We start from the raw sequence: 57,671 nt of genomic DNA on the forward strand, positions 1-57,671 counted from the left end.
TTTTCAGGGAGGAGCCATTGGATTTGTTTCCTATGACTATGCTCGCAAAATCGAGCGACTTCCAAATACTGCAAAGGATGATTTACAAGTACCAGATATTTATTTTTATTTATTTGATTGCTGGGCAGTACATGATGTGAAATCCAATACTGTCACGCTGATGAAGCTAGACGGTTGCCATGTTGACCTAGAGGAGTGGGCGAATAGCTGGCAGGCTGCTGCACAAGCAGGGCTCACTACACGTAAATTTGAAAAAACAAATGCTGTTGAAGTGGTGAACGATGAAAATGAGCTACATGTTTCATTTGTAGGAACTGATTTTGAAGAGGCTGTCACAAAAATTCAAGAGTACATTGCACAGGGGGATGTATTCCAAGTAAATTTATCTGTTCGTCAATCAAAGCAATTACAAGCAACAGCAATGGATGTCTACGAGGCATTACGAGCCTTTAACCCATCACCATATATGGCTTATATTGAAGCGCCTGATTTTGCGGTTGTTTCTGGATCGCCAGAGTTATTGGTCAAGCGTCATGGCAATGAGCTATCAACAAGACCAATCGCAGGTACTCGACCAAGAGGGAAATTTGAAGCGGAAGATTTAGCCTTGGCACAAGAATTAATTGATAATGACAAAGAGCGTGCTGAGCATGTGATGCTGGTAGATTTAGAGCGCAATGATTTAGGACGAGTATCAACCTATGGAACTGTCGAGGTGGATGAGTTTATGGTCATTGAGCGTTATTCACATGTTATGCATATTGTTTCAAATGTACGAGGGGAAATAGCAGAAGGGAAAACAAATGCAGATGTGATTCGTGCAATGTTTCCAGGTGGCACAATTACAGGTGCACCAAAGATACGCACAATGGAAATTATTGAAGAACTGGAGCCTGTAAGACGTGGCTTATATACAGGTTCAATTGGCTGGCTGGGCTTTACAGGAGATATGGAGTTTAATATTGTGATTCGTACAGCGTTTATTAAGGATGGGGTAGCACATATTCAAGCTGGCGCGGGAATTGTCATTGATTCTATTCCAGCAAGAGAGTATCAGGAATCCTTAAATAAGGCGAAGGCAATGTGGCAGGCAAAGGCAATGGCGGAGGAGCGAGCAAAATGATTTTAATGATTGATAACTATGATTCATTTATTTATAACATTGTACAATATCTGGGCGAATTTGGTCATGAAATCGTTGTGAAACGCAATGATACAGTAACACTAGAAGAAATTGAGAAGCTGGCACCAGATATGATTGTGATTTCTCCGGGACCATGCAGTCCAAATGAGGCGGGCGAAAGTCTGAACATTATTAAATATTTCGCAGGAAATATTCCGATTTTAGGCGTTTGTCTTGGTCATCAAGCACTTGCGCAGGTGTTTGGTGGCAATGTCATCCGTGCGGAGCATCTAATGCATGGCAAGACATCTCCTGTACTACATGCTGAAGTAGGTTTGCATAAGGGAATGCCAAATCCATTTCAAGCAACTCGCTACCATTCGCTTATTGTAGAAAAGGAAACATTGCCGGCATGTCTTGAAGTGACAGCATGGACAGAACAGGGTGAAATTATGGGGCTACGTCATAAGGAATACCCAATAGAGGGTGTACAATATCATCCAGAGTCTATTATGACAGAGCAAGGTAAAAAGCTACTACGTCAATTTATAGACTTATATGTAGGGGAAGTGAAATAAATGCAATGCTGGATGAATGGTAATTATATGGCTGCACAGGATTTACGAATTTCTCCCTTTGACCATGGGTTTTTATATGGGTTAGGTTTTTTTGAAACGTTTCGCACATATGGTGGTCAGGTATTTGACTGGGAAGCGCATATGACAAGACTTCAAGAGGCGTTATCGCAATATCGCATTCATTTACCATATACAGAGCAGGCTTTATTGGACGTTGTACAGCAATTAAATCAACAGGCGGATGGTCAGGATGGCTACTTCCGTCTAAATGTATCGGCTGGAGAACATGCTATTGGATTACAGCCAATAGCCTATCAACAGCCAAATGTCATTATTTTTCGTAAAGAATTACAAAACCCACCTCGTGGCACTGAAAAGACGGCTCAGTGGCTAACAACACCACGTAATACACCCGAGCAAGCATTACGGTTTAAATCACATCATTATGGAAATAACGTACTTGGGCGTTTTGAAGTCCCATCACTTGCTCAGCATGAGGGCTTTTTTGTAACGCAAGAAGGTTATATAGCAGAAGGTGTAACATCAAATATATTTTGGGTGAAAAATGATATACTATATACGCCTTCCTTGAAGACAGGCATTTTACCGGGTATTATTCGAGCGTGGGTTATACAAAAAGCTAAAATGTTAGGTCTTGAAGTGAGAGAAGGCTTCTTTCCGAAGCAAGATATAAGGCAAAGTACAGAATGCTTTATTACGAATTCTATACAAGAGCTTGTGCCTATTAGTAGCTTAGAACAACAGCAATTTCTAGGCAATAAAGGGCTTGTTTATTCATGTTTACATGAGGCATTTGTAAAAGAAGTGGAGTGTTTACATGCTTGAAAAATATACAACACCATTAACAATTAATGGTATTACATTAGATTACACAAAAGAAACATTTGTGATGGGAATTTTAAATGTTACACCAGACTCGTTCTCAGATGGAGGAAAGTACAACAGTGTAGAAGCGGCGGTTACCCAAGCAAAAAAAATGGTGGCTGAGGGGGCTAAAGTTATTGATGTCGGTGGTGAATCTACACGCCCAGGCTACGAACGAATTTCAGATGAGGATGAAATTGCACGCGTTGAGCCTGTTATTCAAGCATTAGTGAAGGAAGTACCTGCGATTATTTCCATTGATACGTATAAGGCGAATGTGGCACGTGCTGCTATTAAAGCGGGAGCACATATAATTAATGATATTTGGGGAGCAAAGGCTGAGCCTGAAATTGCTCAGGTCGCTGCTGATTTACAAGTTCCGATTATTTTAATGCATAATCGTGACAATATGGAGTATGGAACTGATTTTTGGGCAACAGCGAAGGCTGATTTAGAAAAAAGTATTGCGATTGCACATCAGGCAGGCGTCCCTGATGCACATATTATTTTAGACCCTGGTATTGGCTTTGCTAAAAATACCATACACAATATAACGATGATGCAGCACTTAGCTGATTTAGCAGCAATGGGCTATCCAGTGTTATTAGCAACATCACGTAAATCCATGATTGGCAATGTTTTAAACTTACCTGTTGAAGAGCGTCTTGAAGGCACTACTGCAACAGTGGTTTATGGAATTGATAAGGGCTGTCATATGATACGAGTTCATGATGTCAAGGAAATGGCACGAGCAGCACATATGGCTGACATATTAGTAGGGAAACGTTTGTTTAAGGAGGAAGCGTGATGGATTATATTCATTTAAAGGATATGCAATTTTATGGCTATCATGGTGTATTAGCAGCAGAAACCACTCTTGGTCAGCGTTTTCGAGCTAATGTTTCATTGGCAGTAGACATGACAAAGGCTGGTGAAACAGATGATCTCAATTATACGGTAAATTATGCAGAGGTTTATGCGTTATGCCGAGATATTGTAGAGGGTGAACCTTTCAAGCTAATTGAGGCTCTTGCAGTAAAAGTAGCCAATACGATACTTACAACCTATACTGACAAAGTAAAGGGTGTACGAGTAGAGCTTATTAAGCCAGACCCGCCAATACATGGTTACTATAAAGAGGTGTCCGTTGAGGTAACGAGAGGTGAATTCTCATGAAGGATGTTTATTTATCGATTGGCACAAATATGGGGGATAGGTACGATAACCTCCAACAAGCGATAGCACTTTTAAAACAAGAAAAAGCTATAGAGCTTGTGCGTATTTCTTCGGTTTATGAAACGGCTGCTGTTGGTTATACAGACCAAGCGGATTTTTTAAATATTGCTGTCCATTTAAAAACAAATAAATCCTCTGCTGAAATGCTCCAGCTATGTCAGTCTATTGAGCAAGAGCTAGGACGTGTACGGGAGTTTCGCTGGGGGCCACGAATCATTGACCTTGACATTTTGCTTTACAATCACGAGAATATTGAAACTGAGAGCTTAATTGTTCCACATCCAAGAATGTATGAGCGAGCATTTGTTTTAGTGCCACTAGTCGAAATCACGCCGACACCACTTGGCAAACAGCTCCAACAGGCGCATCATGAGTTACAGCAACTGGATTGTGAGCGTGAAGGTGTGGCTTTGTGGAAGGATTGCAATAAGCCTCTAACAGTAAATTAAGTTATAAGCGTGCAAATAGATAGAGTGATCCTATAGAGGAGGAAATCAACGTTGAGTCAAACAACTGAGAAGCCGTTTCAAATTGGCGATATTGTGATGGACAACCGTGTAGTATTAGCGCCAATGGCTGGCATTTGTAACTCTGCTTTCCGTTTAACGGTAAAAGAGTTTGGAGCAGGGCTTGTATATGCTGAAATGATAAGTGACAAGGGTATTGTTCAAAAAAATGAAAAAACACTAGGTATGCTGTATATTGATGAGCGTGAAAATCCTTTATCACTACAAATTTTTGGTGGGGATAAAGAAACATTAGTAGAAGCGGCAAAGTATGTAGACGAAAATACAACCGCTAATATTATTGATATTAATATGGGATGCCCTGTTAATAAAATTATTAAATGTGAAGCAGGTGCGCGCCTGCTGCTTGATCCAAATAAAGTTTATGAAATGGTAGCGGCTGTTGTGGACGCTGTTAAAAAGCCTGTTAGTGTCAAAATGCGCATTGGCTGGGATGACGAGCATATTTTTGCTATTGAGAATGCCCAAGCTGTTGAACGTGCGGGTGCATCAGCAGTAGCTGTCCATGGTCGTACACGTGTACAAATGTATGAAGGCAAAGCAAATTGGGATATTATTCGTCAGGTTAAGGAAAATGTAAATATCCCAGTGCTCGGCAATGGTGATGTAGAAACACCACAGGATGCTAAACGCATGCTTGATACAACTGGTGTAGATGCGGTTATGATTGGTCGTGCTGCATTAGGTAATCCATGGATGATTTATCGTACGGTGCAATATTTAGCAACAGGAGAGCTAAAAGAAGAACCGAGCGTACGTGAAAAAATTGACGTGTGTTTATTGCATTTTGAACGCCTTATCCAACTAAAGGGAGAGGGCATCGCAGTACGTGAAATGCGCAAACATGCATCGTGGTATTTAAAAGGGATTCGCGGTAATGGTAAAGCACGTAAAGCGATTAACCAAACAGAAACGGCGGTAGAGCTTCGTGCCCTATTAAATGGACTTGTGCAGGACTATGAAGAGCTTGACTTGCCAGAAGCAACGCAATTAATTATATAATGTATCTAGTTGGCGTCCTAAGATGGGCGCTTTTTCGTTGTAGGGTAGTAGTTTTTAGAATTATTAATTATTTTAACTTAGGTTGAAACTAATGATTACAGCTTTAAAATTGTGTACAATAGAAATATTATGGACGTAACTGTTAAGGAGTGAAACAAGTGTCAAACATAGAAGAATTAAATGATCAGCTTTTGGTAAGACGTCAAAAAATGATGAATATATTAGAAAACGGACAAGACCCATTCGGTAGCCGTTTTGAACGCACACATTTATCAACAGAGGTGCTTGAGCAATTTGCTGATCAAACAAAAGAACAGCTAGAAGAAAATCTTCAAGAGGTTACTATTGCAGGTCGCATTATGACAAAGCGTGGTAAAGGAAAAGCAGGCTTTGCACATATTCAAGATTTAGGCGGTCAAATTCAAATTTACGTACGTCAAGACCATGTTGGCGAGCAAGCATATGAATTATTTAAACAAGCTGATTTAGGAGATATTGTAGGGGTACGTGGCAATGTATTCCGTACGCAAGTTGGGGAGCTTTCGGTAAAGGCTGAAGAATTCACTTTCCTTACAAAAGCGCTTCGTCCTATGCCAGAGAAATTCCATGGATTACAGGATGTTGAACAACGCTATCGTCAGCGCTACTTAGATTTAATGACAAATGAAGATAGCAAAAAAACATTTATTGCACGTTCTAAAATTATTCGCGCTATTCGTAACTATTTAGATAACGCTGGCTATTTAGAAGTAGAAACACCAATGCTTCATACAATTGCTGGTGGTGCTGCGGCTCGCCCGTTTATCACACATCATAATGCACTTGATATGGAGCTTTATATGCGTATTGCCATTGAACTGCATTTAAAACGTTTAATTGTGGGCGGCTTAGAAAAAGTATATGAAATCGGTCGTGTTTTCCGTAACGAAGGGATATCAACACGTCACAATCCTGAATTTACAATGATTGAGCTATATGAAGCTTATGCTGATTACCAAGATATTATGTCATTAACAGAAAACCTTATTGCATATGTTGCCCAAGAAGTTCTTGGTACAACTGTTGTTCAATATGGAGAAGATGAAATCAACCTTACTGTAGGCTGGAAACGTGTGCATATGGTAGACGCTGTTAAGGAAGCAACGGGTGTAGACTTCTGGCAGCCAATGACAAAAGAACAAGCTCAAGCACTTGCGAAGGAGCATGGTGTAGAGATTAAAGATGTTCATGAAGTAGGCCACATTATTAATGAATTCTTTGAACAAAAGGTTGAAGAAACACTTGTACAGCCTACGTTTGTCTATGGCCACCCAGTAGAAATCTCGCCTCTTGCAAAGAAAAACCCAGAGGACGAGCGTTTTACAGATCGTTTTGAGCTATTTATCGTACGTCGTGAGCACGCTAATGCCTTTACAGAATTAAATGACCCAATCGACCAACGTCAACGCTTTGAAGCACAACTAGCAGAAAAAGAAGCTGGTAATGATGAAGCGCATGAAATGGATAATGATTTCATTGAGGCGTTGGAGTACGGGATGCCGCCAACAGGTGGTTTAGGTATTGGAATTGACCGTTTAATCATGCTATTAACAAACTCACCATCAATTCGTGATGTACTATTATTCCCAACAATGCGTCACATTACAAAACAATAAGTACAAGCTAAAGTATTTGTATCAACAGAATAAAGTACTGCTTGAGACAACAAAGCCTTATCAAAAATAGAACAAAGAACTGCTCCCATATCAGAGGAGAGCGAGAAGAACAGGAGAATCCCCCGCGGATTCTCCTGTTTTTGCGTGAAGAGGGCGAGAGAAGGCGAGAAGAATGTGAAACGACTATTAATAAGGAAAGGACCCGAGAAAAGCGTGAGAAGGGCGCTGGCGGCGTCAGAGAAGGTGCGTGGAGAGATGATGGAATGCACCTGTGGTGCTTGCTTGGTGAGGGCGGGGAGATTGCGGGAGAAAGGCAAGGGAAAAGCAGCACTTTATTCTAACGAGAATTAAGTTCTGCTTTTAGGTTGGAAAATATTTGGAAAAATCGCTGGTTTTGCGACACGACTTTGTTCTAACTCACAACGGTGCAATGCGGGTTCATAGCGGGCGAAAAAGCAGAACTTTATTGTTGCTGAACATAGTTAGAAATTTATTTTTTTGGAGTTTTGATAGGTGATGGCGGGAGTTAGAATAAAGTACTTACATAATTAGAAATAAGTTCGGCTAAGGGGTTAAGTAGGTAAATGCATTTTAAACTAATGGAGCTTGTAGATGTTAGAATGTAAAATTAGGATGAATACATAATTACATAAAGGGAGAATAAAATGGTTCAGTTATATTCATTTCCAAATAATATAGAAGTACAAGTTTTACCGGAACCACATGAATTGGCGATGACAATTTTTTTAGAAAATCTTCAAATGGAATATCCATTAGTTTATTTGGTTTTTTTACAGGGGAAGATGATTTTAAGTAATTTTACATACGAAGAACTTAGAAGTTTACCTTTAAACAAAGATGATGTACCAGTTGTTATTGATTGGGATGGTAAGATATATAATTTTAATTTGATAAAAAAACTTAAGACTTCTCCTCCATTTACGCCTATTTTTGAAATCCGAATAGATGATAGAATAATGCATGGAAATGTAAAAAGAGGGGTAAAATATTTTAGGTTATTCTTTTTCCCAGATGAAGACCAAGGATTAGCGACGAAAATTTGTCTTTATGATTTCTTAGAGAAAGATGCTACGGATTTAGATGATTTTAATCGAGCAAATAAAGGGAATACGGAGACTACAATGAAAATTAACAATGGCATAATTGTTCAAAAACGTTTCCGTGGAAAAAGGGAATTATTTGATGTATACTTACGATAATTAGGAGAAGGGAAGTGTATTAAATGAATATTTTAAATGCTTCAGACCAAGCATTCCTTCAAAACAATCCTGAAATGGCTAAATTCTTTTTGTCGAAAGAAAATGTGGTAGCCACTAAGTTAGTTGCTGAAAGACTTAAAGTGTCTAAATCAATTGAGGAAGTAGCAACTGAGTTAAACATCGCTGCTGAAACGATTATACAGATTGAAAATGGTAATTTTAATGACCGAAATGCATTCAAAAAGCTAGTTGATTTTTATCAAGTGACATCGGATGAGATAGATTTTTTTCTTGAGAAAGAATTACATGCAGTTTAAATATACTTGAGGGAACGTGTTCGATAGCGTTCCCTCTTTTTTGTTTTTAAATATTAATTGTAATGATTAGGTCGGATAAGACGAGGATATTGTTGATTTCATTTTGACTCTAATTTGTGATGTAAAATGGCAAAGATAGATGGTTTTGTCGTGTAAAAGGCGCAGCTACGCGATTTGTGGTGTAATCGGGCAAGGATAAAACAGTTTAACGGAATCAAACATCCTATGAATTTGTGATGTAAATTGGCAAAGATAGACGTTTTTGTGATGTGAAATGGCAAAGATAGGGGGTCCTTGCATCTGAAATTTCATTACGAATCAAAAATACATATATAAATGTTTGGAAGTAAACATTTAACTTTAATAAAATGGATTTATACAGTGATTTTGATATCGCGTATTTATTAATGCGGAATTTATGGTACTGTGGAATTATAAAATGGGATAGTTTTTCCAATGGAGGAAGTTAAAATGACTCAATTAACATTACAGGAACTAGAATCACACCTATGGAAGTCAGCGGATATTTTACGTGGCTCGGTGGATTCTGGGGATTTTAAAAATTACATATTCGGTTTACTGTTTTTAAAGCGTTTAAATGACGTGTTTGAGGAGCATCGTGCAGCGATAATGGCAGAGCATGGTGAGGAGATTGGGGCGTTATTAGTAGACGACCAAGACCAATATCAATTTTACGTACCAGAAGCTGCGCGTTGGACTGTCATTCGCTCGAAGGCAGAGAATATCGGTTCAGCGATTAACGTGGCATTTGAGGCGCTTGAGAACGAAAATAAGACGCTTGAAGGGGTTTTAACACCGATTGACTTCAACCGTAAAGAAGTGCTGACAGACGACGTGCTACAACGCTTATTACAGCACTTTGAATTATTAGACTTACGTAATGAAAGTTTATCAGAACCAGATATGCTAGGACGTGCTTACGAGTATTTAATTAAAATGTTTGCCGATGATGCTGGTAAGAAAGGTGGCGAATTCTATACACCGTCAAAAGTGGTTGAGCTTATCGTCAAATTAATTAAGCCAGAGGAAGGTATGCGCGTGTACGACCCAACGTGTGGTTCGGGCGGGATGCTCATTCAAGCGGTCGATTACGTAAAGGCTACAGGTGGCAATCCACAATCATTATCGTTATTCGGTCAAGAGAAGAACCTTAATACATGGTCGATTGCGAAAATGAATTTATTACTGCATGACTTACCTGACCATAAAATTGTCAAAGGCGATACAATTCGTTCACCGAAGCTTGTAGAAGATGGTGAAATTATGCTATTTGACCGCGTAATTGCCAATCCACCGTTTTCATTAAAAGAATGGGGACGTGAGGAAGCTGAGCATGATGCATACGGACGCTTCCAATACGGCTTACCACCGAAAAATGCAGGTGACTTTGCGTTTATTCAGCATATGATTGCGTCACTTAAAGGTAACGGTAAAGCTGGTGTTGTTATGCCGCATGGTGTGCTATTCCGCGGTGGTGCAGAGGGCAAAATTCGTCAAGGCTTACTAGAATCGGATTTATTCGAGGCAGTTATTGGTTTACCATCGAACCTATTTTACGGCACAGGCATTCCAGCGAGCGTGCTTATTTTCAATCGTGATAAAGACGAAAAGCGTAAAGGCAATGTGCTATTTATCGCAGCAGAGGGTGAATTCCAAGAAGGTAAAAATCAAAATACGTTACGTGATGAGGATGTTGCGAAAATCGTTGCAACGTATGATGCATATGAAGATATTGAAAAATACGCACGTGTTGTGCCGTTAGAGGAAATCAAAAATAATGACTACAACTTAAACATCACACGCTACATTGATAAGTCAGAGGAAGAAGAACAAGTGGATATTGCAGCAGTTCTGCAAGACCTCCAAGCAATCGAAGCTAAACGTAACGACACGAAAGCGAAGTTAAATGGTTACTTACGTGAACTTGGGGTAGGTGAGATTTGATGGGCGAAGTGCGTGAAGGGTATAAGATGACGGAGCTTGGGGTAGTGCCGAGTGAGTGGGAAGTACTCACTGTCGATGATATTGCGAATAAAATAGTTGGTGGAGGAACTCCTTCACGTGAAAATGAGAGTTTTTATAATGGAGATATTCCATGGGTAACAGTTAAAGACATGAAGGGTTCTTTTTATCAAGAAGATGCTCAAGAATTTATTACTGAAGCTGCCTTAAAAAACTCAGCATCTAATTTAATTGAACCTAATAATATAATTGTTGCAACACGTATTGCTTTAGGTAGAGGATTTATTAATACAAAAGAGGTAGCTATAAATCAAGATTTAAAAGCAATTTATTTAAATGATACTAAAGTAAAAAATGAGTATTTTTTATATTGGTATTTACAAAATGCTGAGTTTATTAAAGGGTTGGGGTCGGGTTCAACAGTAAAAGGAATTAGAGTAGAGCAGTTAAAGTCATTGCAATTACCAATCCCAAATATAGGAGAACAACAAAAAATCGCCTCAATCCTTTCAACCGTAGACGAGCAAGTTGATGAAACCGAGCAGTTGATTGTTAAAACAAAGGAATTGAAAAAAGGTTTAATGCAGCAATTGCTAACAAAAGGGATTGGGCATACGGAGTTTAAGCAGACAGAGCTTGGGGAGATACCGAATGAGTGGGAAATTAAGGATTTAATCGACATAGGAACCTTTTCAAAAGGTAAGGGTATTGCTAAAAAAGATTTGTCTGACAAGGGTATGCCATGTATTTTATATGGTCAATTGTACACAAAGTATAAAGAGCGTATTGATAAGGTGACTAGTTATACAGAAATTGAAGTGAAAAATCCTGTCATCGGAATGAAAAATGATTTATTGATTCCTTCTTCGGGAGAAACAGCTATTGATATTGCTACAGCTAGTGCATTAAACGTGGATAACATTTATATTGGTGGTGATATTAATTTATTCACACCATTTATTGAGGTAGATTCAAATTTCTTAAGTCTTCAAATTAATTCAACTAGAAAATCAGAATTAGCTAAATTAGCTCAAGGTTCATCAGTATATCATTTATATTCAAGCTCTTTAGAAAACTTTAGCGTAGTTTTACCGTCATTAGAAGAACAACAAAAAATCGCCCAAATCCTTTCAACAGTAGACGAACAAATCGATATCTACGAACAGGAAAAGGTTAAATACGAGGAGCTGAAAAAAGGTTTAATGCAGCAGCTTCTTACAGGTCAAATTCGCGTGAAAATCTAATTCAAACACAAAGGGGATTTGTATGAATAATTTTCAAAGAGTTGGTTCCATCAGTAACGCACATATCGGTCGTGATTTTGAGGAAGCAGCATACGTCTATTTTACGGCGCAGGGCTATTCAATCATCAAGGATGTGGCGTTGCCAATTGGGCTTGAACGTAAGAAAAATCATCGCTTTGATTTAGGTGCGCCTGCTGGTGCAGAAGATAAAATCATCATTGAATGTAAATCGCACCGTTGGACTTCGGGGGATAATGTACCGAGTGCCAAGCTAACCGTCTGGAACGAGGCGATGTATTACTTTCATTTAGCACCACCAGAGTACCGTAAAATCTTTTTCATTTTGCGCGATTATAGCAACAAACGTAATGAAACATTAGGTGAATATTATATCCGTACATACGGGCATCTCATTCCGAGTGATGTAGAAATAATGGAATATGATGAGGAACTTCAAACGGTTCGTGTGCTGTGACGGGTAAGTGGCAGGTGAATGTGGATGAATAAATTAGAATATACCGAGGTAGAACTGCCTTTTATTGAGCAGTTGAAAGGTTATGGTTACGTGCATAAAACAGGACCAGAACTTGATGATGAACGCTCGTCAAAGGCGGCAATCGTATTAGAGAAGCGCTTTGCACAGGCGATTCGTCAGCTCAACCCTTGGATAGACGACAGTAACGTAGAAAAAGTCGTGAAGCAGTTTGTATCATTGCAAGCGGAGGATACGTGGCACGCCAACAAAACGATATTTGAATGGCTGTTTGGACAAGGTATTTCGGTCATGCAAGATGTAGGTAACGGCAAGAAAAATCAGACGGTCGTGCTATTTGATTTTGATGTGCCAGAAAATAACGAATTTATGGTCGTCAATCAGTTGTCGATTGAAAATGCGAACGGCACGATTCGACCGGATATTGTGCTGTACATAAACGGTTTACCGCTTGTATTAGTGGAATGTAAAAGCCCGAAAGTACAGGTGGACAAGCAGTTGCCAGAAGGTGTGCGTCAGTTTGAGCGCTATATGCAAACGAATGCGCGACTGTTTTGGTACAACCAAATTTTAATCGTCACAAGTCGTGACCGAGCGCGTGCAGGAACGGTATTTGCCAAAGCACAGCACTACGGTTTATGGAAAGACCCATATCCTTTAACGATGGACGACGTTGGCTCGACACGCGCACAGGACGTTTTAATTGCGGGTATGCTGCGTAAAGATGCGCTGCTTGATTTAATGCGTAATTTTATTGTATTCGATGGCAAAGTAAAAAAACTGGCACGCTATCAGCAATATCGCGCCGTCAACAAAGCGATTGACCGTATTTTAACGGCAGATAAGCCAGCTTTACGAGGCGGTGTTGTTTGGCATACGCAAGGCTCTGGAAAATCGTTAACGATGGTGTACTTAGCGATGAAGCTGCGTCGTCAAACGAAGCTACAAAATCCGATGCTCGTCATTGTGACCGACCGACAAGACCTTGATGAACAAATAACGGGTACTTTCCAGCAATCAGGCTTCCCGAACCCAACACAAGCGAGTTCCGTAGCGGATTTAAAGCAACAGCTTGCAAAAGGTGCGGGTAGTACGGTTATGACGCTCATTCAAAAGTTCCAAGGCGATGACGACAAGCAGTTCCCTATCATTTCGGAATCAGAAAATATCATCGTGATGACGGATGAATCACACCGTTCACAATACAAAGGCTTAGCGATGAACATGCGTAAAGCCCTTCCGAATGCAACGTTCATCGGCTTTACGGGTACGCCTATCGAAAAAGAAAAGCGTTCGACAACTGGCAAGTTCGGGGCGTATATCGATAAATATACGATTGAGCAAGCGGTGGAGGACGAGGCAACGGTAGCGATTTTTTACGAATCACGCCTACCAAATTTACACGTCAAAGGTGAATCGCTAGACGAGCTATTTTCACGTTCATTTCATGAGTATGACGACGATACACGCGAAAAGATAAAGCAAAAGTTTGTGAATGATGAGCTATTACTCACTTCGCCCGACCGAATGCGTGAAATCGCACTCGATATTGTGCGCCATTATGAAAGCAAAATATTAGTGAATGGCTATAAGGCACAGGTCGTTGCGATTTCGCGTCATGCAGCGGTGGAATATAAAAAGCTCATTGATGAGTTCGCCGCAGGTCAATTTGAAACAGCCGTTATTTTCTCTGCTGGTCAAAATGATTCGGAGGAAATGCGTCAGTACCACATTTCAAAAGAGCAGGAAAAGAGCCTTATTGCGCGTTTTAAAAAGCCGATGGATGAGGATAAGCTCGCAATGCTTATCGTGTGTGACAAGCTGCTAACAGGCTTTGACGCACCGATTGAACAGGTGATGTATTTAGATAAGCCATTGAAGGAACATAACCTACTACAAGCGATTGCCCGCACGAATCGTAAGTATGATGATAACAAGACATACGGGTTAATTGTCGATTACTTTGGCGTATCGCGGTTCCTTGACCAAGCGCTTGAGATTTTCAGCGCAAATGATGTGCAAGGGGCGTTGAAGTCGATTGATGATGAATTGCCACGTCTAGAGCAGCGTCACAAAAAAGCGCTTCGTTATTTTGACGGTGTGAAGCCAAAAGATTTAGAGGAAGCGATTTTACGCTTAGTAGATGAGGACGTTCGAGCAGACTTTGACATGGCGTATAAGCGCTTTGCACAAAGTATGGATAAAGTATTACCAAGTCCAAAAGCAGAGCGTTTTACGGGCGATTTAAAGCGTTTAGGCGCGATTCGTCAGTTGGCAAAGTCACGCTTCTCTGTGGATGATGGGATGGACATTTCAGAATGTGGTGAAAAGGTGCGCCGTCTTGTGCAGAACTATTTGTTTACAGAAGGTATCGACGCCCGTGACCCTGTTTCCATTTTGGACGTATCGTTTAAGGAAGAACTCGAAAAGAACGTAAAGCCCGAAACGAAGGCAGCTCAAATGGAACACGCCATCAAAAAGGAAATCACCATTCGCTTAGATGAGGATAAAGTTTTTTATACATCTTTACGGGAAAAAGTCGAGCAGCTCATCGAAAAGTATAAAGAGCGTCAGATGACCATTTTTGAGCTGTTAGAGAAGCTAGAAGAAGCGAAGGAAGCGATTGTGACCAAAGTTAGCGGGAAAACCCAAAGCGGCTTAACGAGCCTGCAAGAGCCTTATTATAACAAGTTGTTGGAAGTGCATGAAGAAAGTGCTGAATATAATTTGAAGCAAATTGCGGTGGACGTGCATCAGTTTATTGAGGATACAGTAGCGCCGATAAGTGATTGGTCGTCAAAGACAGATTTTAAGCGTAAATTAACGGCGGATTTAAAGGTGAAGCTGTTGAAAGAGAAAATGTCGATGAGTGATGCTTCGATGTTGACGGGGTATTTCGTTGCGTTGGCTGAGAATCAGTATGGGAAGAAATTACTTTAAATTAATTTGATGACAAACTTACTGATGGGGGACATAGATGAATAAAAAGCTAAGTTTTTCTGAAATTGATTTTTCAAATCCATTTCAGATGCAAGGGATGTATAACTATGCGACTTCAATTTTCTATTCGAATCCGCAAGAGGCTAGAAGGATATTTCATAGAATATTAAGATATAAAGATGTTAGTGCTGTTCATTCAGGATGTTATATAAGTTTGGCACGAATGTTATTAAATAGTCATATTTCAAATGTTTTAAAAGGTCATAGAAATAAAACCATAGAGGCTGAATTAATTTCCCTAATTGAAAATTCTCTAGAAGTGAAGCCTACTAATACAGCAGCTCATGGATTGATGGCGGAATTCTATATGCTTGTAGGGGAGTTTGAAAATGCTTTAGAACAATTGAATAAAATACCTACAGAACATGGGATTATTTCATTGGAACACAATTTATGTCTACATCTTGAATTAATTAGCCAACAAGTAAAAAAAGGTAAGTTGTCAAAAGAGGTTTATTTAGGGGAGGATGCAAAAGAGTTTTATTTAGCATTTCTGAACCAGAATAAAAAAACGGTTAATGATACGGCATTTTGTAAAATAATTGAATGTTTTTTAGATGGTACACGTATAAATGCCCTATTTGCCTTAGATATCTTAAAAATAGCTGAAGCTAAACTTCCGGAGAGTTTAAATATTGTTCATGCTGCCTGCAATATTTACAGTGTGGGTATTTATCAATTCCCAGAAAAATTATTGGAATATGCATTAAAAAAGAAGAGATTGATAGAAAAAACTGATGCTGAAATATCAGAAGAAATAAGGGATTCAACTTTTACTCATTTAGGGCAAGCATATGTAGGTCTGAAGCGATATGACGATGCTATTGAAATTTTAGAACCAAGAGCAAATAAAAAGTCTAAAAACGTGGATTTGCACAATCTTGCCAATGCATATTATAATACACAAAATTATGAATTAGCAGCAAAATATGCGAAACGGGCTCTTTATACAGTAGAGGATGAGACCACTTTACACTTATTAGCATGTATATTTCATGAACAAGCCAACCATAAAGAAGCAATTAAATATTTCGAGAGAGAACTCCACTTTAGGAAAAATGCAGAGGCATTTATTCAAACGATTGAAGAGAATGGTGACCCTATGTTCTCTAATCTAGCAGAGGAAGATGATGAACCTGTTTATGAGCGATTATACTTATCTTTTATTAGTAGCTTATATCAAGAAAAAGAGTATATAAAAGCTAAAATTATTTTAGAAGAAGCATTACAGGATTATCCTAATAACAGAAATATTAAATCATGGGAGAGTATTTTAGATAATGTATTTTCCCAAGAGGAAGTATTGAAAACATACCAAGAAGAATTAAATTGCCAAAAACGTCAGTACTTTGAGGTTCGAGCTAATTATGAAAAAATCATGAATACTTATCATACATGGGCTGAAAAATTATTTGAGTTACAGAATAAAGTTTTTAACGAAGAAACCTTAGAAAAAGATATGGAAACAATTATCGAAATATTAAAAAGTGAGTCAGGTTTTTCAGATAAGAAAGTTAAACATATAAAATCTAATATTGAGAAAAATTTTCCGTATTTAGACCAAAAAAGCAAAGTCTTTTTGGTCACAGCCGAGTATTTATATAGTTCGAATCAATATGCAATGATGGATTTCGCACCAATCGTAGTTGAATATAGCAAAGTATTAGAGAATGAATTAAATAAGCATTTAAAATTAAAATCTAAATGTACATTAGGGCAACTTGTATATTATATTAGAGAAAATAAAGTGCCACATTTCTTCGATTATTTATCAGAAATTAATCAAATTTTAGTATGGAGAAATGGAAGTGCGCACACTAGCACGTCTACAATAGAAGTTGTAGAACATATTCGTGAAACTTATTATGATAAAGACTTGCTTAAAAGATTGTTCGTTGATAATAATTAAATATTGTATAGCTGAACAACGCCATTTGATGTTTTAGATGGCGTTGTTTTTAGCTAATTATTCAATTTTTAAATAAATAGTAATTGCCCGTTGATTCGTAACCACTCTTTCCGTTCCTCATAATCATCTACAAGCATCCCCAATGTATCCCAGAACGCCTTCGAATGGTCCATATATTTTAAGTGTGCTAGTTCATGTGCAAGTACGTAGTCAATAATTGAAACAGGTGCAAGTAAGATGCGCCAATTGATAAGTACCTGCCCGTTTGCTGTACAACTTCCCCATCGTTGCTGCTGGTCCTTTATTTTTACAGCAGTTGGTTCTTGCTGCAATTTTATCGTGAAACGGTGAATGCGGTTCTGAACGAAAGCCTCACCTTTTTCCTTAATCCATTGCTCGTAAAGAGGTAATAAAACTTCACGATGCTGCTCTTCAGTAATTTGTACAGGCAACAGCGCAATAAATGTACCTTGTTGGAATTTGAATGTTGCCTCCCGAACATCGTCATTTTTAAACACTTTCAATCGATACTGCCTGCCTAAGTACGGCAGCTTTTCGCCTGATAAAAAGGAACGGATATGGCTCTCATCAATCATCTCATTGAAATGAAACAGCTGAGCGCGAATCCAAGTCGCCTTTTGATAAACAAGCTCTTCGATTTTCTCTGCTGTTGTTTGTGCTGGTGCAGTAATCATTACACCATTCGCATCAACACTAATTGAAACGGTTTTACGTCGTTCACTCCATTTGATTGTATAAGGGATGGTATCTTGCCCAAATTGAATACTATACATAAAAAATCCCTCCTACAAAATATCTCTTACATTTTATCATGCTACTGAAAATAGTATAAAGCCCGAACAGTGACAAAAAAAGCTGTGCTCGACCTCAACGGTATTGTTGTAGATGATAGAACATATTATGTGTAGACTTCTAACGTTTAGATGCTTAAAAGAAAAACGTGACAAAAATTTAAATTAATTCTTTAAGAAACTACTGATTTTTTTGTCACGTTTGCGTAATTTGTTGTGGATACACAAATACAATTTTGCTGCGATAAATATAAAAGATTTCAATGGCAACGTGTAAATGTTATATTCTAGCGCAGCATTTGCTTCCGAACGCAACACACGTTGTTTTGTTCCACTTAAGACATTGCTTGCTTCCGAAAATGAAAAGGTTGACAAAAATTTAAATTAATTCTTTAAGAAATTAACGGATTTTTTGTCACCCTTAACGTATTTTGAAATGTGTCTAAAATGTGACTACTTTGTGCAACAAATACCTATATGTGCTTTTTGTTTCCGAAAAGCGTCATGTTTTGTTGTGGATACACTTATTCGCTTAAGCTGCGATTAAACTGAAAAAGGATTTCAATGGCAACGTGTAAATGTTCTGTTCCAGTGCAGCATTTGTTACTGAATAGGACACACGTTGTTTTTGTGCCACTTATTGCATTGTATGTTGCTGATAGAGTGGAACGGTGACATTGTTTTAGTGTATTCTCTAAAACAATAAACGAAAATTTTGTCACCTTTAACATTTACATTGATTGTGTTTAATTGTTTTCATGGTGGATACACATTAACTTGTAAGCTGCGATAGAAAACAGAAAACAAATATAATGGCAACGTGTAATGTTTTATTTCGGCGCAGCGTTTGTTTCCGAACACGACACACGTTGTTTCGTACCACTTAAGGCGTTAATTGCTTCTGAATAATGAAAAGCGTGACAAAAATTTAAATTAATTCTTTAAGAAACAACAGATTTTTTTGTCACGTTTATGGATTGCAGTGTGGATACACAAATACAGTTTTGCTGCGATAAATATATAAAACATTTCAATAGCAACGTGTAAAGTCATATTAAGGCGCAAAACTCGTTTTCAAATAGGACACACGTTGGTTTGTACTACTTAAAGTATTAAGTGTTTCCGAAAATGAAAAAGGTGACAAAAATTTAAATTAGTTCTTTAAGAAACAACAGATTTTTTTGTCACCTTTTCTAATGTTAATAATTTAACAGCTTGTGCAATGTGTTAATGAATCCAGATGTAGTAGCACATAATGCTTTTATTTGTATTACGTTTCACTTAGTCGTAGGAACACTGTAACGAAGTCCGTCTAAGCTTCGTAAAAAAGATGGCAATGGCAACACGTAAAGTAGTATTTGGATGCAATATTTGTCACTAAAAAGGACGCACGTTGTTTTACCTGTGATTCTTGAGAGAACTACGCTTTTAATTAGTACGAAGCAACGTGTGCGTTAGAGTACAAAAAAACGATAGCGCATGAAAGCACTATCGCCAAATGTATTATTCATTTTATGAAGCCAGCAAAAGATAGATTAAGTCTACGTTAGCGATGACTTCATTCTTTTTAATTGTACATTTCAGTAAGTTAGCAACCTCTTCGTTTGTTAAATTGAATTGTGCTGCTATTGTAGCTGGAGTGTGTAATTCTAACGAATATAAGCGTTTCGAATTTGTTCTCTTTTCTCTTTTGAAAAAATATATTTTTTGCATTTTTTCAGCAGGAAGTAAATTTCCGTCAATTGAACAAATAGCTAGTTTATGAGCTTCGTGTAAAAGAATTTTTAATTCTTTTACAGTAAAGTAATTATCGCCGACTTCACCTGCTATCAATTGAACATATTCTAACGTGAAGTTTGTATTATTGGTACGTTTTAAGGTTTGTAGCTCTATATAACCGTTTAAAGTATCAATTAGCAAATTCACTTGAGTAGATGAGAAGTTTTCCGCAATTTTTATTAACAAGTTATAGCATGACGTATAAGGTAACAAAGCCTTCAAAGTTCGTTTTTCAACAGGCTCAAGGGCGTGATTTTTTAAATAGAAATCGAATTGCTTTTGTCGCTTTTGCAACAGTTCGAAATCTTGGTCAGTGAAGCGCTGTGAAAGAGGTATATCGCTAATACTAATATCCTCTTTAGTAGCACCTTCTTCAAGTTGTGAATCTAAGTCATAGTCTACACAAGAAATTGTATAGTGCGGAAATTGCTTTTTAAGGGCTGCAATAAACGCATGACGATTCGATTTATAGTACAGTTCGAAATCCTTTGAAATGTCGTTTAAAATTGCTAGTTCATCAATTACAATTGATTTTCCATCTAAAGCTAGATAAGCATTTCTTTCGCAAGATGAGATAGATTGAACAGTTAGTTCGGTAACTCCATTAGTCATTTTGATTAAATTTTGTTTTGAATTTTGCGCTTCGATTTTCAAGCTTCGGAATTTTTGCTCATAGTTATAAAGCATCGAATTACAATTTTCAAAATCGGATGGATTTTCAGTGAAAATTGAGAATCTAGCGTAAGGTTGACGAATTCGATTGCTAATTTGCTCGATTGTTAAAGGACTGAAGAAATTTGAAAATTTATGAGCTACAACGATAACTTCTATTTTTTCATGTTCTTCAATGTTGATGCTAATTCCTTCCGCTAATAAAGAAGTGGTGAAAATAACATCGATGTTTTCAGGGAATCGCCCTAACTGAACAATGCTACGATAAGCTTCATTGTCTTTTCCGATTGATGAGTCGATATTGATTGCTGAAATACTGTTCTCGTTTAATTTGTCTGCTAAAGCTTTGTTTCTTTTGACAGATTGTAAAAATACAATCACTTTATGACCATCATTTACCCGACGATAAATGTATGGAAGTAAACATTTAGCTAATGCCATTTTTTTCGGGAACGAAACGATGCTAAACTCGTTAAATAGCGGTTTAGCGCTACGCTCAACTGTAATTAAGCAATCAAAGCTATCTAATAAAATTAGTTGCGGTGTACCCGAAAGCGCAATGACACTTTTAGCTTTCTGTTGTAACTTGTATAAGCTTGCCATTGTTTTCTTTCGGAAGTTTTTGTTATAGTCAGCAATTAGCCGATGGTACTCATCGATTATCAGGTTGTATTTCGAAGTGTTGTTTAGCAACTTTAAATGTGAAACTAACATTTCGGCTTGGTCATAAGTAGTTATGAACACACGATTACCTTCTCCTATATGTTGGTTGATTAGTTCTTCTTTCCTTTTGACACTACCCGTTAGTAAAAGAGTACCGTTTGGATGATTTTGAGCGATTTGTTCACACAAATTTACGGTAGGAGCCGTAAAGATATAATATTCACTCAACTCATTTTGAGTAGCTAATTGTAGCGCAGCATTCATTAGGCTAGTTGTTTTACCAGTACCTGTTTGAGCATTAATAAGTAGGCTCTGCTCGCGTTGCAACCACTCTTTCGCTAGTTGTGCTGTAATTTTACCGTTATGTAGTTTTTCTTGTGATACGTATTCCTTTTTCATAGTATTTCCTCCGAATGTTTTTTATTTACGAAGAAGAATACAATAAAAAAACGATTTAAAATTCAAAAACATGTCGTACCAATTTTTACCTATTTATTAAAGGGTTCGACATGAATAATGAATCGTTCGACCACTTTTTATCCGCAACTCGTATTTTTCTTAGTATAGTGTGGGTATCAAAAAAGAAAGGTGGTAATATGATGGAATTTACAGGATTAGAAAGCGCTGTAAAGGACTATAATTTGGCTGCACACGCTATTATTGTAATGGACAAAGAAACGCTGGAGGTTTGGACAGATGTATTTGAGGGTCCGAATACTTGGAAGGTTTATCACGATGATAACGTGGTAAATGTGCTTGAAAAACACGCGTTTTATCCAGAAGATATTACAATTACGGTAACAGAGCTAAAGGAACGCTGTCTTGCTATATATGAAGATAGATTAGAAGCGTTTGAATGGGAAGCTATGGTATCAAAATTAAATGGCTTTTTTCTTTTTTGATGCCATACACAAAAGGGACAAGTAGATTTCTCTACCTGTCCCCATTAAATTATGAAATTGTTTTTGCAGCTGCTTCAATCATTTTCTGCTTCTGCTCCAATGTTAATGGTTCTCCATGATGATGTACCTCACTCATTAAGAAAAAGTCTTTCCAATCCAATGGTTCTTCATAAGCCTTTTGCAATTTATCGTTTAAAAACAGCTTTGGGTCCGCTTGCAGCGCCTCGCAAAGTGCTAATAATACGTTTAAAGTAATGTTAGGCTTAAGTCCATTTTCGATTTTTGAAATGTACGAAGCTGTAACGCCAGCTTTATCCGCTAATTCTCTCAATGATAAATTTCTGTCTAATCGCAACGTTTTAATAAGCATAGCGATATTTGTTTCTTTAATTGCCATGTTCCCACTCCTATCAATATGATGTAATGTAATCCTGATGTAGATATAAATAGAATGTTAATAACATTTATTGATATGCTAGTTAGCTTTTCAATGTTATCTACTAAACATTTAATGATATCTACAATACGATTTATTGCTGCCTGTGCAAAATGCGGTCAAACAAAACGAATAATGATATCTTTTTTTGTAGACCTTCCAGAACCGACTCATTTGCTAAACATTCGTTTAAACAAATGGAAGTTAGATGTTCAAATGACATGCCTTCTACATATTGAGCTGCTGCTTCGTCTGTACCTTCTAAGGATTTCAGTAATTGCTGCTTGATTGCTTTCAAGCGAGCTAAATGCGCTTCTTGCATAAGCCTCTTTTTTTCTTCCTTTAATTCCATGTTGATATAACAACACCTTTCTCATAAATTTGCTTATTGTATGCAAAAATAGAGAAAGGTATAACGCTATTTTAAAGGTTTACTTTAAAATTATAGCCCCACCAAAAACCTCATCAACAATGTTTAGATTTAAAATTTCTATTTCATCTAAGTAGTGATGCTCTAGCAATTTCTCAAACTTCTCGCTTGTATGATAATAGGCTTCCGTGTGTGCATCCTCCACGATTAATTTGTATCGGATTAGCAACCCAGCAGGATAACCGAGAATCTGCTGTAAATAATTGCGTATCTCTGTCATTAAATTATCTAACTTTTTGACATACCTGTATTTCCGATTGATATCTAGTATATAGACAGTAGGACCATGCAAGAGTATTTTGTTATGCAGGTCGTCTTCTCTTTCGCAAAAATGCCACTTCCCGATATAGACATTGCGAGCTTGCATGGAGTTAAGGTCAAACTCGTTATCTACTTGAGGGACTGTACTAAGTTCAAGCCCGTGCAGCTTTGCAGAAGCAATATTTTTGACTGCTTCTAGCATATTGTAATGGCTATTAAGTAGATGCCAATTATATTTATATGGCGCTTTCTGCATTAAATTTAACAGTATATGATGAGTGTTTTTCTGTTTGCTCAATAATGTGCTGTTTTTTTGTGTTGCTTTTACAAACGCCTCTAACGTAGTAGGGTCTTCTTGTTCCTGCAACGTGTGTAGCAAGATACTGTTTACATATGCGCTGTGAATAGCTTTGCTAGAAGAAAAACTAATGCTTGGCGTTTCTTCACGGGCAGCTCCGGTTAAAAAGTAGACGCCGAATTTTTTTAAGCGAATAATACGTCGATTTAAGTAATTGTGAATGTGAATAATATCCGCTGCTGTTAGCTCCGTAAGTGCTTTTGATAATTGTGGCTCTGACATACGCTGAAAGTGAGCCATATATTTAGAGAGCTGCGAGCGCCACATAATACCTTTGCCTAAATGATAGATAGCGTAAAGTATAGCCTTATGCTTTTCCGCTACCTCTTGCTTGTATGATTTTTTAATCACGACGAAAAACCCCCTTAAAATTAAATTTTTATAATTTCCATGCGACAGTTAAGAGCTGCTGCAAATGAGCATTTTGCTAAGACGTGTTCCCACTGATAGTTCCTCGTTAAGACTTCTACCAGCTGTAATTGCCCGTCGCGTATGTATCCGCCGTCTGTTGGACTGATATTTCGTTCAACAATTTCTTCAAATAATCTCTCTGATTCCGAATTTTTAGATGTTTGGTTCCGAACATTTAAAAGTTCTCTCTCTGTTATCCAAGTCAGACGTTGCTCCAGTGGTAACGCCATATAGTAATTAGCGATTGCTATGTCATGTGTTGCTGACGTTGAGCGATAGAAGTGACCTAAAACACAATGTTTAGAAGCAAACTTTTTCCCTTTGTCCGTTAAAAAGTAAATACGCTCTGTACGGTTGTTGGAGCAAAAGGCTAGTGACTCTTTAATATAGCCATCTTGAATGAAGCATTTGAGCCTAGTTTTGCTGATGTAATGTTCAATGTGTTCTTGTGTTAACACACCGCATGACTTGAATGCATGAAGTAAGTGCTTGTCATGTGGTTTGAGATATTTAATGCAATTTGCTATTGAGAATGCACCTCCGAATATAGATTTGACATTACTTATCCGTGTTCTCGCACCTACGCTCCCGAATGAGTAATAACAAGCTATTGTACGGAAAAGTAGGTGTAAATATAACACTATGTAAAAATTGCAGTGCTTTATTTAAGAGCTATCTGGTATTAAGTGAAATGCATGATATAAGTGCATAAAGAATAGGTAGAACATATTTTTTGTCGTATAAAGTAATAATTTGCAATGAGTTTGTATAAGATAAAAAACCAAAAGATATGGAGCCATAATTAAATGCAATGAAAAAGTGCGTTAGAAAAAGGTAGAACATGTTTTTTGGAATAGTTTGTAGTGTTTTTGTATAAAATGAAAAATCAAAAGTGAGGAGGTGAGTTTTTTGTCGATTGTAGACTATTTAAACTTGGAAATTGAAGAACAAGTTAAGTGGTTAAACAAGCAGCGAGCTACGAAGCAGCTTAAGGTAATCGCACAGGAAATGGGCGTTGGAGCTTATGTTTTGGAAAAGCCAATCAAATCTGCCGGATACAAATATGATAGCAACCGGAGAAGATATGTTTTGCAAGAGCAAGAACGGGATGGGATTCGACAAGATGCGTTGCAGTTTTTGGAAGATAATCTAGAAGTCTTAAAGGACTTGATTTTACGAACAGCGCAATCCAAAGAGGAATGTCGATTTGTTATTGACCCTTTGCTTTTAGCCAATCGAACATACAAACCAATTAGTTTGAGAATACAAGAGGATGTCTACAAACGATTCTCGGAACTCTTCCAACGGCAATATCAACATTACAAGATGCAAGACATCGTTTCGCAGGCATTACTAGAGTTTTGCGAACGCTATGAACAAAAATGAATGTTTGGAAGGTAACATTGAAATGAATAAAAATACATAAAATTCATTTCTTGTTTTGAATGTTCACTTGAAAACATTTGATTTTAAAGGTTTTTGTATTTTTGTTCCGTTAATTTTTTGCATAAAAATATGCATAAAATACTTGCATAAAAATAGAACGTATGTTTTAATGTTGACTATAATCATCAATCGATTTAAGGAAGGTGAGGTTAACTATTGGAAAACAGAGGTTTTGACACATTATCAAACGAGCATTACAGCGAGTTATTCTTTGGTGATATCGGGCTAGTAGAAATGAAGTATAGAGTTTTCTGTGGCACGAAAGAGATTGATTGTGTGGCGTGGTTAAATGAACAACTAGGAATCACAAACACTAAAAAATCGAAGCACGCAGAGATAGAAATGCTAGGTGAATTATTGCTAGATAAAAAGTTTAAGCTTTTTGTTGACCAGCAATTAACATCGCTACAGGAAGACGCCAAAGAGTACTACAAACAAAAAATTACGCAGGCACATACAGAGTTTCAGAAATATATTGCTGAAAAATTTGATGTGCTTGAAGAAAAAATCAAACAGAACTTGGAGGAATGGAAATGAAAAATAAAATCGAGAACAAGCAAGTAGAAATGGTGAAAACAAACATTGAACTGACTAGCAATGAAGTAGTCACTTATTTACCGGAGGAGTTGTGCGGACCATACGATGCAATTGCTATTGATACACGATTAGATATAGAAGGTGTTTCATATATCTTTCAGTTTGGCATTACTAGAAATGAAGAAGAACTTTTAGTTTCAGCAACTTGCCAAGATACAGATATTAGAAATCTAGTCCTTAAATATCCTAATCTACTTAAGGACATCATGCATCATGAATCAATTCACAAAATGCTAAAAGCATCTTTTGAAAAAGCAATTCTTGATATATATAGTGAAATAAATCAGGAATTACTTGGAGCAAAGTCAATTCATTTTGAAGGCGTGTCACTAAGTGATAATGCTAAAAAAAGTGTCCTAGAATTAGAAGAGATGTTCCTTGATGCAGAATATCCAAGACGTTGGATTTTTGAATAACGTTCCTAGAAAGCCCGACCATATTTTATGGTTCGGGTTTTCTAGAATTATTTAATGTATGCTTTTGAGCAAAAGGATACCTATAAAATGTTGAGATAATAACATCTTTAATTTTATGTGGGTATCAATGTATCCTTTTCGAGTTTTAAAGTGAAAACCATACATATTTATTGAGGTGATTGGATGGCGAATTTAAAAGCAAAAAAAGGTATGTTGATTGACGTACAGCCGTTAAAAACGAAAGTTGAAATTCATAATATGTTGGAAGCACTTGGAATGTCAAAAGAGTTTGGCTTGCGGAACCAGCTGCTATTTAAATTAGGAATTTCCACAGGCTTACGCTGCGGTGATTTAGTGTCCTTAAAAGTAGAGCAAGTAAAAGGAAGAAGTTCATTTAAAATTCGTGAAGGTAAAACTCAAAAAGAACGTACAGTGTATTTAAATAGTTTAATGGCGGATATTGCAGATTATATTGAAACGCTTCCTTCAGATGTAGAGTATTTATTCCCAAGCCGTAAAGGTAATGGACATATAACAACAACGCAAGCTTATCGGATAATCACTAAGGCTGGAGAAATGATTGGTAATGTATCAGTGGGGACCCATACGATGCGTAAAACGTTTGGCTACATATACTATCAAGCAACTAAGGATGTAGCGACTTTAATGGAGATATTTAATCATTCATCGCAAAAAACGACTATGAGGTATTTGGGGCTTACAGCAGAAAGCATCGAAAATAGTTTAAAGAAGATTTCGTTCTTTTAATTGGATGAAACTATAAAAGCAAAATAGCTCCCCGCAATGTTCCTAGAGCATATGCGGGGAGCCTTTTTAATAGTTAATCATTCTTTTTTGGAAATGACTAAACTCGCTGTTCATTGGTTGGAAACCTAAGTTTGTCATTAGGAATTTAAAATCATCAAAGCAGTTTTCAATTAAAAGGTTTGTGTAATTGTTTTTCTTTCCATAAAAATATATTGCACTTACGAATTCTTCAATAAATAAGGGATTTTGATTTAAAGGTGCAAAACCAGCGATAACAAGAGTTTTTATATCGATTTGTGTACGCAACATAAAGGTAGTTCCGCAATAGTAGATGAATAAACGGTCCCCTGTATAGTTTATTTCTATCGGTTCGCCATTAGCATCAACTTTACAGAAGTTAATGATGGCAGCGAATTCTTCTAAGGTAAATCGTTCCCACTCATCAGGTAATAAAGAAGCTCGCAATTTTTTATGTTTAAGATTCATAGTTTTAATTTCCTTTCGTTAGCCAAATTAAAGCCAGTGTAAATCTATTAGTATTAACAATCAATCATGGCAAATGGACTAGTGTTGATAACAATTTGCTTTTTTATGTTTCATATAAAATAAGTGCTTGTAGAGTGAATAATATAGTAAACAAAAAATAAAAACGCATCCTTTTTAGACTGTTAAATCAAGCTTTTGATTAGTCGTATGTTTTAGAGTGTAAATATTTTAGTAATCAAAAAATCATCAAAAAAGTGTAATCTTTTTTTAACTTAACTTTTAAAATTTGTTATAATAAATTTGCGCACAGAGATAATTATGTGCTGCCTAAATCATAAATAAAGTCTGCTTATAAGCATCCATGCTTGTATGTAACATTCTGTTTTAAAAAAACGGTCTTTGTTACATATATGTCATGGGTGCTTTTTTTGACGTTTTAGGAGGTTAAAATGCAGAACGCGAAGGTAAAACGATTTGTTAAGGAAGGTAGAGGACAGGGAACGGGGAAAGATTATATCCCGTGGGTGAAAACTTCCGATTATTCGAGCAAGGGGAGAGCTACTCGTATTCAAGGCATAAAGACGCAGCGGATTCATCATTTACATTCTGATAATCAGCTACGGGCATTCTTAATATTTGAATACAGTGATGCCATTATAGACATTCGTGAAAGCTACCCATTGTTAGATTTAATGGAGGTGATTGATGATAAGGAAGGGCTACGGCTAGATAAATTTACTGATGCAGATGGCTATCCGTTAATTATATGTACGACATTTGTATTAACAGTGCGGGGAGAAGGCGGGGAAGAAAGGTTGGTCGCGCGGTCTGTAAAAAATACGAGTGAGCTATCGAAAAAAATCACGCTCGAAAAATTAGAGATTGAGCGACGATATTGGGAAGCGCGGGGAGTAGATTGGAAAGTAATAACCGAGAAGCAGCTATCGCGACAGCTCTGCGAAAATATTGAATGGTGTCGAGAAACGCTATTACAGGATATGCAGGAAGATGGATTAGCAAATGCATTATTAGCTTATATACAAAATAACACCTTTATACCAATTAAATTGCTATTAAACGAATTTGAATATGAGGAAGGACTAGAGCCGGGGAAAGCGTTATGGCTCTTTCGTTATTTATTGGCAACAAAATGTTTGGATGTAAACATTGAAAATGCAATTAATCTCGCTGCAACACTAGAGGAGTTAAAGTAGGAGGTCATCATGAATTTAATTGTAAACCAGCTATTCAAGCATAGTAATGGCAATGTTATTCGTGTCTTATACATTAATTCATTATCGAATGTTTTATATGTGATTAATATGGAAGGAAATCGTTGGTGTTATCCAATGCAGTCGAAGGATTTAATAGAAGCGATTCAGTCAAAGGAATGGATTGAGGTCCACGATACGTATATTCGTGCCGTTTCTGAAGAGCAGTTAAGTGAGAAAGAACGAGAAAAGCGGGATAAGGCGTGGGAAATAGTAACAGCGTTTTTGCAGGAACTAGATAATGATGAGTTCGCGTTTATCGGGAGCTACCGCAAGCAGGCAATTGATAGAGTGCTACGTAAATACAAGATAAGCTACAACGGATTTAAAGCGTTACTACTGAAATATTGGCGCGGTGGTAGTACAAAAAATAGCTTGTTGCCTAATTATTATAAGTGCGGTTCGAGCGGGAAGAACCGAAATCTTTCAAATAAAAAAGTAGGAAGACCAAGTAAGAGAGGCCGCGATCGCGGCCTCAATGTAGACGAAAAAGTAAAACGCCAATTTAAAGCTGCTTTAAATAAGTACTATTACAACGAACGTAATAACAGTTTGAAATTCGTTTATGAAATGGTTTTAAAGGATTATTACACAGTTGATTCAGTAAATGAGAATGGTGTGTCGATACCTATTTTGGCTAAAGCAGTACCAACGTATAATCAATTCCTTTATTGGTTCAAAAAATTAAATGATACGAAAAAGGAGATTATCCAACGTCAAGGTATGCGTAACTACCAGCAAAATAATCGAGCAATCATTGGCACGTCTACAAGTGAGGGCTGGCAATTTGATTCCACACAATTTGACATCTATTTAGTCAGTTCAACAAACCGCAATGTAATCGTTGGTCGCCCTACATTACATATGGCTGTATGTGCATTTACAAGAATGATTATGGGATTCTCTATCTCTTTCGAATCATTAAATGGTTATGGTGGAGAAATGTTAGCACTATATAATGCAATGACGTCCAAAAAGCAATTTTGCAAGCGGTACGGCATCGAAATCGATGATAGTGAATGGGCGTTTGGCGTACCGAGCAAAATACTGACTGACCAAGGAGCTTTAGAAGGTAAGCGGATAGAGCATGCAATTGAGCGGCTAGGTATCGCTATTCAGCAAACCCCGCCGTATCACGCTGATTATAAAGGGATTATAGAGCAAGCCTTTGAGCAGCTTAACGTTAAAATAAAGCCTTTTGCTGATGGCGTAGTGATTAAAGGTAATCAAGCAAAAGAGCGCGGTCAAAAGGATTATCGTTTGCAGGCTACGATGACAATTGACGAATTCACGAAAGTATTGATTAAGACGGTGTTGTTCCACAATAACCATCATGTATTGAAGGACTATGTGCTGACAGAAGAAATGATTGAGCTAGGTGTGGAGAAGATACCAATTAAGCTTTGGGATTACTATGTTAATCATTACAAGGGGAGCGTGCGAATACTGCCGGAGGAATTAATTCGGATTAACCTTTTGCCGACGGATACAGGGACTTTGACTGCTCGTGGCGTGTCATTTAAAAAAATGTTATATGCTTCGCCAGAGTTATTAGCTGCTGGCAATTTTGTTGAAGCTCGTGTGAACGGGAGCAAGAAGGTGAAAATATGCTACAACCCTTTGGATATATCAGAGATTTATATGTATGGAGAAGACGGGCAGCTTCACAAGCTTACGTTATTGGAGCATTTAGTAGCTTATAAAGGTAAAGGGCTAGATGAAGTATTGGCTCTCAAGGAGTATGAGCAGAATAAAGACCGTAAGAGCCAAGAGAAAGAATTGCAAGCGAAAATGAAGCTGTATGAAGAGCTTGAGGCAATCGTGAATGTAGCGAGAGAAGAAAGTGCGGCAGAACGTGACCCGAATTTGTCAAAGGCGCAGAGGATTAGAGGCATTAAGGATAATCAGCAGGCGGAACGAATGCTGCAACGGGAAATCTTGCGTGAGTCAAAAGTGAAAGAACCAGAGGAGTTGGTAGATGAATTTGATGAGTTTGCGATATTTAGAGGTGAGATGAATGAATAAAATCTATCTGGAAAATGGTATGGATGCAATACAGGCAAGCTATCATGAATCTTTGCTAGAGGAATATAACAGCAATCCGTTTATTCAAGCGTTGCCACCACTAATGACTAAGCAAGCGATTATTGATAGCTTAGCGATGCCAATTTCATTTGATGAGTCGGAACGGGATTATGACAGTGCATTTCGTCTTCATATGGTCCAGCGGTTATATAAATTGTTTCAGCCGCTTCCTCGTCATTTGGATGTTTGGAACACAACATTTTCTTTGCTTTATCAGGGCTATATTTCGCGTAATCCATTTGATAAGGACTATATTCGCCAACGTAATCAAATGGGCAAGGAGATTATTAATAAAAGTTTTGATATAAACAATCAATCTACATTTAGAACGACTGCTAGCTGTGCCACATTAATTGGCTACTCTGGAATGGGCAAGACCAGCTCTGTTCAGCGAGTTTTAAATAATATTCCGCAAGTGATTGTACACAACAAGTATAAAGAGCAGCCATTTAATCAGTTGCAGCTAACACATCTAACGTTGCAAACGCCACATTCATCTAGCTTGAAGGCTTTAACATTACAGTTTTTTATGAAAGTGGATGAAATTCTTGGGACGAGTAACTATAAGCGAAACGTGTCTAAAAATACGTCCGTAGATGCGATGCTTCCACAGATGGGGCAGGTAGCAAATAACATTGGATTAGGGCTGCTAGTGATAGATGAGATTCAGCATTTGCAGAACCGAGCCATCAAGCAAATGATGAACTATTTTGTAACGTTAATGAATTCATTTGGTGTGCCTATTTTATTTATCGGTACGCCCGCTGCTTACGCAATTTTTCAACAGGAGTTTAGAATTGCGCGTCGTGTGAGTGGGAACGGCGAGATTAGCTGGAACAACATGGAGCATGATAAGGAGTTCCGTTTCTTTTTAGAGTCTTTATGGCGGTATCAATGGACGCAGGTTTTTACGCCATTAACAGATGAAATGGTGACAGTATTTTATGAACATACGCAAGGTGTATCTGACTTAATTGTTAAGCTATTTGCCAATGTGCAAGTAATGGCTATCTCTACAGGGAAAGAAGCATTTACTGCGAGCATGGTACGGAAGGTGGCTAAAGAACAATTTAAGTTAATGCAGCCAATGATTGATGCTATTAAATCGAAAAATCCATATAAAATGCATCAGTATGAGGATTTGAGGAAATTAGAAGTGGAACAGCAGATGCACCCTATTAAGCAGCCAGCTGTTAGTTCTGTGAAAGTAGCGAAGCAATCGATTGCGGTCAAAAAGCCGAAGCCTATAAATACACCTCAAGAATATGCATATGAACAGAACGATATTCGTTTTAGCTATCAAAAAAATATAGAGGCAAATGTTATATACGAGGCTTTAGTTAAACAAGGCTATATAGATGATATGAAGTGCTGGATTGGAGGTGTTGGGGATGTTAAATAACTTCCCGATGCTCTACCCCGACGAGCTATTTTACAGCGCTCTTGCAAGATACAAACAGATGAATGCTATTGATAGCAAGCTAGGGTTAGAAAGAGATGTGTATGGAATCGAGCGGCATCATAAAGTAGGAAAGTCTGTATATTTTCCGCAGAGGCTTGGACCTTTTATTGAAAGGCTACCATTCTACACGAATTTATCAGCGGATGAGCTGATTTGGGAACATACAATGTTTCCGTTTTATACAGCATTTATGACCGAGGAGAAGACGACTGCAATATACAATGCAATGAAATACGGGAACCGGATGAGCATAGAGAATATGGTCGGCATCCCGATGTCTAAAATTAAAACGCCACAGTTTTTGAGATACTGCCCTTGCTGCTACGAACAAGACTTAAACAATTTTGGAGAGAGCTATTGGCGTAGGCTGCCACAAGTTCCCGGAGTATTATATTGTCCAACGCATCAAGTGCTTTATAAAGAAAGCGCGGTAGATATAACAAAAGAGAATTTAGATTATATATGTGCAGATGATGATGTATGTAATGCGGCTTTATCCAGTGATGAAGTTGCAGCGTATAAAGAGTTCGATGAGAGATATGTTCAAAATGTGCAATGGCTTATGCAAAATCGAATTCGTTTGCCACACAATTATATGAGTAGTTTCTATATAGATAGATTGAGAGATGCAGAATTAACATCTTACGCCGGCAATATAAAAATGACCGAATTCCTTGAAGCTTTTCAAACATATTATCCTGCTAGTTATCTGGAAATGATGCAGAGCGCGGTCAGCTTAGAAGAAAGAAACAATTGGCTGAAACTATTTATAAGGAACACCGCCAAAAATAGAAGTCCTTTGCGACACTTGCTAGTGCTTCAGTTTTTGAATGTACCGTTAGATAAATTATTCGAGCTAGAGCCGGTCATCGGAAAGCGAGTAAGAAAAAGAAGCAATCGCGTACCGATTTATTCAAGCGAAGAACGAAAAGAACAATGGTTAATGTTACTTAGCAAACATCCAAATGCAAATCGCAAAGAACTAAGCAAAATAAATAACGGATTATTTGCATGGCTGCGCATTCATGAGCGCGAGTGGTTTGATGAGGTAACGCCTAAAGGGAGAAAGGGGTGTAATCAATAATGAACATATTTAAGTATAAGCATGAATATGTATTAGTTTATTTCAAGGATGGAAAACACAAAGTAGCTTCTCCTAAATTAACATTTAAAGAAGCGCATGAGCAACGCAATTTATTATGGAACATAAATCCTTTAGGGTTACTACCTACAGTTGTTGAAGTAACAGATGCACAGCGTTGTTTTCATTGTGAAAAAATGTTTGATAATGAAATTGTTTATGAAGTGAAAAGCCAGACGACACCTTTATATAAGGTCTACTGTTTGAATTGTGCTGAAGCGAAGGCAATAGATTTTTATGATGCGAAATGCCAGATATTTATTGAGGTTTAAGTATTGAAATGGTTTAAATTGGAATTACTTAACTCCCTTGCTATTATAGTTATAGGGAGTTTTTTTATGCAATGATTGGAGGGGGACTGTTAAATTGGACTTTTTTAATAATTCAGTATGGGAGAGTATTTTAAGGCAACAGAGAATGATGGAAAGTATGTTAGATAGTCCGGCAGTAAGAATGATTCAGCAGCAAGAGGCTATTTTATCTAAAATCGTTCAGCAACAACAAATTGCTCAGCGAGTTTTCGATGATAGAATGATGGATGCGACAAATCAATTGTTGAGTCAGTATGATAGTATTCAACATCTCGCAACAAGACCATATTTAGATTTTGTAAGTCAACAATCACAGTTAATCAATAACATTTTACCTGTATTCTCTAAACTTTCAGTAGAAGACGTATTAGAGCAAGTAAAGGAATTTGAAAGTGAGAGTGAAAGTCAAAGGGCGGAATTCAAGCTACAAGGTGCGAGTGAAACTGATATTGAAGTGACCGTTAATAATCCAATTTCATCACAAGTTTTTTCTGTTGAGGAGATGGAGCGGTTAAAAGAAATTGCAAAGAACAAAGGCACTTTAAAAGGGTTTTTAATGGCAGTTTCATTTGAACTAGGGATAGACGCTGTTAAATATATTATTACCGAAATTTTTATGCCTATTCTTTTAGTGCTTGGTACTTTTGTAGATGATTCGGTTGAAAATCTCATGGATGGACTTGATGAGGCTTTTACAGAACAAGTTCAGTATTCAAAAGAACAAATAAGTGTGACGAATGAAGTTAAAGTGAAATTTAATGAGTATGTAGGCGAATCCAATCAAGAGTTTTTATTGAGAGCAGGAAGAATGAAATCTGCGCCAGTTTTATATCATAGCAAGATAGAACCCTTTCAAAAAGTAAAAGTAGTAGGTCGTAGAGGGAACTGGTTGAAGGTAGAAGTTGAAACTGCTCAAGGAAATTTAAGTGGATGGGTTGAAGGATATAAAATTAACAAAGTGAAATAGATAATTGTTTGGATATTTAAATTAAAGGAGTATGGGATGATTAAATATATATATTATGAAGACCAATTTGAAGTGCAAAAAGGTCTTTTTACTAACTTTAAATGTAGTAATAGAGGATTCGAAAAACGAATTAAAAATGAATTAATTCTATGTGTTAATGGGAAAGGTCAAGGGATTGTGTGTTCATTCAATGTATATGAAGATATGGCGATTATGAAAGTTCTATCGGAAACTCTTAACGATGTAATTTTGAATGAAATAAACATATTAGATGAAGGGATTAAAGAATTAGATAAAGAAATTTCTCTTAGTAAATTAGAGATTTGGTATGTCAACACTAAACTAGACAATTTTTTTAAGGTGTCTATGTTTGTACTCAATTGGGCTTTCATATCCAAGGGTTCCATGAATTCTTATGCTATTAAACCAGTGAACATAGTCCTTTAACTCCCTTGTTAATTCTTCTAAACTACTAAAATGTCTGCCCTTCACAAACTCTGTTTTGATGATTTTGAATGTTGCTTCAGCTACTGCATTATCATACGGGCAGCCCTTCATACTTAAGGATCGTTGGATATTAAAAGTCTTTAAAGCATCATCAATCAAATTATTTTTAAACTCATTTCCACGATCCGTATGAAAAAGCTGTATCTTATTAAGATCGACTTTGATAGAAGCTAACGCACGATAAACGAGTAATGCATCTTTATTTGGCCCTGTACTAAAACCGACGATTTCCCGATTAAAGAGATCGACAAAGACACATACGTAGTTCCATTTTTGATTGACTCTTACGTACGTTAAATCGCTAACGATTGTGGTCATTTCTTGTTCCTGTGCGAATGCACGATTTAGTTCATTTGTTTGTTCTGATTCATTACAGGATTTTGTATGTGGTTTAAATTGAGCGATTGTGTATGAAGAAACGAGACCCTGCTCCTGCATGATGCGCCCAATTCTTCGCCTGGAAACAATATGACCGCGCTTTTTTAATTCTACTTTGATTTTACGTGTTCCATAGTTCTGACGGCTTGCGTGAAAAATATCGATTACATCAGAGGTAACGGGATCCTCCGATACTCTTTCTTTTGCTTCATAATAATAAGTACTTCTAGGGATTTGCAGGACTTTGCACATTGCTGATATCGAGTATTTGTGTTGATTATTCTTGATTACATTTACTTTCGTCCTAGTATCAGCGCGGCTTGCTTTAAAATGTCATTTTCCATTTCTAGTTGCTTGTTTCTTTTTCGGAGTTCCATCAATTCTTTTTGTTCATCTGTTAAATTGTCTTTCTCCTTAAAAGAACCTGATTTTTGACTCTGACTCACCCACTTGTCTAAAGATGAAGGAGTAAGATCATATTCACGAATAATCTCTTTTCTTGGTTTTCCATTTTGGTACAGCTGCACGATCTGTTGCTTGAAATCTTCAGTAAATGTTCGGCGTTCTCTTTTAGTCATGTAGATTCTCCTCAAATGTGTTATTTGTAGTCTACTTGACCTTAAAAATTCTGTCCAACTAAGTGTAGCCTATCCAATTTTTATTGAAGATATTTTAGATTATATGAGCATTACGTTATCTAGCAACTCAGAAAAGAAATTATTTAGAGGACAGTCAAACGATGAATGGGATTTAGAGCCAAGTATAATTAGGGGAAAGAAGATGCCTAACAAAGAGGCTGCTATGTATCTTGAAATACAACAAGCAAACCATAAAGAGTTTATTGACGACGATTTTATTAATAATGCCTGTAATATGCAGCATTACGGGATTCCTACTAGACTGTTAGATTGGACAGAAAATTCATTACATGCCCTATATTTTGCATGTGTTAGTGAAAATTGGATAGGTGTTCCTGGAAAAATATATTATATAAAATCTCCAGAAGTTATTAATATAAATTCTAAAGAAAATGAGATTATAGAGCACTTTTTAAGATATAAGTATTTGAGTTGTGAAAAGGTTAAAGTTTCTGTTATTAATCACCTAAAAAAGATGGCGTATAGTAATTCTAAGAGATATACGTTCTTTAAAACTAAATATTATAACGAACGTATTAAGAGTCAACAGGGCTGTTTTTCAGTCTATTTTGAACAGACTGAAGAAGAAGCGGGTATTGTTCGAGAATTGCTTCTCGAGGAGATAAAAAGTGAATATTTGAATGCCGAATTATATAAAGGAGAAATAGAAAGGACAATTCTAAATTCGATATCTGATAAGATATCAGAAGTTGTAAAAAATAAGAAATTTGATTCATACTATATTAGTGAGGCTATGGAGGCTATAAATGCTTTGTTAGATTTACAGAATCCTATTGAAAAGCGGTTAGCGGAGGAACTTATAGAAAAGTTGAAAATGTTATCTAAAGTTGTTGAGAAAAAACATTGTATGGATGACATAGTAACTCATGAAAATCAATTGCAGATTATTATTAAGCCGGAATTAAAAGAGGTATTGATTAAACAGTTAGAAAATATGGGTATTAATAGTAGGACGGTATATCCTGATATTCAGGGGCTAGCTAGTTATTTAAAAGAGCATTATTAGGAGGATGGACATGGGAATTACATATGATGAGGCAAGAATTAGGAATCTAAAATTTAAAATTGTTAATGCTTTAGTTAATGATTCTCGAGTTTCTTTAGATGAAAGTTTTAATAATGAAAAGTTAGTAAAGATATTTTACTTCAAACAACGAGATATTGAACAATTTAAAACAAATTTATTCAATGAAGATGGACAAATTTTAGATGAAGTGAAAAGAAGCATTGAAGAAATTGTGCAAATGAATATGAGAGTACGTGAAGAAGTGGATTATGGAGAAGAATGTGAAAAGTTAAAAGTGGGTTATTTAGCTCTTAAAAATCACTATGATTCGTTTGAAAGTAATCAAGAGTTTATAGAGCAGCAATTGGATAACCTATCAACTGTAGCTAGTAATTTACATTATTACATTTTACCGATATACGATGAAAGATTTATTTGTAATTCTGATATTCTTCCAGAAGATGATTTGAGCGATTATTATTATCACTTCCATTCTATTGAAGATTTATATCGTTGTATTTTTGAAACAGATAAATCACTAAGTTGGAAAAGTACTGGTGGAGATTTAAATCTTGGATATAAATTAAATTTTAAAGTATATACTAGTCGATGGGGACATTATGATAATTACACGTTTAGTAGGGAACACTATGGTTGGAAAATAGGTGCATTTGGTAAAGATGCAAAGTGTGATAAAAATGGTGAGGTTTTAAAAGAAGTAGGCAAACAATATGTTACAGAACATACTGGTCTACATTATTTTTTAAATCACGATTCAGTTCAGTATCCTAGAAATGGTGTAGAATATGCTTTGGAAATGCTTTGGAATGATGCGGACTCTAAAGAAATGGAAGTTGAAGAGTTACAATCTAAATTATCTGATGTAGCTGCATGGATATCGGAAGTTGAAAAAGCTACACATCAATATCAGCCTAGTTGGTGCAACTACTATTAAAAGAATCATTACTATGTCTAAGTAGAACAAAGTACTGCTTGATACAACAAAGCCGTATCAAAAATAGAACAAAGAACTGCTCCCATATCAGAGGAGAGCGAGAAGAACAGGAGAATCCGCCGTGGATTCTCCTGTTTTTGCGTGTAGAGGGCGTGAGAAGGCGAGAGGAAGGTGAAACGACTATTAAATAAGGAAAGGAGCCGAGAAAAGCGTGATACGGGCGCTGGAGGCGTCAGAGAATGTGCGTGGAGAGATGATGGAATGCACCTGTGGTGCTTGCGTGGTGAGGGCGGGGAGATTGCGGGAGAAAGGCAAGGGAAAAGCAGGACTTTATTCTAACGAGAATTAAGTTCTGCTTTTAGGTTGGAAAATAATTGGGAAAATCGGTGATTTTGCGACACAACTTTGTTCTAACTACCAACGGTGCAATGCGGGTTCATAGCGGGCGAAAAAGCAGAACTTTATTGTTACTGAACAGTATAAAGAAGGGAGGGAATTCGCACAAAAAAAGCGGATTTCCTCTTTTTGTGTTGAATAAATATAGGTTATACTTTTATAGTTCTGTATTTTACAGCTAACATAAACGATATTAAAAGAAGTATTATTGGGGGATTATAATGAATTATAAAATTATGAATAAACAAGTATTCGAACAGGCACAGGTACGCTCTGTTTCAGACGTTCCATTGACGGAAGAAGAACGTGAAAATGGCATGAAATTAGTTGTTGCTAAGAAAGATGAAACACTTTCTTTATATTTAGTAGAAATTGATGGTCAGAAAAAATTTGATGTTCGTTGGGATGATTCCTCTGAAGTTTTCAGCGGTTGGTATTCTGCGTGGGATAATTTTTTATGGTGCTTAAATATAGTTGATCCTCAAAAGGATGAATTAAAGTAACTATTAAATAGAGTGTAAAGACAAAATAAGCAGAAGCCGTTCCACAGCTTCTGCTTATTTTAACAGAGGTTTAATATATGGTTGCGAGTTAAAAGAAAGCGATGTATAGTAGTAAAACAAAATTACCTTTTATAACACTCGAAAATGCAAAAAATAACTAACTAAATCAATATTTATATATTTTTTAATTTTGATGATAAAAAACACTTGCTAAATTGTTGGGGAAGTGATAAATTATTATTTGTCGTTAAAACGACACAGCAAATAACATCAAAACTAAAAAATATTTTAGTTAACTTGATATTGACATTGATAAAACAATTGTGATATTATTTGAGAGTTGCTTTTATTGATTTGAGATTAAAAATTTCAAAAAAATGTTGACAACAAGCGGTGAAGATGTTATAGTTTAAGAGTTGTCGCGAAAGTGATGAGTATTATATGAACCTTGAAAACTGAACAAGCAAAACGTAATCAATAAATTTAGTAGCTTACTTTGGTAAGTGAACGAAATAATTTTGGACATCGAATGAAGATGAGATGCCAGCAAAACAATTTGAGCAAATCAAATTTCTTTTTATGGAGAGTTTGATCCTGGCTCAGGACGAACGCTGGCGGCGTGCCTAATACATGCAAGTCGAGCGAACAGAGGAGGAGCTTGCTCCTCTGACGTTAGCGGCGGACGGGTGAGTAACACGTGGGTAACCTACCCTGTAGTTGGGGATAACTCCGGGAAACCGGGGCTAATACCGAATGATACTTGGAAACACATGTTTTTGAGTTGAAAGATGGTTCTGCTATCGCTACAGGATGGACCCGCGGCGCATTAGCTAGTTGGTGAGGTAACGGCTCACCAAGGCGACGATGCGTAGCCGACCTGAGAGGGTGATCGGCCACACTGGGACTGAGACACGGCCCAGACTCCTACGGGAGGCAGCAGTAGGGAATCTTCCACAATGGGCGAAAGCCTGATGGAGCAACGCCGCGTGAGTGAAGAAGGTTTTCGGATCGTAAAACTCTGTTGTAAGGGAAGAACAAGTACAGTAGTAACTGGCTGTACCTTGACGGTACCTTATTAGAAAGCCACGGCTAACTACGTGCCAGCAGCCGCGGTAATACGTAGGTGGCAAGCGTTGTCCGGAATTATTGGGCGTAAAGCGCGCGCAGGCGGTCCTTTAAGTCTGATGTGAAAGCCCACGGCTCAACCGTGGAGGGTCATTGGAAACTGGGGGACTTGAGTGCAGAAGAGGAAAGTGGAATTCCAAGTGTAGCGGTGAAATGCGTAGAGATTTGGAGGAACACCAGTGGCGAAGGCGACTTTCTGGTCTGTAACTGACGCTGAGGCGCGAAAGCGTGGGGAGCAAACAGGATTAGATACCCTGGTAGTCCACGCCGTAAACGATGAGTGCTAAGTGTTAGGGGGTTTCCGCCCCTTAGTGCTGCAGCTAACGCATTAAGCACTCCGCCTGGGGAGTACGGTCGCAAGACTGAAACTCAAAGGAATTGACGGGGGCCCGCACAAGCGGTGGAGCATGTGGTTTAATTCGAAGCAACGCGAAGAACCTTACCAGGTCTTGACATCCCGTTGACCACTGTAGAGATATAGTTTCCCCTTCGGGGGCAACGGTGACAGGTGGTGCATGGTTGTCGTCAGCTCGTGTCGTGAGATGTTGGGTTAAGTCCCGCAACGAGCGCAACCCTTGATCTTAGTTGCCATCATTTAGTTGGGCACTCTAAGGTGACTGCCGGTGACAAACCGGAGGAAGGTGGGGATGACGTCAAATCATCATGCCCCTTATGACCTGGGCTACACACGTGCTACAATGGACGATACAAACGGTTGCCAACTCGCGAGAGGGAGCTAATCCGATAAAGTCGTTCTCAGTTCGGATTGTAGGCTGCAACTCGCCTACATGAAGCCGGAATCGCTAGTAATCGCGGATCAGCATGCCGCGGTGAATACGTTCCCGGGCCTTGTACACACCGCCCGTCACACCACGAGAGTTTGTAACACCCGAAGTCGGTGAGGTAACCTTTTGGAGCCAGCCGCCGAAGGTGGGATAGATGATTGGGGTGAAGTCGTAACAAGGTAGCCGTATCGGAAGGTGCGGCTGGATCACCTCCTTTCTAAGGATATTTTCGGAATACAAACCTTGGGTTTGTACGATTACGTTTTGCTGTTCAGTTTTGAAGGTTCATTCTTCTGAATGAAATACTTCAAAATCATGTACTCCTGTTATTCTCAACAATAGAAGCAGGTAGTAGCTTTGTTCTTTGAAAACTGGATAAAACGACATTGAAATTGTAACAAACACATTTATTTTTTAAGTTTTTTAGGCTTAATAATTTAAGGGTTTTGAGATACGAGTTAGACAAGGAAGCGATTGAGTGAGTAAAGGAGCGTACCTCTGTACGTGACTGAGCGAGCGAATGAAGCTGACGCTGGATAACGACGTATATCGAAAGCCGACGGTTAAGTTATTAAGGGCGCACGGCGAATGCCTTGGCACTAGGAGCCGAAGAAGGACGGCACTAACACCGATATGCTTCGGGGAGCTGTAAGTGAGCTTTGATCCGGAGATTTCCGAATGGGGGAACCCACTACGTTTAATGGCGTAGTATCTTGACGTGAATACATAGCGTCTTGAAGGCAGACCCAGGGAACTGAAACATCTAAGTACCTGGAGGAAGAGAAAGAAAAATCGATTCCCTGAGTAGCGGCGAGCGAAACGGGAAGAGCCCAAACCAAGAGGCTTGCCTCTTGGGGTTGTAGGACACTCTATACGGAGTTACAAAAGAGCGAGTTAGATGAAGCGACTTGGAAAGGTCCGCCAGAGCAGGTAATAGCCCTGTAGTCGAAAGTTCGTTCTCTCCTGAGTGGATCCTGAGTACGGCGGAACACGTGAAATTCCGTCGGAATCCGGGAGGACCATCTCCCAAGGCTAAATACTACCTAGTGACCGATAGTGAACCAGTACCGTGAGGGAAAGGTGAAAAGCACCCCGGGAGGGGAGTGAAAGAGAACCTGAAACCGTGTGCCTACAAGTAGTTAGAGCCCGTTCATGGGTGATAGCGTGCCTTTTGTAGAATGAACCGGCGAGTTACGATTACGTGCAAGGTTAAGCTGTAGAAGGCGGAGCCGCAGCGAAAGCGAGTCTGAATAGGGCGAAGTAGTACGTGGTCGTAGACCCGAAACCAGGTGATCTACCCATGTCCAGGGTGAAGGTAAGGTAACACTTACTGGAGGCCCGAACCCACGCACGTTGAAAAGTGCGGGGATGAGGTGTGGGTAGCGGAGAAATTCCAATCGAACTTGGAGATAGCTGGTTCTCTCCGAAATAGCTTTAGGGCTAGCCTCGTGATGAGAATACTGGAGGTAGAGCACTGTTTGGACTAGGGGGCCATCCCGGTTTACCGAATTCAGACAAACTCCGAATGCCAGATATTTATACACGGGAGTCAGACTGCGAGTGATAAGATCCGTAGTCAAAAGGGAAACAGCCCAGACCACCAGCTAAGGTCCCAAAGTAATCGTTAAGTGGAAAAGGATGTGGCGTTGCACAGACAACCAGGATGTTGGCTTAGAAGCAGCCATCATTTAAAGAGTGCGTAATAGCTCACTGGTCGAGTGACGCTGCGCCGAAAATGTATCGGGGCTAAACGATTCACCGAAGCTGTGGATTGACATCTACGATGTCAGTGGTAGGAGAGCGTTCTAAGGGCGTTGAAGTCAGACCGGAAGGACTGGTGGAGCGCTTAGAAGTGAGAATGCCGGTATGAGTAGCGAAAGACGGGTGAGAATCCCGTCCACCGTATGACTAAGGTTTCCTGAGGAAGGCTCGTCCGCTCAGGGTTAGTCGGGACCTAAGCCGAGGCCGATAGGCGTAGGCGATGGACAACAGGTTGATATTCCTGTACCACCTCCTCACCGTTTGAGAAATGGGGGGACGCAGGAGGATAGGGTAAGCGCGCTGTTGGAAATGCGCGTCCAAGCAGTAAGGCGTGTGTGTAGGCAAATCCGCACACTGTAACGCCAAGCTGTGATGGCGAGTCCGTATGGACGAAGTTCCTGATTTCACACTGCCAAGAAAAGCCTCTATCGAGGTGAGAGGTGCCCGTACCGCAAACCGACACAGGTAGTCGAGGAGAGAATCCTAAGGTGTGCGAGAGAACTCTCGTTAAGGAACTCGGCAAAATGACCCCGTAACTTCGGGAGAAGGGGTGCTCTGTTAGGGTGAAAGCCCGAGAGAGCCGCAGTGAATAGGCCCAGGCGACTGTTTAGCAAAAACACAGGTCTCTGCAAAACCGTAAGGTGACGTATAGGGGCTGACGCCTGCCCGGTGCTGGAAGGTTAAGAGGAGTGGTTAGCGCAAGCGAAGCTACGAATTGAAGCCCCAGTAAACGGCGGCCGTAACTATAACGGTCCTAAGGTAGCGAAATTCCTTGTCGGGTAAGTTCCGACCCGCACGAAAGGCGTAACGATCTGGGCACTGTCTCAACGAGAGACTCGGTGAAATTATAGTACCTGTGAAGATGCAGGTTACCCGCGACAGGACGGAAAGACCCCGTGGAGCTTTACTGTAGCCTGATATTGAATTTTGGTACAACTTGTACAGGATAGGTAGGAGCCAGAGATCTCGGAGCGCCAGCTTCGAAGGAGGCGTCGGTGGGATACTACCCTGGTTGTATTGAAATTCTAACCCATGCCCCTTAGCGGGGCAGGAGACAGTGTCAGGCGGACAGTTTGACTGGGGCGGTCGCCTCCTAAAAGGTAACGGAGGCGCCCAAAGGTTCCCTCAGAATGGTTGGAAATCATTCGTAGAGTGTAAAGGCACAAGGGAGCTTGACTGCGAGACCGACAAGTCGAGCAGGGTCGAAAGACGGGCTTAGTGATCCGGTGGTTCCGCATGGAAGGGCCATCGCTCAACGGATAAAAGCTACCCCGGGGATAACAGGCTTATCTCCCCCAAGAGTCCACATCGACGGGGAGGTTTGGCACCTCGATGTCGGCTCATCGCATCCTGGGGCTGTAGTCGGTCCCAAGGGTTGGGCTGTTCGCCCATTAAAGCGGTACGCGAGCTGGGTTCAGAACGTCGTGAGACAGTTCGGTCCCTATCCGTCGTGGGCGTAGGAAATTTGAGAGGAGCTGTCCTTAGTACGAGAGGACCGGGATGGACACACCGCTGGTGTACCAGTTGTCTTGCCAAAGGCATCGCTGGGTAGCTATGTGTGGACGGGATAAGTGCTGAAAGCATCTAAGCATGAAGCCCCCCTCAAGATGAGATTTCCCATTACGCAAGTAAGTAAGATCCCTCAAAGACGATGAGGTAGATAGGTTCGAGGTGGAAGTGTGGTGACACATGGAGCTGACGAATACTAATCGATCGAGGACTTAACCAAAACCAGTTTGACGCAATTCAATGCCCGTTTATCCAGTTTTGAAAGAACAAGAAAGTTTTAAAAAAAGCTTGCAATGATAACAAAACCTGTTATAATAAATCTTGTCTTTTAAATAGTCTAGTGATAATGGCAAAGAGGTCACACCCGTTCCCATCCCGAACACGGAAGTTAAGCTCTTTCGCGCCGATGGTAGTTGGGGGCTTCCCCCTGTGAGAGTAGGACGTCGCTAGGCATATTACCCAGGAGGATTAGCTCAGCTGGGAGAGCACCTGCCTTACAAGCAGGGGGTCGGCGGTTCGAGCCCGTCATCCTCCACCATTTTGCCGGTTTAGCTCAGCAGGTAGAGCAACTGACTTGTAATCAGTAGGTCGTGGGTTCGATTCCTATAGCCGGCACCATTTTTTGAGCCATTAGCTCAGTTGGTAGAGCATCTGACTTTTAATCAGAGGGTCGAAGGTTCGAGTCCTTCATGGCTCACCACTTTTAATACCAACCATTAAGCGGGTGTGGCGGAATTGGCAGACGCACTAGACTTAGGATCTAGCGCCGCAAGGCGTGGGGGTTCGACTCCCTTCACCCGCACCATTCTTTATATATGCCAGATTTTAAAAAACGTAAGCACATGCGGAAGTAGTTCAGTGGTAGAACACCACCTTGCCAAGGTGGGGGTCGCGAGTTCGAACCTCGTCTTCCGCTCCAAATGTGCCGGGGTGGCGGAACTGGCAGACGCACAGGACTTAAAATCCTGCGGTAGGTGACTACCGTACCGGTTCGATTCCGGTCCTCGGCACCATTTTTATATGCGCCCGTAGCTCAATTGGATAGAGCGTCTGACTACGGATCAGAAGGTTATGGGTTCGACTCCTGTCGGGCGCGCCAATAAAATGCACGGGAAGTAGCTCAGCTTGGTAGAGCACTTGGTTTGGGACCAAGGGGTCGCAGGTTCGAATCCTGTCTTCCCGACCATTTCCTAAAAACTAACATGGGGCCTTAGCTCAGCTGGGAGAGCGCCTGCCTTGCACGCAGGAGGTCAGCGGTTCGATCCCGCTAGGCTCCACCAAACAAATTTATTAACATGAACCTTGAAAACTGAACAAGCAAAACGTAATCAATAAATTTAGTAGCTTACTTTGGTAAGTGAACGAAATAATTTTGGACATCGAATGAAGATGAGATGCCAGCAAAACAATTTGAGCAAATCAAATTTCTTTTTATGGAGAGTTTGATCCTGGCTCAGGACGAACGCTGGCGGCGTGCCTAATACATGCAAGTCGAGCGAACAGAGGAGGAGCTTGCTCCTCTGACGTTAGCGGCGGACGGGTGAGTAACACGTGGGTAACCTACCCTGTAGTTGGGGATAACTCCGGGAAACCGGGGCTAATACCGAATGATACTTGGAAACACATGTTTTTGAGTTGAAAGATGGTTCTGCTATCGCTACAGGATGGACCCGCGGCGCATTAGCTAGTTGGTGAGGTAACGGCTCACCAAGGCGACGATGCGTAGCCGACCTGAGAGGGTGATCGGCCACACTGGGACTGAGACACGGCCCAGACTCCTACGGGAGGCAGCAGTAGGGAATCTTCCACAATGGGCGAAAGCCTGATGGAGCAACGCCGCGTGAGTGAAGAAGGTTTTCGGATCGTAAAACTCTGTTGTAAGGGAAGAACAAGTACAGTAGTAACTGGCTGTACCTTGACGGTACCTTATTAGAAAGCCACGGCTAACTACGTGCCAGCAGCCGCGGTAATACGTAGGTGGCAAGCGTTGTCCGGAATTATTGGGCGTAAAGCGCGCGCAGGCGGTCCTTTAAGTCTGATGTGAAAGCCCACGGCTCAACCGTGGAGGGTCATTGGAAACTGGGGGACTTGAGTGCAGAAGAGGAAAGTGGAATTCCAAGTGTAGCGGTGAAATGCGTAGAGATTTGGAGGAACACCAGTGGCGAAGGCGACTTTCTGGTCTGTAACTGACGCTGAGGCGCGAAAGCGTGGGGAGCAAACAGGATTAGATACCCTGGTAGTCCACGCCGTAAACGATGAGTGCTAAGTGTTAGGGGGTTTCCGCCCCTTAGTGCTGCAGCTAACGCATTAAGCACTCCGCCTGGGGAGTACGGTCGCAAGACTGAAACTCAAAGGAATTGACGGGGGCCCGCACAAGCGGTGGAGCATGTGGTTTAATTCGAAGCAACGCGAAGAACCTTACCAGGTCTTGACATCCCGTTGACCACTGTAGAGATATAGTTTCCCCTTCGGGGGCAACGGTGACAGGTGGTGCATGGTTGTCGTCAGCTCGTGTCGTGAGATGTTGGGTTAAGTCCCGCAACGAGCGCAACCCTTGATCTTAGTTGCCATCATTTAGTTGGGCACTCTAAGGTGACTGCCGGTGACAAACCGGAGGAAGGTGGGGATGACGTCAAATCATCATGCCCCTTATGACCTGGGCTACACACGTGCTACAATGGACGATACAAACGGTTGCCAACTCGCGAGAGGGAGCTAATCCGATAAAGTCGTTCTCAGTTCGGATTGTAGGCTGCAACTCGCCTACATGAAGCCGGAATCGCTAGTAATCGCGGATCAGCATGCCGCGGTGAATACGTTCCCGGGCCTTGTACACACCGCCCGTCACACCACGAGAGTTTGTAACACCCGAAGTCGGTGAGGTAACCTTTTGGAGCCAGCCGCCGAAGGTGGGATAGATGATTGGGGTGAAGTCGTAACAAGGTAGCCGTATCGGAAGGTGCGGCTGGATCACCTCCTTTCTAAGGATATTTTCGGAATACAAACCTTGGGTTTGTATGATTACGTTTTGCTGTTCAGTTTTGAAGGTTTATGCACAAATTTATAAAACTTCTAAGAGGGCCTATAGCTCAGCTGGTTAGAGCGCACGCCTGATAAGCGTGAGGTCGATGGTTCGAGTCCATTTAGGCCCACCATATATTCCTCTTGGGGCCTTAGCTCAGCTGGGAGAGCGCCTGCCTTGCACGCAGGAGGTCAGCGGTTCGATCCCGCTAGGCTCCACCAAATTCTTTGTTCTTTGAAAACTGGATAAAACGACATTGAAATTGTAACAAACACATTTATTTTTTAAGTTTTTTATAGGCTTAATAACATTGTAAAGGTTTCAAGACACGAGCAGTTCTAGGAAGCAAACGAGTGAATGAAGAAGCGTACTTAAGTACGTGACTGATTGAACGAGTGAAGCTGACAACGAAATGCGATGTGTATTGAAAGCTGACGGTTAAGTTATTAAGGGCGCACGGCGAATGCCTTGGCACTAGGAGCCGAAGAAGGACGGCACTAACACCGATATGCTTCGGGGAGCTGTAAGTGAGCTTTGATCCGGAGATTTCCGAATGGGGGAACCCACTACGTTTAATGGCGTAGTATCTTGACGTGAATACATAGCGTCTTGAAGGCAGACCCAGGGAACTGAAACATCTAAGTACCTGGAGGAAGAGAAAGAAAAATCGATTCCCTGAGTAGCGGCGAGCGAAACGGGAAGAGCCCAAACCAAGAGGCTTGCCTCTTGGGGTTGTAGGACACTCTATACGGAGTTACAAAAGAGCGAGTTAGATGAAGCGACTTGGAAAGGTCCGCCAGAGCAGGTAATAGCCCTGTAGTCGAAAGTTCGTTCTCTCCTGAGTGGATCCTGAGTACGGCGGAACACGTGAAATTCCGTCGGAATCCGGGAGGACCATCTCCCAAGGCTAAATACTACCTAGTGACCGATAGTGAACCAGTACCGTGAGGGAAAGGTGAAAAGCACCCCGGGAGGGGAGTGAAAGAGAACCTGAAACCGTGTGCCTACAAGTAGTTAGAGCCCGTTCATGGGTGATAGCGTGCCTTTTGTAGAATGAACCGGCGAGTTACGATTACGTGCAAGGTTAAGCTGTAGAAGGCGGAGCCGCAGCGAAAGCGAGTCTGAATAGGGCGAAGTAGTACGTGGTCGTAGACCCGAAACCAGGTGATCTACCCATGTCCAGGGTGAAGGTAAGGTAACACTTACTGGAGGCCCGAACCCACGCACGTTGAAAAGTGCGGGGATGAGGTGTGGGTAGCGGAGAAATTCCAATCGAACTTGGAGATAGCTGGTTCTCTCCGAAATAGCTTTAGGGCTAGCCTCGTGATGAGAATACTGGAGGTAGAGCACTGTTTGGACTAGGGGGCCATCCCGGTTTACCGAATTCAGACAAACTCCGAATGCCAGATATTTATACACGGGAGTCAGACTGCGAGTGATAAGATCCGTAGTCAAAAGGGAAACAGCCCAGACCACCAGCTAAGGTCCCAAAGTAATCGTTAAGTGGAAAAGGATGTGGCGTTGCACAGACAACCAGGATGTTGGCTTAGAAGCAGCCATCATTTAAAGAGTGCGTAATAGCTCACTGGTCGAGTGACGCTGCGCCGAAAATGTATCGGGGCTAAACGATTCACCGAAGCTGTGGATTGACATCTACGATGTCAGTGGTAGGAGAGCGTTCTAAGGGCGTTGAAGTCAGACCGGAAGGACTGGTGGAGCGCTTAGAAGTGAGAATGCCGGTATGAGTAGCGAAAGACGGGTGAGAATCCCGTCCACCGTATGACTAAGGTTTCCTGAGGAAGGCTCGTCCGCTCAGGGTTAGTCGGGACCTAAGCCGAGGCCGATAGGCGTAGGCGATGGACAACAGGTTGATATTCCTGTACCACCTCCTCACCGTTTGAGAAATGGGGGGACGCAGGAGGATAGGGTAAGCGCGCTGTTGGAAATGCGCGTCCAAGCAGTAAGGCGTGTGTGTAGGCAAATCCGCACACTGTAACGCCAAGCTGTGATGGCGAGTCCGTATGGACGAAGTTCCTGATTTCACACTGCCAAGAAAAGCCTCTATCGAGGTGAGAGGTGCCCGTACCGCAAACCGACACAGGTAGTCGAGGAGAGAATCCTAAGGTGTGCGAGAGAACTCTCGTTAAGGAACTCGGCAAAATGACCCCGTAACTTCGGGAGAAGGGGTGCTCTGTTAGGGTGAAAGCCCGAGAGAGCCGCAGTGAATAGGCCCAGGCGACTGTTTAGCAAAAACACAGGTCTCTGCAAAACCGTAAGGTGACGTATAGGGGCTGACGCCTGCCCGGTGCTGGAAGGTTAAGAGGAGTGGTTAGCGCAAGCGAAGCTACGAATTGAAGCCCCAGTAAACGGCGGCCGTAACTATAACGGTCCTAAGGTAGCGAAATTCCTTGTCGGGTAAGTTCCGACCCGCACGAAAGGCGTAACGATCTGGGCACTGTCTCAACGAGAGACTCGGTGAAATTATAGTACCTGTGAAGATGCAGGTTACCCGCGACAGGACGGAAAGACCCCGTGGAGCTTTACTGTAGCCTGATATTGAATTTTGGTACAACTTGTACAGGATAGGTAGGAGCCAGAGATCTCGGAGCGCCAGCTTCGAAGGAGGCGTCGGTGGGATACTACCCTGGTTGTATTGAAATTCTAACCCATGCCCCTTAGCGGGGCAGGAGACAGTGTCAGGCGGACAGTTTGACTGGGGCGGTCGCCTCCTAAAAGGTAACGGAGGCGCCCAAAGGTTCCCTCAGAATGGTTGGAAATCATTCGTAGAGTGTAAAGGCACAAGGGAGCTTGACTGCGAGACCGACAAGTCGAGCAGGGTCGAAAGACGGGCTTAGTGATCCGGTGGTTCCGCATGGAAGGGCCATCGCTCAACGGATAAAAGCTACCCCGGGGATAACAGGCTTATCTCCCCCAAGAGTCCACATCGACGGGGAGGTTTGGCACCTCGATGTCGGCTCATCGCATCCTGGGGCTGTAGTCGGTCCCAAGGGTTGGGCTGTTCGCCCATTAAAGCGGTACGCGAGCTGGGTTCAGAACGTCGTGAGACAGTTCGGTCCCTATCCGTCGTGGGCGTAGGAAATTTGAGAGGAGCTGTCCTTAGTACGAGAGGACCGGGATGGACACACCGCTGGTGTACCAGTTGTCTTGCCAAAGGCATCGCTGGGTAGCTATGTGTGGACGGGATAAGTGCTGAAAGCATCTAAGCATGAAGCCCCCCTCAAGATGAGATTTCCCATTACGCAAGTAAGTAAGATCCCTCAAAGACGATGAGGTAGATAGGTTCGAGGTGGAAGTGTGGCGACACATGGAGCTGACGAATACTAATCGATCGAGGACTTAACCAAAACCAGTTTGACGCAATTCAATGCACCGTTTATCCAGTTTTGAAAGAATAATTCTTTCAACCAAAAGAGAGCTTCAAGCTACAAATTGAAGGTCAAATATAGTCTAGTGATAATGGCAAAGAGGTCACACCCGTTCCCATCCCGAACACGGAAGTTAAGCTCTTTCGCGCCGATGGTAGTTGGGGGCTTCCCCCTGTGAGAGTAGGACATCGCTAGGCAACCTATATAGAAAAGCAGTTAGCATTTAGCTGACTGCTGTTTTTTTATTATAGAATAGACAGCTCGCATGTTCTCTACATTCATACAGCATATGCTATTTGAACATTCCATGCGAAATCGCAATAAATGCCTTTTTGCTTTATGTTCACTAACTAACCAACCTTATATAATAAACTTCTTCTTATACAAATACATATTTCCCTTCATTTTTTAAAATTCAACTAATGCTACTTACATGATTCGGTAGCCAAAATCCAACTATTACATACAAGTACAAGGGTAACTAATTGAACGAGGGGCATTTTATCAACTAAGTACATAGTTCAACAAATGCTTTTGCATGTACTAATAAGAGCATTTTATATTACCGACTAAAATTTCAAACAATGACAAACCCAAACTATATGATGAAATGCTCATTTTTAATGTTTCATCGTAGTTTGGGTTTTCTATTTATATATGTGGATTTTACGTGTTCTAGCCTTATTTTTTTATTATTTAAAATTCCAGAGCATTTCTAAGGTTATTAAGATAAGATTGGCTGACTGGTAGTTCACTTCCATCAACTAATGTAACGATAAAATTGGATGTGAGATCGCGTGCCATCTTTTTGATAAAATGAATATTTACAATATATGATCTATGAATACGAATAAAATAGGAGGGTAACCTTGTTTGTAGTTCCTTGAGTGTAATATTTGTTTTAAATTGCTCACTATCTACATAAAACCACGTTTTTTTCTGCAGGCTTTCTATATGAGATATTTTATTGATCGCTATAGGATTCCATTCTTCCTCTTGCTTCCCTGTTAAAAATTGAAATGGCTCTGTCTTTTTTATAGAAAAGGATGGAGGTAAAACAATTACTAATGCTGCAGGTTGATTTTGCAGGCTAATTGGATAACCAATGCCATAATAGGGTGTATCAAATAAAGAATTATCTAAAATAGCTTCTGTCTTTTGACGTGTTTGTAGCACCTGCTCTGCAATACTGCCTGGTAATACCGGTTGCCCCACTTCTAAGTGGATATTTTGATGGCTTGAATGAAAATAAACATACATATTATTAACAGCAATAGCTACGGATGAATTTGCAGGAATCCAATCCCTCAACATCGTAATATATTGTTGTGAAATATCTTTTGTGAACGAATCTAACTTATTATTCATTGTGAATATCCCCCTTGTTTGTAAACAGTCTTCCAAATTTCATCGTTAGAAAAGGCAGTTTCATCTTTGAAATTTGGTCTTTTATCAAAAAATAATGAAAATTTAAATATTCTGTTATATATTAATTTACAACAAATAAACCTGTTATGGAACAGTAAATTAAAAGTTTTTTAACAGAGTATATTGTACACAAAGGGGAAGGTGGAATTTTAATATGTCAACTCGTCAAGAAAGAATCGAAGCTTTAGAAAAAGAATGGGCTGAAAACCCACGTTGGGCTGGTATTGAACGCACATATTCAGCAGAGGAAGTTGTTAAACTACAAGGTTCTGTTGTTATTGAGCAGACATTAGCACAAAGAGGTGCTACTCGACTTTGGAATTCACTACATGAGGAGCCATTTATTAATGCATTGGGGGCATTAACAGGTAATCAGGCAGTGCAACAGGTCAAAGCGGGATTAAAAGCTATCTATCTATCAGGTTGGCAAGTAGCGGCAGATGCAAACCTTTCAGGGCAAATGTATCCTGACCAATCGTTATATCCAGCAAACTCTGTACCAGCAGTAGTAAAACGAATTAATCAAGCGCTTCAACGTGCAGATCAAATCGATTACGCTGAAGGACGAGTAGATGAATTCGATTGGTTCGCACCAATTGTAGCAGATGCGGAGGCGGGCTTTGGTGGTCCATTAAATGTATTCGAGCTTGTGAAAGGTATGATTGAGGCTGGAGCAGCTGGCGTTCACCTAGAGGACCAATTAGCTTCTGAGAAGAAATGTGGTCACTTAGGAGGTAAAGTTTTACTGCCAACGCAAAATGCAGTGCGTAACTTAATTGCTGCTCGACTAGCAACAGATGTTCTGGGTGTAGATACAATTTTAATCGCTCGTACAGATGCTGATGCTGCGGATATGGTTACATCAGATATTGACCCACGTGATGCTGAGTTCATTACTGGCGAACGTACTCCTGAAGGCTTCTTCCGTACAAAAGCAGGTATCAAACAAGCGATTGCTCGTGGTTTAGCTTACGCGCCATATGCAGATTTAATTTGGTGCGAAACTTCTAAGCCATCACTTGAGGAAGCTCGTGAATTTGCTGAGGCTATTCATGCAGAGTTCCCAGGTAAAATGCTTGCCTATAACTGCTCGCCTTCATTCAACTGGAAAGCAAATCTTTCAGAGGAGGAAATTGCTGAGTATCAACGCGAGCTTGGTAAACTAGGGTATAAATTCCAATTCGTTACATTAGCAGGCTTCCATGCACTTAACCATTCTATGTTTGAGCTTGCATATGACTATAAAGATAATGGTATGGCTGCATACTCTAAGCTACAGCAAGCGGAATTTGCTTCTGAATCAAAAGGCTATACAGCTACACGCCACCAACGTGAAGTAGGTACTGGATACTTTGATGAAATCTCTCAAGTAATCTCTGGCGGTACTTCTTCTACAACGGCAATGGCAGGTTCTACAGAAACAGAACAGTTTGTTTAAGCTTTTATAAAATACGTATACTCCTAAATTCATAATCATAGAGTAGTCACCTCTGCTCCTCCTAAAGCAGAGGTGACAAAATTACAATCGCAAAGGTGGGTAAGCAGCTAATGGAACAAGCAACAACAGGTAAGCTTAAAATTATTGGAGAACAAAATGAGCAAACAAATGAAATTTTAACACCTGAAGCTCTTGAGTTTATTCTTGCTTTGCATGAAAAATTTGATGCTCGTCGCAAAGAGCTATTAGAGGCTCGTCAAGAACGACAAAAGCGACTTGATGCAGGAGAGAAGCTTGATTTCTTACCTGAAACAAAGCATATTCGTGAGGGTGATTGGACAATTGCTCCACTACCAGCAGACTTGCAAGATCGTCGTGTTGAAATTACAGGACCAGTTGACCGCAAAATGGTTATTAATGCATTAAACTCTGGGGCTAAAATGTTTATGGCTTGCTTTGAGGATGCTTCATCGCCAACATGGGAAAATATGATTGGTGGTCAAATTAATATGCGTGATGCTATTAATAAGACGATTGAATTTACACAACAATCCAATGGCAAAACGTACAAGTTAAATGATAAAACGGCTGTACTTTTAGTGCGTCCTAGAGGGTTACATTTATTAGAGAAGCATGTACTTGTTGATGGAGAGCCGATTTCTGGGAGCTTCTTTGATTTTGGCTTATATCTATTCCATAATGCTAAAAATGCATTGGCACAAGGAACAGGACCTTATTTCTACCTACCAAAGCTTGAAAGTCATTTAGAAGCACGTCTATGGAATGATGTCTTTGTATTTGCTCAAGACTATATTGGTATTCCACAAGGCACAATTAAGGCAACAGTCTTAATTGAAACAATTTTAGCAGCATTTGAAATGGATGAGATTTTATATGAGCTTCGAGAGCATTCAGCAGGGCTAAATTGTGGCCGTTGGGATTATATTTTCAGTTATATTAAGCGTCTACGCAATCAACCTGATGTTATTTTGCCAGACCGTGGGCAAGTAACGATGACGGTGCCATTTATGAAGGCATATACATCATTATGTATACAAACATGTCATAAGCGTAATGCGCCAGCAATGGGCGGTATGGCTGCGCAAATTCCTGTTAAAAACGATGATGAGGCGAATGCTATAGCATTTGCAAAGGTTGCAGAGGACAAACGTCGTGAGGCAACAGAGGGGCACGATGGTACATGGGTAGCACATCCAGGTATGGTTGCAACAGCAATGGAGCAATTTGATGCTATTATGCCAACACCGAATCAAATTCATAAAAAGCGTGAGGATGTACATGTTACAGCAGAAGATTTAGTAGCTGTGCCAGAGGGAACAATTACACTTGAAGGTCTTCGCATTAACTGTAGTGTTGGTGTCCAATATATTGCTTCATGGCTTCGTGGTAATGGTGCTGCGCCAATTAATAATTTGATGGAGGATGCTGCGACAGCAGAAATTTCTCGTACACAAGTATGGCAATGGATTCGACATCCAAAAGGTATTTTAGAGGATGGTCGTGGTATTACATTAGCATTTGTATTAGAAATCTTGGAGGAGGAGCTTGTGAAAATTAAAGAGGCTGTTGGGGAACAAGCCTATAACAATGGTCGCTATGAGGAAGCTGCTGAATTGTTTAAATCTTTAATTGAACAAGATGAATTTGCGGAATTCTTGACGCTCCCAGGATATGAAAAATTAGCATAAACAATAAATCTACTATCTTAATCAAACTTTCCTATTCCACTTTATTTAAAGAAATGAGCACGAGTTATCAAAAGGGGTCTATTTATAAAATGTAAGAGATTTAAAGGGGGAAAGATGTCTTGCTAGCTTAGATGGGGAGCTAGTAAGGCATTTTTTTGTATGGAAATCTGCATGACTGTATGTCTATGCGGATTTTTTATTTTTCAATGCTATTTATTTTTGTTATACTATTTATATAACAAAAATGGAGTTGATAACAATGTTTATTCAAATAGAGCCAAATTCTGATGTACCGATCTATGAGCAGGTGACACGTCAAATTATTGAAGGAATTGCAAGGGGAGAAATGAAACCAGGTGATACTTTACCTTCTGTGCGAAGTTTAGCTGCTGATTTAGGGGTGAATATGCATACAGTCAATAAGAGCTATCATGAATTGGAGGCAAAAGGTATTATTACCATACGGGCCAAATCGGGAGCAATTGTACGCTCTACAGAGGAAAGAGCTTTAACGCCTGAACAATTGCGACAAATTGAAAAGAATTTAAAGCCTGTTGTGGCAGAAGGTATGGTGCTTGGCGCAACAGCAGAACAAATTGAGCACATGATGAAAAAGGTATTTGCTGATTTACAAATACCAGCAGAGGGAGTGTAGCAAAATGTTACTTGGTGTTTTTAGTATAATCTACATCATAACGTTAATTTTGCAAATCATTGTGCCATTTATTGTCCGGGAAACGATTGTTTTTGGCGTAACAGTGCCAGAGCAAAATATTAAACATTCTACTTTAGCTAAGATGAAAAAGCGTTATACTCAAATTGTAGGAAGTGCAGGTTTTTTCTTGTTCATTATCATGGTTATTAGTTATAAAATGCTAGCTCCATCTGAATCCATGCAAAGCTTTGTTCTCCTTGGCTGCTTATTTGGTATGTTAATCGTAAGCATGCTGCTATACTGGGTGAATTATCAAAAGGTATCTGCGCTGAAAAAGCAGGAACAGTGGGGGCTGCATATTAAGCAGGTGCGAGCAGTTGACTTAACAGCACGTAGTCGCGATGAAATGCTACCATGGTCATTTTTTGCTGTGCCTCTAGCCATCCCTATATTTTTAATGATTTATACGGTGCTGCATTATGATCAAATGCCAGCAAATATAGCGGTGCACTGGGGACCAAATGGGGAAGCAGATGCTTGGAAAGCTAAAACATACTTCACAGCTATGTCATTGCCGATACTTATGCTGTTGATGCAATGCATGATGTGGGGAATTGCAGATTCCATTAAACGATCTGCCATTAAGCTAGCAGTGAATCGCAAGGAGGAATCATTGGAGGATCAACTAAAGACACGTAAATATATAAGTTGGAATCTTCTATTGGTAAGCTATGCTTTAACAATTTTATTGACGGTGTTGCAGTTAAGCAATATTTATCCTTCTATAATTGAGGGCTATAAACTTTTACCACTGTTTATTTTATTTTTAGTTGTTGTGCTTGGCTCACTAGTAGTGTATGCAATGAAAAAACATAAGCATAAAGTACACTATAAGGAAAGTATTGATTCACAAGTAATGGATGTCGATGAAGACCGCTATTGGAAGGGCGGTTTAATTTATATGAATCGCCATGACCCATCTGTTTTTGTGGAAAAACGCTTTGGTATCGGCTGGACAATGAACCTTGCTAACCCTAGAGGTTATATTGTGATTGGCTTGCCATTTATCTTATTACTGTTGATTTCCATTTTTTCATTATAAAATAGTCATAACTACTAATAAAAATTCGTTCCAAGTGAGCGGATTTTTTATTTTGATTGAACGGGGGCAGGCTAATGAAAATACTTGTTGTTGATGATGATGTGCATATTTTACAGCTTGTAACAATTTATTTAACAAAAGAGGGCTATCAGGTGCTTTGTGCAAAAAATGGGCAGCAGGCATTGGCATTATTGGAGGAAAATGTACCTGATTTAGCTGTAGTTGATGTGATGATGCCAGGAATGGACGGTTTTACATTAACAGAGATATTAACACAGCAATATGATATTTCCGTTTTATTATTAACAGCAAAGGGTGCATTAGCCGATAAGGAGCGGGGCTTTTTGGCAGGCTCAGATGATTATGTTGTCAAGCCGTTTGAACCAAAAGAGTTATTATTTCGTATAGCGGCTATACTACGCAGGTTGGATAAAAGCAATCAAGCAACCACTCAGGTAGGGAACCTTATCATTGATCGCCGAAGCTTTGAGGTTGGGATTG

General features: G+C 39.8%; 43 protein-coding genes, 11 tRNA genes and 6 rRNA genes (2 of these 60 only partly in view). 51 read left to right on the top strand and 9 right to left on the bottom strand.

The window, feature by feature from the left end; translation table 11 throughout:
* From MHB42_RS00640 to MHB42_RS00710, 15 genes are all read left to right on the top strand, one after another.
* On the top strand, positions 1 to 1,123 hold the 3' portion of the coding sequence (locus MHB42_RS00640; RefSeq protein ID WP_402896298.1) for an anthranilate synthase component I family protein. The gene continues 287 nt to the left of window position 1, outside the view; only the last 1,123 of its 1,410 coding nucleotides appear in the window; its start codon lies off the left edge, out of view; it ends in the stop codon at positions 1,121 to 1,123.
* Positions 1,120 to 1,701, top strand: coding sequence for an aminodeoxychorismate/anthranilate synthase component II (gene pabA, locus MHB42_RS00645; protein WP_340803832.1), 582 nt, complete (start codon positions 1,120 to 1,122; stop codon positions 1,699 to 1,701). Before MHB42_RS00640 ends, pabA begins: the two co-directional genes overlap by 4 nt.
* Positions 1,702 to 2,547 (top strand): aminodeoxychorismate lyase, encoded by an 846-nt coding sequence (pabC, locus tag MHB42_RS00650; RefSeq protein ID WP_340803833.1) that lies wholly within the window; start codon positions 1,702 to 1,704, stop codon positions 2,545 to 2,547.
* Positions 2,540 to 3,394: a dihydropteroate synthase gene (folP, locus tag MHB42_RS00655; RefSeq protein WP_340803834.1), complete on the top strand. Its 855-nt coding sequence runs from the start codon at positions 2,540 to 2,542 to the stop codon at positions 3,392 to 3,394. Before pabC ends, folP begins: the two co-directional genes overlap by 8 nt.
* A complete protein-coding gene (gene folB / locus MHB42_RS00660) occupies positions 3,394 to 3,762 on the top strand; it encodes a dihydroneopterin aldolase (protein WP_340803835.1) in 369 nt (122 codons plus the stop codon). Before folP ends, folB begins: the two co-directional genes overlap by 1 nt.
* Complete coding sequence (folK, locus tag MHB42_RS00665; protein WP_340803836.1) at positions 3,759 to 4,271, top strand: 2-amino-4-hydroxy-6-hydroxymethyldihydropteridine diphosphokinase; 513 nt, start codon at positions 3,759 to 3,761, stop codon at positions 4,269 to 4,271. The genes folB and folK overlap by 4 nt, the downstream gene beginning before the upstream one ends.
* 51 nt (positions 4,272 to 4,322) lie before the next feature.
* Positions 4,323 to 5,351 (top strand): tRNA dihydrouridine synthase DusB, encoded by a 1,029-nt coding sequence (gene dusB, locus MHB42_RS00670; RefSeq protein WP_340803837.1) that lies wholly within the window; start codon positions 4,323 to 4,325, stop codon positions 5,349 to 5,351.
* Positions 5,352 to 5,500: 149 nt separating this feature from the next.
* Complete coding sequence (gene lysS / locus MHB42_RS00675; RefSeq protein WP_340803839.1) at positions 5,501 to 7,006, top strand: lysine--tRNA ligase; 1,506 nt, start codon at positions 5,501 to 5,503, stop codon at positions 7,004 to 7,006.
* A gap of 665 nt (positions 7,007 to 7,671) precedes the next feature.
* The gene (locus tag MHB42_RS00680) at positions 7,672 to 8,226 is read left to right on the top strand and encodes a hypothetical protein (protein WP_340803840.1); all 555 of its coding nucleotides are present in this window, start codon (positions 7,672 to 7,674) and stop codon (positions 8,224 to 8,226) included.
* A gap of 23 nt (positions 8,227 to 8,249) precedes the next feature.
* Positions 8,250 to 8,543: a helix-turn-helix domain-containing protein gene (locus MHB42_RS00685; RefSeq protein ID WP_340803841.1), complete on the top strand. Its 294-nt coding sequence runs from the start codon at positions 8,250 to 8,252 to the stop codon at positions 8,541 to 8,543.
* Positions 8,544 to 9,014: 471 nt separating this feature from the next.
* Entirely contained in the window at positions 9,015 to 10,508 is a 1,494-nt protein-coding gene (locus MHB42_RS00690) for a type I restriction-modification system subunit M (RefSeq protein WP_340803842.1), read from the top strand.
* Positions 10,508 to 11,770, top strand: a complete 1,263-nt coding sequence (locus MHB42_RS00695) for a restriction endonuclease subunit S (protein WP_340803843.1) — start codon at positions 10,508 to 10,510, stop codon at positions 11,768 to 11,770. Before MHB42_RS00690 ends, MHB42_RS00695 begins: the two co-directional genes overlap by 1 nt.
* 22 nt (positions 11,771 to 11,792) lie before the next feature.
* Positions 11,793 to 12,245 carry a hypothetical protein gene (locus tag MHB42_RS00700; protein ID WP_340803844.1) on the top strand — a complete coding sequence of 151 codons (453 nt, stop codon included), beginning with the start codon at positions 11,793 to 11,795 and terminating at the stop codon, positions 12,243 to 12,245.
* A gap of 24 nt (positions 12,246 to 12,269) precedes the next feature.
* Complete coding sequence (locus tag MHB42_RS00705; RefSeq protein ID WP_340803845.1) at positions 12,270 to 15,203, top strand: type I restriction endonuclease subunit R; 2,934 nt, start codon at positions 12,270 to 12,272, stop codon at positions 15,201 to 15,203.
* 37 nt (positions 15,204 to 15,240) lie between these two features.
* Positions 15,241 to 17,172: a tetratricopeptide repeat protein gene (locus MHB42_RS00710; RefSeq protein ID WP_340803846.1), complete on the top strand. Its 1,932-nt coding sequence runs from the start codon at positions 15,241 to 15,243 to the stop codon at positions 17,170 to 17,172.
* 68 nt (positions 17,173 to 17,240) lie between these two features.
* Here the strand turns inward: MHB42_RS00710 and MHB42_RS00715 are convergent, their stop codons facing one another.
* Both MHB42_RS00715 and MHB42_RS00720 read right to left on the bottom strand, forming a co-directional pair.
* Positions 17,241 to 17,966, bottom strand: coding sequence for a M48 family metallopeptidase (locus tag MHB42_RS00715; protein WP_340803847.1), 726 nt, complete (start codon positions 17,964 to 17,966; stop codon positions 17,241 to 17,243).
* A gap of 1,530 nt (positions 17,967 to 19,496) precedes the next feature.
* A complete protein-coding gene (locus tag MHB42_RS00720) occupies positions 19,497 to 21,497 on the bottom strand; it encodes a DEAD/DEAH box helicase (protein WP_340803848.1) in 2,001 nt (666 codons plus the stop codon).
* A 197-nt stretch (positions 21,498 to 21,694) separates the two neighbouring features.
* Between MHB42_RS00720 and MHB42_RS00725 the strand changes: the two genes are divergently transcribed.
* Positions 21,695 to 22,000, top strand: a complete 306-nt coding sequence (locus MHB42_RS00725) for a hypothetical protein (protein WP_340803849.1) — start codon at positions 21,695 to 21,697, stop codon at positions 21,998 to 22,000.
* A 49-nt stretch (positions 22,001 to 22,049) separates the two neighbouring features.
* Here the strand turns inward: MHB42_RS00725 and MHB42_RS00730 are convergent, their stop codons facing one another.
* The 4 genes from MHB42_RS00730 to MHB42_RS00745 form a co-directional block, all read right to left on the bottom strand.
* Positions 22,050 to 22,397 (bottom strand): helix-turn-helix domain-containing protein, encoded by a 348-nt coding sequence (locus MHB42_RS00730; protein ID WP_340803850.1) that lies wholly within the window; start codon positions 22,395 to 22,397, stop codon positions 22,050 to 22,052.
* A gap of 133 nt (positions 22,398 to 22,530) precedes the next feature.
* Positions 22,531 to 22,788: a hypothetical protein gene (locus tag MHB42_RS00735; RefSeq protein ID WP_340803851.1), complete on the bottom strand. Its 258-nt coding sequence runs from the start codon at positions 22,786 to 22,788 to the stop codon at positions 22,531 to 22,533.
* Positions 22,789 to 22,867: 79 nt separating this feature from the next.
* Entirely contained in the window at positions 22,868 to 23,836 is a 969-nt protein-coding gene (locus MHB42_RS00740; RefSeq protein ID WP_340803852.1) for a hypothetical protein, read from the bottom strand.
* 20 nt (positions 23,837 to 23,856) lie between these two features.
* The gene (locus MHB42_RS00745; RefSeq protein ID WP_340803853.1) at positions 23,857 to 24,354 is read right to left on the bottom strand and encodes a hypothetical protein; all 498 of its coding nucleotides are present in this window, start codon (positions 24,352 to 24,354) and stop codon (positions 23,857 to 23,859) included.
* A gap of 451 nt (positions 24,355 to 24,805) precedes the next feature.
* On the opposite strand from MHB42_RS00745, the gene MHB42_RS00750 reads away from it, so the two are divergent.
* From MHB42_RS00750 to MHB42_RS00765, 4 genes are all read left to right on the top strand, one after another.
* On the top strand, positions 24,806 to 25,282 hold the full coding sequence (locus MHB42_RS00750; protein ID WP_340803854.1) for a hypothetical protein: 477 nt from the start codon (positions 24,806 to 24,808) through the stop codon (positions 25,280 to 25,282).
* Between the two features lie 216 nt (positions 25,283 to 25,498).
* A complete protein-coding gene (locus tag MHB42_RS00755) occupies positions 25,499 to 25,879 on the top strand; it encodes a hypothetical protein (RefSeq protein WP_340803855.1) in 381 nt (126 codons plus the stop codon).
* Positions 25,876 to 26,355: a hypothetical protein gene (locus MHB42_RS00760; RefSeq protein ID WP_340803857.1), complete on the top strand. Its 480-nt coding sequence runs from the start codon at positions 25,876 to 25,878 to the stop codon at positions 26,353 to 26,355. The genes MHB42_RS00755 and MHB42_RS00760 overlap by 4 nt, the downstream gene beginning before the upstream one ends.
* Positions 26,356 to 26,538: 183 nt before the next feature.
* Complete coding sequence (locus MHB42_RS00765) at positions 26,539 to 27,123, top strand: tyrosine-type recombinase/integrase (protein ID WP_340803859.1); 585 nt, start codon at positions 26,539 to 26,541, stop codon at positions 27,121 to 27,123.
* Positions 27,124 to 27,189: 66 nt separating this feature from the next.
* Here the strand turns inward: MHB42_RS00765 and MHB42_RS00770 are convergent, their stop codons facing one another.
* The gene (locus MHB42_RS00770) at positions 27,190 to 27,609 is read right to left on the bottom strand and encodes a hypothetical protein (protein ID WP_340803860.1); all 420 of its coding nucleotides are present in this window, start codon (positions 27,607 to 27,609) and stop codon (positions 27,190 to 27,192) included.
* Between the two features lie 449 nt (positions 27,610 to 28,058).
* On the opposite strand from MHB42_RS00770, the gene MHB42_RS00775 reads away from it, so the two are divergent.
* The 6 genes from MHB42_RS00775 to MHB42_RS00800 all read left to right on the top strand — a co-directional run bounded on the left by MHB42_RS00775 (position 28,059) and on the right by MHB42_RS00800 (position 34,846).
* Positions 28,059 to 28,823 (top strand): TnsA endonuclease N-terminal domain-containing protein, encoded by a 765-nt coding sequence (locus MHB42_RS00775; RefSeq protein WP_340803861.1) that lies wholly within the window; start codon positions 28,059 to 28,061, stop codon positions 28,821 to 28,823.
* Between the two features lie 9 nt (positions 28,824 to 28,832).
* A complete protein-coding gene (locus tag MHB42_RS00780) occupies positions 28,833 to 30,905 on the top strand; it encodes a Mu transposase C-terminal domain-containing protein (RefSeq protein ID WP_340803862.1) in 2,073 nt (690 codons plus the stop codon).
* Positions 30,898 to 32,367 carry an ATP-binding protein gene (locus MHB42_RS00785; RefSeq protein ID WP_340803863.1) on the top strand — a complete coding sequence of 490 codons (1,470 nt, stop codon included), beginning with the start codon at positions 30,898 to 30,900 and terminating at the stop codon, positions 32,365 to 32,367. The genes MHB42_RS00780 and MHB42_RS00785 overlap by 8 nt, the downstream gene beginning before the upstream one ends.
* Positions 32,357 to 33,511, top strand: a complete 1,155-nt coding sequence (locus tag MHB42_RS00790; RefSeq protein WP_340803864.1) for a TnsD family Tn7-like transposition protein — start codon at positions 32,357 to 32,359, stop codon at positions 33,509 to 33,511. Before MHB42_RS00785 ends, MHB42_RS00790 begins: the two co-directional genes overlap by 11 nt.
* Positions 33,511 to 33,840, top strand: coding sequence for a hypothetical protein (locus MHB42_RS00795; protein ID WP_340803865.1), 330 nt, complete (start codon positions 33,511 to 33,513; stop codon positions 33,838 to 33,840). The genes MHB42_RS00790 and MHB42_RS00795 overlap by 1 nt, the downstream gene beginning before the upstream one ends.
* A 94-nt stretch (positions 33,841 to 33,934) precedes the next feature.
* The gene (locus tag MHB42_RS00800; RefSeq protein ID WP_340803866.1) at positions 33,935 to 34,846 is read left to right on the top strand and encodes a hypothetical protein; all 912 of its coding nucleotides are present in this window, start codon (positions 33,935 to 33,937) and stop codon (positions 34,844 to 34,846) included.
* 342 nt (positions 34,847 to 35,188) lie between these two features.
* On the opposite strand, the gene MHB42_RS00805 is transcribed toward MHB42_RS00800, so the two are convergent.
* Positions 35,189 to 36,309, bottom strand: a protein-coding gene (locus MHB42_RS00805) for an IS3 family transposase (protein WP_152927986.1) whose coding sequence is annotated in 2 segments (ribosomal slippage) — positions 35,189 to 36,060 and positions 36,060 to 36,309 — 1,122 coding nt in all. Because the reading frame shifts where the segments join, the coding sequence is not laid out codon by codon here.
* Between the two features lie 103 nt (positions 36,310 to 36,412).
* Between MHB42_RS00805 and MHB42_RS00810 the strand changes: the two genes are divergently transcribed.
* The 20 genes from MHB42_RS00810 (at position 36,413) to rrf (MHB42_RS00905) (ending at position 51,035) form a co-directional block, all read left to right on the top strand.
* Positions 36,413 to 37,396 (top strand): FRG domain-containing protein, encoded by a 984-nt coding sequence (locus tag MHB42_RS00810; RefSeq protein WP_340803867.1) that lies wholly within the window; start codon positions 36,413 to 36,415, stop codon positions 37,394 to 37,396.
* 10 nt (positions 37,397 to 37,406) lie between these two features.
* Positions 37,407 to 38,351 (top strand): hypothetical protein, encoded by a 945-nt coding sequence (locus MHB42_RS00815; protein ID WP_340803868.1) that lies wholly within the window; start codon positions 37,407 to 37,409, stop codon positions 38,349 to 38,351.
* Between the two features lie 617 nt (positions 38,352 to 38,968).
* Positions 38,969 to 39,250, top strand: a complete 282-nt coding sequence (locus MHB42_RS00820) for a hypothetical protein (protein WP_340803869.1) — start codon at positions 38,969 to 38,971, stop codon at positions 39,248 to 39,250.
* 576 nt (positions 39,251 to 39,826) lie between these two features.
* Positions 39,827 to 41,377, top strand: a 16S ribosomal RNA gene (locus MHB42_RS00825).
* Positions 41,378 to 41,721: 344 nt separating this feature from the next.
* Positions 41,722 to 44,650, top strand: a 23S ribosomal RNA gene (locus tag MHB42_RS00830).
* Positions 44,651 to 44,766: 116 nt separating this feature from the next.
* Positions 44,767 to 44,882: ribosomal RNA gene (gene rrf / locus MHB42_RS00835) — 5S ribosomal RNA — on the top strand.
* A 10-nt stretch (positions 44,883 to 44,892) separates the two neighbouring features.
* Positions 44,893 to 44,968 (top strand) — tRNA-Val (locus tag MHB42_RS00840).
* A 4-nt stretch (positions 44,969 to 44,972) separates the two neighbouring features.
* A tRNA-Thr gene (locus MHB42_RS00845) sits at positions 44,973 to 45,048 on the top strand.
* Between the two features lie 6 nt (positions 45,049 to 45,054).
* Positions 45,055 to 45,130, top strand: a tRNA-Lys gene (locus tag MHB42_RS00850).
* A 20-nt stretch (positions 45,131 to 45,150) separates the two neighbouring features.
* Positions 45,151 to 45,235: transfer RNA gene (locus MHB42_RS00855), tRNA-Leu, on the top strand.
* Between the two features lie 39 nt (positions 45,236 to 45,274).
* A tRNA-Gly gene (locus MHB42_RS00860) sits at positions 45,275 to 45,349 on the top strand.
* 5 nt (positions 45,350 to 45,354) lie between these two features.
* Positions 45,355 to 45,443: transfer RNA gene (locus tag MHB42_RS00865), tRNA-Leu, on the top strand.
* Between the two features lie 9 nt (positions 45,444 to 45,452).
* A tRNA-Arg gene (locus MHB42_RS00870) sits at positions 45,453 to 45,529 on the top strand.
* Positions 45,530 to 45,539: 10 nt separating this feature from the next.
* Positions 45,540 to 45,616, top strand: a tRNA-Pro gene (locus MHB42_RS00875).
* A gap of 18 nt (positions 45,617 to 45,634) precedes the next feature.
* Positions 45,635 to 45,710: transfer RNA gene (locus MHB42_RS00880), tRNA-Ala, on the top strand.
* Between the two features lie 150 nt (positions 45,711 to 45,860).
* A 16S ribosomal RNA gene (locus MHB42_RS00885) occupies positions 45,861 to 47,411 on the top strand.
* A 97-nt stretch (positions 47,412 to 47,508) separates the two neighbouring features.
* A tRNA-Ile gene (locus tag MHB42_RS00890) sits at positions 47,509 to 47,585 on the top strand.
* 12 nt (positions 47,586 to 47,597) lie between these two features.
* Positions 47,598 to 47,673 (top strand) — tRNA-Ala (locus MHB42_RS00895).
* 215 nt (positions 47,674 to 47,888) lie between these two features.
* Positions 47,889 to 50,817: ribosomal RNA gene (locus MHB42_RS00900) — 23S ribosomal RNA — on the top strand.
* Positions 50,818 to 50,919: 102 nt separating this feature from the next.
* A 5S ribosomal RNA gene (rrf, locus tag MHB42_RS00905) occupies positions 50,920 to 51,035 on the top strand.
* Together the 16S, 23S and 5S rRNA genes with 11 tRNA genes alongside form the textbook arrangement of a ribosomal RNA operon.
* Positions 51,036 to 51,534: 499 nt before the next feature.
* Here rrf (MHB42_RS00905) and MHB42_RS00910 read toward each other — a convergent pair.
* On the bottom strand, positions 51,535 to 52,206 hold the full coding sequence (locus MHB42_RS00910; RefSeq protein ID WP_340803870.1) for a LytTR family DNA-binding domain-containing protein: 672 nt from the start codon (positions 52,204 to 52,206) through the stop codon (positions 51,535 to 51,537).
* A gap of 214 nt (positions 52,207 to 52,420) precedes the next feature.
* On the opposite strand from MHB42_RS00910, the gene aceA reads away from it, so the two are divergent.
* From aceA to MHB42_RS00935, 5 genes are all read left to right on the top strand, one after another.
* Positions 52,421 to 53,704 carry an isocitrate lyase gene (gene aceA / locus MHB42_RS00915; protein WP_340803871.1) on the top strand — a complete coding sequence of 428 codons (1,284 nt, stop codon included), beginning with the start codon at positions 52,421 to 52,423 and terminating at the stop codon, positions 53,702 to 53,704.
* A 110-nt stretch (positions 53,705 to 53,814) separates the two neighbouring features.
* A complete protein-coding gene (aceB, locus tag MHB42_RS00920; protein WP_340803872.1) occupies positions 53,815 to 55,413 on the top strand; it encodes a malate synthase A in 1,599 nt (532 codons plus the stop codon).
* A 259-nt stretch (positions 55,414 to 55,672) separates the two neighbouring features.
* The gene (locus tag MHB42_RS00925; protein WP_340803873.1) at positions 55,673 to 56,068 is read left to right on the top strand and encodes a GntR family transcriptional regulator; all 396 of its coding nucleotides are present in this window, start codon (positions 55,673 to 55,675) and stop codon (positions 56,066 to 56,068) included.
* 4 nt (positions 56,069 to 56,072) lie between these two features.
* Positions 56,073 to 57,170, top strand: coding sequence for a DUF1648 domain-containing protein (locus MHB42_RS00930; RefSeq protein WP_340803874.1), 1,098 nt, complete (start codon positions 56,073 to 56,075; stop codon positions 57,168 to 57,170).
* Positions 57,171 to 57,244: 74 nt separating this feature from the next.
* Positions 57,245 to 57,671 carry the 5' portion of a response regulator transcription factor gene (locus MHB42_RS00935; protein WP_340803875.1) on the top strand. The gene runs 245 nt beyond the window's last position, so only the first 427 of its 672 coding nucleotides appear in the window; the start codon lies at positions 57,245 to 57,247; the stop codon falls past the right edge of the window.

Source organism: Lysinibacillus sp. FSL K6-0232 (genome assembly GCF_038008325.1).
In the GTDB taxonomy this organism is placed as follows: domain Bacteria; phylum Bacillota; class Bacilli; order Bacillales_A; family Planococcaceae; genus Lysinibacillus.

Excerpts from the sequence above, each read along its gene's own strand:
- pabA (WP_340803832.1), top strand. The coding sequence starts at position 1,120 with ATGATTTTAATGATTGATAACTATGATTCATTTATTTATAACATTGTA.
- pabC (WP_340803833.1), top strand. The coding sequence starts at position 1,702 with ATGCAATGCTGGATGAATGGTAATTATATGGCTGCACAGGATTTACGA.
- folP (WP_340803834.1), top strand. The coding sequence starts at position 2,540 with ATGCTTGAAAAATATACAACACCATTAACAATTAATGGTATTACATTA.
- folB (WP_340803835.1), top strand. The coding sequence starts at position 3,394 with ATGGATTATATTCATTTAAAGGATATGCAATTTTATGGCTATCATGGT.
- folK (WP_340803836.1), top strand. The coding sequence starts at position 3,759 with ATGAAGGATGTTTATTTATCGATTGGCACAAATATGGGGGATAGGTAC.
- MHB42_RS00680 (WP_340803840.1), top strand. The coding sequence starts at position 7,672 with ATGGTTCAGTTATATTCATTTCCAAATAATATAGAAGTACAAGTTTTA.
- MHB42_RS00685 (WP_340803841.1), top strand. The coding sequence starts at position 8,250 with ATGAATATTTTAAATGCTTCAGACCAAGCATTCCTTCAAAACAATCCT.
- MHB42_RS00690 (WP_340803842.1), top strand. The coding sequence starts at position 9,015 with ATGACTCAATTAACATTACAGGAACTAGAATCACACCTATGGAAGTCA.
- MHB42_RS00695 (WP_340803843.1), top strand. The coding sequence starts at position 10,508 with ATGGGCGAAGTGCGTGAAGGGTATAAGATGACGGAGCTTGGGGTAGTG.
- MHB42_RS00700 (WP_340803844.1), top strand. The coding sequence starts at position 11,793 with ATGAATAATTTTCAAAGAGTTGGTTCCATCAGTAACGCACATATCGGT.
- MHB42_RS00705 (WP_340803845.1), top strand. The coding sequence starts at position 12,270 with ATGAATAAATTAGAATATACCGAGGTAGAACTGCCTTTTATTGAGCAG.
- MHB42_RS00710 (WP_340803846.1), top strand. The coding sequence starts at position 15,241 with ATGAATAAAAAGCTAAGTTTTTCTGAAATTGATTTTTCAAATCCATTT.
- MHB42_RS00715 (WP_340803847.1), bottom strand. The coding sequence starts at position 17,966 with ATGTATAGTATTCAATTTGGGCAAGATACCATCCCTTATACAATCAAA.
- MHB42_RS00720 (WP_340803848.1), bottom strand. The coding sequence starts at position 21,497 with ATGAAAAAGGAATACGTATCACAAGAAAAACTACATAACGGTAAAATT.
- MHB42_RS00725 (WP_340803849.1), top strand. The coding sequence starts at position 21,695 with ATGATGGAATTTACAGGATTAGAAAGCGCTGTAAAGGACTATAATTTG.
- MHB42_RS00730 (WP_340803850.1), bottom strand. The coding sequence starts at position 22,397 with ATGGCAATTAAAGAAACAAATATCGCTATGCTTATTAAAACGTTGCGA.
- MHB42_RS00735 (WP_340803851.1), bottom strand. The coding sequence starts at position 22,788 with ATGGAATTAAAGGAAGAAAAAAAGAGGCTTATGCAAGAAGCGCATTTA.
- MHB42_RS00760 (WP_340803857.1), top strand. The coding sequence starts at position 25,876 with ATGAAAAATAAAATCGAGAACAAGCAAGTAGAAATGGTGAAAACAAAC.
- MHB42_RS00765 (WP_340803859.1), top strand. The coding sequence starts at position 26,539 with ATGGCGAATTTAAAAGCAAAAAAAGGTATGTTGATTGACGTACAGCCG.
- MHB42_RS00770 (WP_340803860.1), bottom strand. The coding sequence starts at position 27,609 with ATGAATCTTAAACATAAAAAATTGCGAGCTTCTTTATTACCTGATGAG.
- MHB42_RS00775 (WP_340803861.1), top strand. The coding sequence starts at position 28,059 with ATGCAGAACGCGAAGGTAAAACGATTTGTTAAGGAAGGTAGAGGACAG.
- MHB42_RS00780 (WP_340803862.1), top strand. The coding sequence starts at position 28,833 with ATGAATTTAATTGTAAACCAGCTATTCAAGCATAGTAATGGCAATGTT.
- MHB42_RS00785 (WP_340803863.1), top strand. The coding sequence starts at position 30,898 with ATGAATAAAATCTATCTGGAAAATGGTATGGATGCAATACAGGCAAGC.
- MHB42_RS00790 (WP_340803864.1), top strand. The coding sequence starts at position 32,357 with ATGTTAAATAACTTCCCGATGCTCTACCCCGACGAGCTATTTTACAGC.
- MHB42_RS00795 (WP_340803865.1), top strand. The coding sequence starts at position 33,511 with ATGAACATATTTAAGTATAAGCATGAATATGTATTAGTTTATTTCAAG.
- MHB42_RS00810 (WP_340803867.1), top strand. The coding sequence starts at position 36,413 with ATGAGCATTACGTTATCTAGCAACTCAGAAAAGAAATTATTTAGAGGA.
- MHB42_RS00815 (WP_340803868.1), top strand. The coding sequence starts at position 37,407 with ATGGGAATTACATATGATGAGGCAAGAATTAGGAATCTAAAATTTAAA.
- MHB42_RS00820 (WP_340803869.1), top strand. The coding sequence starts at position 38,969 with ATGAATTATAAAATTATGAATAAACAAGTATTCGAACAGGCACAGGTA.
- MHB42_RS00910 (WP_340803870.1), bottom strand. The coding sequence starts at position 52,206 with ATGAATAATAAGTTAGATTCGTTCACAAAAGATATTTCACAACAATAT.
- aceA (WP_340803871.1), top strand. The coding sequence starts at position 52,421 with ATGTCAACTCGTCAAGAAAGAATCGAAGCTTTAGAAAAAGAATGGGCT.
- aceB (WP_340803872.1), top strand. The coding sequence starts at position 53,815 with ATGGAACAAGCAACAACAGGTAAGCTTAAAATTATTGGAGAACAAAAT.
- MHB42_RS00925 (WP_340803873.1), top strand. The coding sequence starts at position 55,673 with ATGTTTATTCAAATAGAGCCAAATTCTGATGTACCGATCTATGAGCAG.
- MHB42_RS00930 (WP_340803874.1), top strand. The coding sequence starts at position 56,073 with ATGTTACTTGGTGTTTTTAGTATAATCTACATCATAACGTTAATTTTG.